General features: G+C 64.6%; 56 protein-coding genes, 1 tRNA gene and 1 other RNA gene (1 of these 58 only partly in view). 25 read left to right on the top strand and 33 right to left on the bottom strand.

Translation table 11 applies throughout. The features are described 5' to 3' along the window. The 4 genes from recR to ffs form a co-directional block, all read right to left on the bottom strand. On the bottom strand, positions 1-523 hold a 523-nt coding region (gene recR / locus RIF85_RS00005; protein WP_309069856.1), incomplete at its 3' end, for a recombination mediator RecR. A gap of 58 nt (positions 524-581) precedes the next feature. After that, positions 582-3,395, bottom strand: coding sequence for a DNA polymerase III subunit gamma and tau (locus RIF85_RS00010; RefSeq protein WP_309069857.1), 2,814 nt, complete (start codon positions 3,393-3,395; stop codon positions 582-584). Between the two features lie 9 nt (positions 3,396-3,404). After that, positions 3,405-4,325, bottom strand: coding sequence for a tRNA glutamyl-Q(34) synthetase GluQRS (gene gluQRS, locus RIF85_RS00015; protein ID WP_309069858.1), 921 nt, complete (start codon positions 4,323-4,325; stop codon positions 3,405-3,407). Between the two features lie 28 nt (positions 4,326-4,353). After that, an RNA gene (gene ffs / locus RIF85_RS00020) (signal recognition particle sRNA small type) lies at positions 4,354-4,450 on the bottom strand. A gap of 103 nt (positions 4,451-4,553) precedes the next feature. Here ffs and RIF85_RS00025 point away from each other — a divergent pair. The 3 genes from RIF85_RS00025 to RIF85_RS00035 all read left to right on the top strand — a co-directional run bounded on the left by RIF85_RS00025 (position 4,554) and on the right by RIF85_RS00035 (position 7,120). Continuing rightward, a tRNA-Ser gene (locus tag RIF85_RS00025) sits at positions 4,554-4,638 on the top strand. A 213-nt stretch (positions 4,639-4,851) separates the two neighbouring features. Continuing rightward, a complete protein-coding gene (locus RIF85_RS00030; RefSeq protein ID WP_309069859.1) occupies positions 4,852-5,913 on the top strand; it encodes a ferredoxin reductase in 1,062 nt (353 codons plus the stop codon). Between the two features lie 22 nt (positions 5,914-5,935). Next, complete coding sequence (locus RIF85_RS00035; RefSeq protein ID WP_309069860.1) at positions 5,936-7,120, top strand: acyl-CoA desaturase; 1,185 nt, start codon at positions 5,936-5,938, stop codon at positions 7,118-7,120. Positions 7,121-7,160: 40 nt separating this feature from the next. Here the strand turns inward: RIF85_RS00035 and RIF85_RS00040 are convergent, their stop codons facing one another. After that, positions 7,161-8,087: an oxygenase MpaB family protein gene (locus RIF85_RS00040; RefSeq protein ID WP_309069861.1), complete on the bottom strand. Its 927-nt coding sequence runs from the start codon at positions 8,085-8,087 to the stop codon at positions 7,161-7,163. 136 nt (positions 8,088-8,223) lie between these two features. On the opposite strand from RIF85_RS00040, the gene RIF85_RS00045 reads away from it, so the two are divergent. Beyond that, positions 8,224-8,682, top strand: coding sequence for a glutathione peroxidase (locus tag RIF85_RS00045; protein ID WP_309069952.1), 459 nt, complete (start codon positions 8,224-8,226; stop codon positions 8,680-8,682). On the opposite strand, the gene RIF85_RS00050 is transcribed toward RIF85_RS00045, so the two are convergent. Then, a complete protein-coding gene (locus RIF85_RS00050) occupies positions 8,679-9,539 on the bottom strand; it encodes a hypothetical protein (protein ID WP_309069953.1) in 861 nt (286 codons plus the stop codon). The two genes, RIF85_RS00045 and RIF85_RS00050, sit on opposite strands and share 4 nt — an antisense overlap. Before the next feature lie 170 nt (positions 9,540-9,709). Here RIF85_RS00050 and RIF85_RS00055 point away from each other — a divergent pair, with 170 nt between their 5' ends. From RIF85_RS00055 to RIF85_RS00075, 5 genes are all read left to right on the top strand, one after another. Then, positions 9,710-10,342 (top strand): hypothetical protein, encoded by a 633-nt coding sequence (locus RIF85_RS00055; protein ID WP_309069862.1) that lies wholly within the window; start codon positions 9,710-9,712, stop codon positions 10,340-10,342. Continuing rightward, positions 10,335-11,723 carry a multicopper oxidase domain-containing protein gene (locus RIF85_RS00060; protein WP_309069863.1) on the top strand — a complete coding sequence of 463 codons (1,389 nt, stop codon included), beginning with the start codon at positions 10,335-10,337 and terminating at the stop codon, positions 11,721-11,723. The genes RIF85_RS00055 and RIF85_RS00060 overlap by 8 nt, the downstream gene beginning before the upstream one ends. Then, the gene (locus tag RIF85_RS00065) at positions 11,720-13,219 is read left to right on the top strand and encodes a multicopper oxidase domain-containing protein (protein WP_309069864.1); all 1,500 of its coding nucleotides are present in this window, start codon (positions 11,720-11,722) and stop codon (positions 13,217-13,219) included. The genes RIF85_RS00060 and RIF85_RS00065 overlap by 4 nt, the downstream gene beginning before the upstream one ends. Positions 13,220-13,331: 112 nt before the next feature. Then, complete coding sequence (locus RIF85_RS00070; RefSeq protein ID WP_167990481.1) at positions 13,332-13,631, top strand: type II toxin-antitoxin system VapB family antitoxin; 300 nt, start codon at positions 13,332-13,334, stop codon at positions 13,629-13,631. After that, positions 13,624-14,298, top strand: a complete 675-nt coding sequence (locus RIF85_RS00075; protein ID WP_309069865.1) for a LytR C-terminal domain-containing protein — start codon at positions 13,624-13,626, stop codon at positions 14,296-14,298. Before RIF85_RS00070 ends, RIF85_RS00075 begins: the two co-directional genes overlap by 8 nt. Positions 14,299-14,336: 38 nt before the next feature. Here the strand turns inward: RIF85_RS00075 and RIF85_RS00080 are convergent, their stop codons facing one another. The 3 genes from RIF85_RS00080 to aceA form a co-directional block, all read right to left on the bottom strand. After that, entirely contained in the window at positions 14,337-15,032 is a 696-nt protein-coding gene (locus RIF85_RS00080; protein ID WP_309069954.1) for a DsbA family oxidoreductase, read from the bottom strand. 142 nt (positions 15,033-15,174) lie between these two features. After that, a complete protein-coding gene (aceB, locus tag RIF85_RS00085; protein ID WP_309069866.1) occupies positions 15,175-16,791 on the bottom strand; it encodes a malate synthase A in 1,617 nt (538 codons plus the stop codon). 114 nt (positions 16,792-16,905) lie between these two features. Continuing rightward, complete coding sequence (aceA, locus tag RIF85_RS00090) at positions 16,906-18,258, bottom strand: isocitrate lyase (protein ID WP_309069867.1); 1,353 nt, start codon at positions 18,256-18,258, stop codon at positions 16,906-16,908. A gap of 103 nt (positions 18,259-18,361) precedes the next feature. On the opposite strand from aceA, the gene RIF85_RS00095 reads away from it, so the two are divergent. Together RIF85_RS00095 and RIF85_RS00100 are read left to right on the top strand one after the other, a co-directional pair. After that, entirely contained in the window at positions 18,362-19,870 is a 1,509-nt protein-coding gene (locus RIF85_RS00095; RefSeq protein ID WP_309069868.1) for a helix-turn-helix domain-containing protein, read from the top strand. 37 nt (positions 19,871-19,907) lie between these two features. Next, the gene (locus RIF85_RS00100) at positions 19,908-20,453 is read left to right on the top strand and encodes a CGNR zinc finger domain-containing protein (protein WP_309069869.1); all 546 of its coding nucleotides are present in this window, start codon (positions 19,908-19,910) and stop codon (positions 20,451-20,453) included. An 87-nt stretch (positions 20,454-20,540) separates the two neighbouring features. Here the strand turns inward: RIF85_RS00100 and RIF85_RS00105 are convergent, their stop codons facing one another. The 5 genes from RIF85_RS00105 to RIF85_RS00125 all read right to left on the bottom strand — a co-directional run bounded on the left by RIF85_RS00105 (position 20,541) and on the right by RIF85_RS00125 (position 27,891). Further along, positions 20,541-24,638 carry a S8 family serine peptidase gene (locus RIF85_RS00105; RefSeq protein WP_309069870.1) on the bottom strand — a complete coding sequence of 1,366 codons (4,098 nt, stop codon included), beginning with the start codon at positions 24,636-24,638 and terminating at the stop codon, positions 20,541-20,543. 253 nt (positions 24,639-24,891) lie between these two features. After that, entirely contained in the window at positions 24,892-25,722 is an 831-nt protein-coding gene (gene thiD / locus RIF85_RS00110; protein ID WP_309069871.1) for a bifunctional hydroxymethylpyrimidine kinase/phosphomethylpyrimidine kinase, read from the bottom strand. A 40-nt stretch (positions 25,723-25,762) separates the two neighbouring features. Next, positions 25,763-26,212, bottom strand: a complete 450-nt coding sequence (locus RIF85_RS00115; protein WP_309069872.1) for a YdeI/OmpD-associated family protein — start codon at positions 26,210-26,212, stop codon at positions 25,763-25,765. A 78-nt stretch (positions 26,213-26,290) separates the two neighbouring features. Then, the gene (locus tag RIF85_RS00120; RefSeq protein WP_309069873.1) at positions 26,291-27,118 is read right to left on the bottom strand and encodes a hypothetical protein; all 828 of its coding nucleotides are present in this window, start codon (positions 27,116-27,118) and stop codon (positions 26,291-26,293) included. Further along, positions 27,115-27,891, bottom strand: a complete 777-nt coding sequence (locus RIF85_RS00125) for a winged helix-turn-helix domain-containing protein (RefSeq protein WP_309069874.1) — start codon at positions 27,889-27,891, stop codon at positions 27,115-27,117. The genes RIF85_RS00120 and RIF85_RS00125 overlap by 4 nt, the downstream gene beginning before the upstream one ends. A gap of 163 nt (positions 27,892-28,054) precedes the next feature. On the opposite strand from RIF85_RS00125, the gene RIF85_RS00130 reads away from it, so the two are divergent. From RIF85_RS00130 to RIF85_RS00145, 4 genes are all read left to right on the top strand, one after another. Beyond that, entirely contained in the window at positions 28,055-29,122 is a 1,068-nt protein-coding gene (locus RIF85_RS00130) for an ABC transporter ATP-binding protein (protein WP_375164376.1), read from the top strand. Positions 29,123-29,174: 52 nt separating this feature from the next. Further along, positions 29,175-30,374 carry an ABC transporter substrate-binding protein gene (locus RIF85_RS00135; protein WP_309069875.1) on the top strand — a complete coding sequence of 400 codons (1,200 nt, stop codon included), beginning with the start codon at positions 29,175-29,177 and terminating at the stop codon, positions 30,372-30,374. Positions 30,375-30,556: 182 nt separating this feature from the next. Beyond that, the gene (locus RIF85_RS00140) at positions 30,557-31,486 is read left to right on the top strand and encodes an ABC transporter permease (protein WP_309069876.1); all 930 of its coding nucleotides are present in this window, start codon (positions 30,557-30,559) and stop codon (positions 31,484-31,486) included. 10 nt (positions 31,487-31,496) lie between these two features. Next, positions 31,497-32,300, top strand: a complete 804-nt coding sequence (locus tag RIF85_RS00145) for an ABC transporter permease (RefSeq protein WP_309069877.1) — start codon at positions 31,497-31,499, stop codon at positions 32,298-32,300. Positions 32,301-32,381: 81 nt separating this feature from the next. Here the strand turns inward: RIF85_RS00145 and RIF85_RS00150 are convergent, their stop codons facing one another. After that, positions 32,382-33,041, bottom strand: coding sequence for a TetR family transcriptional regulator (locus RIF85_RS00150; protein WP_309069878.1), 660 nt, complete (start codon positions 33,039-33,041; stop codon positions 32,382-32,384). Between the two features lie 188 nt (positions 33,042-33,229). On the opposite strand from RIF85_RS00150, the gene RIF85_RS00155 reads away from it, so the two are divergent. Continuing rightward, positions 33,230-33,934, top strand: a complete 705-nt coding sequence (locus RIF85_RS00155; RefSeq protein WP_309069879.1) for a queuosine precursor transporter — start codon at positions 33,230-33,232, stop codon at positions 33,932-33,934. Between the two features lie 58 nt (positions 33,935-33,992). On the opposite strand, the gene RIF85_RS00160 is transcribed toward RIF85_RS00155, so the two are convergent. Then, positions 33,993-34,931: a hypothetical protein gene (locus RIF85_RS00160; protein ID WP_309069880.1), complete on the bottom strand. Its 939-nt coding sequence runs from the start codon at positions 34,929-34,931 to the stop codon at positions 33,993-33,995. A gap of 173 nt (positions 34,932-35,104) precedes the next feature. Next, complete coding sequence (tgt, locus tag RIF85_RS00165; RefSeq protein WP_309069881.1) at positions 35,105-36,355, bottom strand: tRNA guanosine(34) transglycosylase Tgt; 1,251 nt, start codon at positions 36,353-36,355, stop codon at positions 35,105-35,107. A gap of 84 nt (positions 36,356-36,439) precedes the next feature. Between tgt and RIF85_RS00170 the strand changes: the two genes are divergently transcribed. Then, positions 36,440-37,444 (top strand): FUSC family protein, encoded by a 1,005-nt coding sequence (locus tag RIF85_RS00170; RefSeq protein ID WP_309069882.1) that lies wholly within the window; start codon positions 36,440-36,442, stop codon positions 37,442-37,444. On the opposite strand, the gene RIF85_RS00175 is transcribed toward RIF85_RS00170, so the two are convergent. The 3 genes from RIF85_RS00175 to RIF85_RS00185 form a co-directional block, all read right to left on the bottom strand. Beyond that, positions 37,441-38,220 (bottom strand): SRPBCC domain-containing protein, encoded by a 780-nt coding sequence (locus tag RIF85_RS00175; RefSeq protein WP_309069883.1) that lies wholly within the window; start codon positions 38,218-38,220, stop codon positions 37,441-37,443. The two genes, RIF85_RS00170 and RIF85_RS00175, sit on opposite strands and share 4 nt — an antisense overlap. A gap of 41 nt (positions 38,221-38,261) precedes the next feature. After that, entirely contained in the window at positions 38,262-39,110 is an 849-nt protein-coding gene (locus RIF85_RS00180) for a DUF6707 family protein (protein ID WP_309069884.1), read from the bottom strand. Between the two features lie 73 nt (positions 39,111-39,183). Beyond that, positions 39,184-39,723, bottom strand: a complete 540-nt coding sequence (locus RIF85_RS00185) for an NUDIX hydrolase family protein (RefSeq protein ID WP_309069885.1) — start codon at positions 39,721-39,723, stop codon at positions 39,184-39,186. Between the two features lie 127 nt (positions 39,724-39,850). Here RIF85_RS00185 and RIF85_RS00190 point away from each other — a divergent pair, with 127 nt between their 5' ends. After that, positions 39,851-40,441: a YdeI/OmpD-associated family protein gene (locus RIF85_RS00190; protein ID WP_309069886.1), complete on the top strand. Its 591-nt coding sequence runs from the start codon at positions 39,851-39,853 to the stop codon at positions 40,439-40,441. A gap of 47 nt (positions 40,442-40,488) precedes the next feature. Here RIF85_RS00190 and RIF85_RS00195 read toward each other — a convergent pair whose 3' ends face one another. From RIF85_RS00195 to RIF85_RS00210, 4 genes are all read right to left on the bottom strand, one after another. Then, positions 40,489-40,728 (bottom strand): hypothetical protein, encoded by a 240-nt coding sequence (locus RIF85_RS00195; RefSeq protein WP_309069887.1) that lies wholly within the window; start codon positions 40,726-40,728, stop codon positions 40,489-40,491. 461 nt (positions 40,729-41,189) lie between these two features. Further along, a complete protein-coding gene (locus tag RIF85_RS00200; protein WP_309069888.1) occupies positions 41,190-41,906 on the bottom strand; it encodes a VOC family protein in 717 nt (238 codons plus the stop codon). 52 nt (positions 41,907-41,958) lie between these two features. Then, positions 41,959-42,261, bottom strand: a complete 303-nt coding sequence (locus RIF85_RS00205; RefSeq protein ID WP_309069889.1) for a DUF4193 domain-containing protein — start codon at positions 42,259-42,261, stop codon at positions 41,959-41,961. A gap of 90 nt (positions 42,262-42,351) precedes the next feature. Then, positions 42,352-43,011 carry a DUF2306 domain-containing protein gene (locus RIF85_RS00210; RefSeq protein WP_309069890.1) on the bottom strand — a complete coding sequence of 220 codons (660 nt, stop codon included), beginning with the start codon at positions 43,009-43,011 and terminating at the stop codon, positions 42,352-42,354. A 120-nt stretch (positions 43,012-43,131) separates the two neighbouring features. Between RIF85_RS00210 and RIF85_RS00215 the strand changes: the two genes are divergently transcribed. Further along, complete coding sequence (locus RIF85_RS00215) at positions 43,132-43,854, top strand: TetR/AcrR family transcriptional regulator C-terminal domain-containing protein (RefSeq protein ID WP_309069891.1); 723 nt, start codon at positions 43,132-43,134, stop codon at positions 43,852-43,854. A 19-nt stretch (positions 43,855-43,873) separates the two neighbouring features. On the opposite strand, the gene RIF85_RS00220 is transcribed toward RIF85_RS00215, so the two are convergent. Next, entirely contained in the window at positions 43,874-44,215 is a 342-nt protein-coding gene (locus RIF85_RS00220; RefSeq protein WP_309069892.1) for a YciI family protein, read from the bottom strand. A 200-nt stretch (positions 44,216-44,415) separates the two neighbouring features. On the opposite strand from RIF85_RS00220, the gene RIF85_RS00225 reads away from it, so the two are divergent. Both RIF85_RS00225 and RIF85_RS00230 read left to right on the top strand, forming a co-directional pair. After that, positions 44,416-45,432 carry a DUF808 domain-containing protein gene (locus RIF85_RS00225; protein ID WP_309069893.1) on the top strand — a complete coding sequence of 339 codons (1,017 nt, stop codon included), beginning with the start codon at positions 44,416-44,418 and terminating at the stop codon, positions 45,430-45,432. Positions 45,433-45,540: 108 nt separating this feature from the next. Next, a complete protein-coding gene (locus RIF85_RS00230) occupies positions 45,541-45,801 on the top strand; it encodes a hypothetical protein (protein WP_309069894.1) in 261 nt (86 codons plus the stop codon). Positions 45,802-45,846: 45 nt separating this feature from the next. Here the strand turns inward: RIF85_RS00230 and RIF85_RS00235 are convergent, their stop codons facing one another. The 6 genes from RIF85_RS00235 to RIF85_RS00260 are packed head-to-tail and all read right to left on the bottom strand — an operon-like array spanning position 45,847 to position 50,989. Continuing rightward, positions 45,847-46,710 (bottom strand): prenyltransferase, encoded by an 864-nt coding sequence (locus tag RIF85_RS00235; protein ID WP_309069895.1) that lies wholly within the window; start codon positions 46,708-46,710, stop codon positions 45,847-45,849. Further along, positions 46,707-47,030, bottom strand: a complete 324-nt coding sequence (locus RIF85_RS00240; RefSeq protein ID WP_309069896.1) for a lycopene cyclase domain-containing protein — start codon at positions 47,028-47,030, stop codon at positions 46,707-46,709. The genes RIF85_RS00235 and RIF85_RS00240 overlap by 4 nt, the downstream gene beginning before the upstream one ends. Beyond that, the gene (locus RIF85_RS00245) at positions 47,027-47,392 is read right to left on the bottom strand and encodes a lycopene cyclase domain-containing protein (RefSeq protein ID WP_309069897.1); all 366 of its coding nucleotides are present in this window, start codon (positions 47,390-47,392) and stop codon (positions 47,027-47,029) included. Before RIF85_RS00245 ends, RIF85_RS00240 begins: the two co-directional genes overlap by 4 nt. Then, positions 47,392-48,996, bottom strand: a complete 1,605-nt coding sequence (gene crtI / locus RIF85_RS00250; RefSeq protein ID WP_309069898.1) for a phytoene desaturase family protein — start codon at positions 48,994-48,996, stop codon at positions 47,392-47,394. The genes RIF85_RS00245 and crtI overlap by 1 nt, the downstream gene beginning before the upstream one ends. Further along, positions 48,993-49,907 (bottom strand): phytoene/squalene synthase family protein, encoded by a 915-nt coding sequence (locus RIF85_RS00255; RefSeq protein WP_309069899.1) that lies wholly within the window; start codon positions 49,905-49,907, stop codon positions 48,993-48,995. Before RIF85_RS00255 ends, crtI begins: the two co-directional genes overlap by 4 nt. Continuing rightward, positions 49,904-50,989: a polyprenyl synthetase family protein gene (locus RIF85_RS00260; RefSeq protein ID WP_309069900.1), complete on the bottom strand. Its 1,086-nt coding sequence runs from the start codon at positions 50,987-50,989 to the stop codon at positions 49,904-49,906. Before RIF85_RS00260 ends, RIF85_RS00255 begins: the two co-directional genes overlap by 4 nt. Before the next feature lie 20 nt (positions 50,990-51,009). Here RIF85_RS00260 and idi point away from each other — a divergent pair, with 20 nt between their 5' ends. Next, complete coding sequence (gene idi / locus RIF85_RS00265; protein ID WP_309069901.1) at positions 51,010-51,555, top strand: isopentenyl-diphosphate Delta-isomerase; 546 nt, start codon at positions 51,010-51,012, stop codon at positions 51,553-51,555. Here idi and RIF85_RS00270 read toward each other — a convergent pair. Then, entirely contained in the window at positions 51,541-52,302 is a 762-nt protein-coding gene (locus tag RIF85_RS00270; protein WP_309069902.1) for a glycosyltransferase family 2 protein, read from the bottom strand. The genes idi and RIF85_RS00270 overlap by 15 nt on opposite strands. A gap of 35 nt (positions 52,303-52,337) precedes the next feature. Here RIF85_RS00270 and RIF85_RS00275 point away from each other — a divergent pair, with 35 nt between their 5' ends. Further along, the gene (locus RIF85_RS00275; RefSeq protein ID WP_309069903.1) at positions 52,338-52,925 is read left to right on the top strand and encodes a hypothetical protein; all 588 of its coding nucleotides are present in this window, start codon (positions 52,338-52,340) and stop codon (positions 52,923-52,925) included. Positions 52,926-52,928: 3 nt separating this feature from the next. On the opposite strand, the gene RIF85_RS00280 is transcribed toward RIF85_RS00275, so the two are convergent. Next, complete coding sequence (locus RIF85_RS00280) at positions 52,929-54,032, bottom strand: glycoside hydrolase family 76 protein (protein ID WP_309069904.1); 1,104 nt, start codon at positions 54,030-54,032, stop codon at positions 52,929-52,931. Positions 54,033-54,177: 145 nt separating this feature from the next. Here RIF85_RS00280 and RIF85_RS00285 point away from each other — a divergent pair, with 145 nt between their 5' ends. Both RIF85_RS00285 and RIF85_RS00290 read left to right on the top strand, forming a co-directional pair. Further along, the gene (locus tag RIF85_RS00285; RefSeq protein WP_309069905.1) at positions 54,178-54,954 is read left to right on the top strand and encodes a 3-hydroxyacyl-CoA dehydrogenase; all 777 of its coding nucleotides are present in this window, start codon (positions 54,178-54,180) and stop codon (positions 54,952-54,954) included. Positions 54,955-54,993: 39 nt separating this feature from the next. Next, a protein-coding gene (locus tag RIF85_RS00290; protein WP_309069906.1) for an acyl-CoA dehydrogenase family protein crosses the window boundary here: on the top strand, positions 54,994-55,818 show its 5' portion. Its footprint extends 369 nt past the window's final position; only the first 825 of its 1,194 coding nucleotides appear in the window; its start codon is at positions 54,994-54,996; its stop codon lies off the right edge, out of view.

Raw genomic sequence — 55,818 nt, forward strand, 5'->3', positions numbered from 1 at the left:
CCGGCAGTCCGGAAGCGAGGCGCGTGACCTTGATGCCGATGGTCTTCAGCATCCGCACGAGGTAGGTGGCCGTGGCTTCGCCCTCGAGGTTCGGATCGGTGGCGATGATGATTTCCTGAACCTGGTCATCAGAGAGCCGGCTCAACAATTCCCGGATACGCAGTTGATCGGGACCGATCCCCGCGATTGGATTGATTGAGCCGCCGAGCACGTGATACTTGCCTCGGAAGGACCGCGTCCGTTCGACGGCGATGACGTCCTTGGACTCTTCGACCACACAGATCGCGGACGGATCACGACGTGGGTCGCGACAGATGCCGCAGGTCTCCTGCTCGGCGACGTTCCCGCAGATGGTGCAGAACTTCACCCGCTCCTTGACGGTAACGATGGCGTTGACGAGTCGCTTCATGTCCTCGCCGTCTGCCTCAAGAATGTGGAACGCGATGCGCTGTGCCGATTTGGGGCCCACGCCAGGTAGACGTCCCAGCTCGTCGATGAGCTCCTGAACTGCGCCTTCGTACACGGATTTGCCTTAGCTGTAGGTGGTGACTCGACGGCCCGGCCGGGACCGGATGGCCTGGTTACTGGTCGAGGCTGCGTTCCTCGATAAGCCGTCCGTTGAGGATACGTTCGATGGCCTGCCGGCCGACCAGTCCGGATTCCTCGATGGTTTCATCATCTGCGCTGGGTATGTCCTCGACGTACTTCAAGTCTACGGCGCCCGTTACAGGCTGCGGCTTGGGTTTGGCTGCCTCCGCCCGAGCGGCTTCATCGAGCAGCTGTTGGTAGCGGCTGGGGCGGGACGGCGGTTCCTCATCGAACGAAGGTTCCTGAGGACCGGGGTCATCAGGGTCGCGGGGCGGTTCTGCCGGCGTGAAGGAAGGGACGTCATTGGGGTTGCGCCGTCCGGCAGGGGGCTCGGGGGGTGCGGGCTGTGCAGCTGCTGTGTGGACGGGTGCCGGCGGAGTGGGTGGTTGCTGGGCAGGCGCCGGCTGGAGGGGCGCTTGTTGCGCGAGGGCATACGCGGTTACCTGCTGCGCGGAAACGTGCCGGAGGGTCTGCTCCGGGGGCATCTGCGATGCGTCTGCCTTCCGCACGGGTGCCTGCTCCGTGCGCGCGTTACCGGTTGGTTCGATGCCCGCGGGCGCCTGCTGCGTCTGGTTCTGCTGGATTGTGGCGGGCGCAGCCGGCCGGGCAGATTCTCCCCAGCCAGGGCGGGCTCCGGTTGTGGCCGCTGGCAGCCCCCAGGAGTCTTCGCCCGGGGAAGGTGTGCCGGCGCCGCTCGATGCAGGGCTGTTGGCGCCGGGTTGCCCCTGCGCCTCTGCCGGCTGATTCCGGCTAGTAAGTGCTTTTGGGTCGGGTTCACCCGCTGCCGCGGCGCCGTCATGGATGGCTTCGATGCTGCAGTTCAACCCAAGCACCTTGTTGATGGCCTGCTTCAGGTTGTCGCTGTGCTGACCGCGTTGGAACCCGAGCGCATTGCCCTGTGACGCAAACGCCAGGGTGAGCTGATTGTCGCTGAAGGAGCGCGGCTTTGCATCGGTGTTGACGTTCAACCACGTGCTGCGCTTGATCCGGGCGAGCTCGTCCATGATCTCCGGCCAGGCCCTGCGAATCATCTCTATCTGACCCGAACCCTGGGCCGGAGCGGATTGACCCGACGGACGCTGCGCGGCGGAGGCGGCCGAACGCTGCTCGGCGGGGGCGGCCGGACGCTGCTCAACCGGACGATGCTCAACCGGACGATGCTCCGACTGGGGCTGCTCAACCGGACGACGCTCCATCGGGGGCTGCTCCGACTGGGGCTGCTCGGACTGAGGCTGCTCAGCCTTGGGCTGCTGGGCGCCTGGCGCTGCGGCTGAACGGGGTTCGGTGCTCTGCTGGTCCCACGGATCCGAAGGTTCGGGAGGCATGCCCCATCCGCCGCCCCAGTCGGCAGCACCGGGTTCCTGCGCAGGCTCCGTGGCGCGCTCGAGTTTCTCGGCCGGAGCCGGAGCCTGCTGTGGTTTTGAGTCGGCAGGAACCTGCGGGCCCGACGGCTGCATTTCCTGGGCGGCCGCTGCAGGGGTTGCAGATGCAGGGGCAGCAGCCTGTGTTTGACGCTGTGCCGACGCAGGTACTTGTGCCTGTGCCGACGCAGGCACCTGTGCGGCAGCGGCCGGAGCGGAGGGCTGTGCGGTGCGCTCGGCAGTAGCTGGGGGAGCCCCGGTACCGGCCTCAGGTAGGCCATCGGCGTAGCTTAGGCGGCGTTCGATGCGGTCGACCCTGGCCAGGGTGCCCTGCTCCGACTGGTCCGCAGCGGGCAGCAGGATGCGAGCGCAGAGCAGCTCGAGGTGCAATCGCGGAGAGGTGGCGCCGGTCATCTCGGTGAGCGCAGTATTGGTGATGTCAGCGGCGCGCGAGAGCTCCGCGCGTCCCAGTTGTTGAGCCTGGGTCCGCATGCGGTTCAGCTGATCGTCAGGTGTACCGCGCAGGATGGACGCCGCCGCATCAGGAACTGCGTTGACAATGATCAGGTCGCGGAACCGCTCGAGAAGGTCCTCGACGAACCGCCGCGGATCATGGCCCGTCTGGATGACCCGGTCAACAGCACCGAAAACGGTAGCGGAATCATCGGCGGCAATGGCATCGACCACGTCGTCGAGCAGCGAGGCATGCGTGTAGCCCAGCAGCGACACCGCGAGTTCGTAGTCAAGGCCGGAGGTTCCGGCACCGGCCATCAGCTGGTCCAGCACCGACAGGGAGTCGCGCACCGACCCGCCGCCTGCACGCACCACCAGGGACAGAACGCCGGGCGCCACCGGGATGTTCTCCTGGTTGCACAGCAGCTCAAGGTAAGCCATCAGGGGTTCTGGGGGAACCAGCCGGAACGGGTAGTGGTGCGTGCGCGACCGGATGGTTCCGATCACCTTGTCCGGCTCCGTGGTCGCGAAGATGAACTTGATGTGTTCCGGGGGTTCTTCGACGATCTTCAGCAGCGCGTTGAAGCCGGCGCTGGTGACCATGTGGGCCTCATCGATGATGAAGATCTTGTAGCGGTCACGGACCGGAGCGAAGGTGGCGCGCTCACGGAGATCACGGGCGTCATCGACGCCACCGTGGGATGCTGCGTCGATCTCGATGACATCCAGGCTGCCGGAGCCGTTCCGGGCCAGCTCAACACAGCTGTCGCAGGTGCCGCAGGGAACCGGTGTGGGGCCCTGCGCACAGTTGAGGCAGCGGGCCAGGATGCGGGCCGAGGTGGTCTTGCCGCAGCCGCGTGGACCGGAGAAAAGATAGGCGTGATTCACCCTGTTTTTGGAGATGGCCGTCATCAAAGGCTCGGTGACGTGCTCCTGGCCGATCACGTCGGAGAACGTCTCCGGACGGTACCGGCGGTAAAGGGCTGTACTCACAGAAGAACTCTATCGGTTGGGTGGGACAGGAGCGGCATCGGTGGAGGAGAGGTGGGAGGGGTCGACAATCCACGGCTCGCGGGGCAGCAGGCGAGGATCGAATGCCCCCAGCGCAGCCTCCACTGAGCTATCCGGAAGACCGAGTGAACGCAGGATAAGCGCCCGGATTTCGGCTGCATCCCAACCCTTGGCGCCCAAGGCTTCGAGGGTGACTGCGCCGTCACGCTTGGCCAACCGTCGACCTTCCGGGTTCAGCGCCAAGGGCACGTGAGCATACTCAACAACGGGAAGCCCCAGCAGGGACCCGAGATAGGCCTGCCGCGGTGCGGAACTCAGCAGGTCATCGCCGCGTACCACCTGGTCGATGCCCTGTTCCGCATCATCGACGACGACGGCGAGGTTGTAGGCGGGCACCCCGTCATTGCGCACCACTACGAAGTCATCAACCAGCCCGGTGTAGGGACCGTGCAGGACGTCGCGAATTCCATAACGGTCGACGTCGGTGCGGAGCCGGAGCGCGGCCGGCCGGACGCGCCGCGCGGCTTCGCGCTCGAACTGGGACAGGTCCCGGCAGGTGCCGGGGTAGTGGCCGGGAAGGACATGCGGCGCCGAAGCCGCCTCCGCGATGTCTCGCCGGGTACAGAAGCACTCGAAGAGGCGCCCGTCGCGCAGCAGGCGGGCAACGGCGTCGTTGTAGAGGTTTTGGCGTTCGCTCTGGCGGGTGATGTCACCGTCCCAGGAGAGCCCGACGGCGCTCAGCTCGGCTAGCTGCACCGCTTCAGCGCCGGCACGGACCCGGTCGAGATCCTCGACGCGCACCAGGAAACGGCGGCCGGTGGACCGGGCGAAGAGCCAGGCCAGGATCGCAGTGCGGAGGTTGCCCACGTGAAGTTCACCGGTGGGGCTCGGCGCGAAGCGACCTGCGTTCACGGATCCTCCAAACGCGGCTGGCAGGGAACGTAAAGACCCCTCATGCACCTGCCAGAGCCCGCCTACCCTTGCTACCTTCCGGTCCTGGGGGAGTTCAACAGGATGACACCACATGAGGGGCCGCGAAATAGTCTACAGGAATCGGAGCAGGGGCTTCGCCGGTCGCCGGAGAGCACCCGATTCGGCACATCAGGCATGTGCGGGTATTCTGGAACCTGCTCCAAACAAGGAGGATTCGCCTAGCGGCCTATGGCGCACGCCTGGAACGCGTGTTGGGTTAACGCCCTCGGGGGTTCAAATCCCCCATCCTCCGCGCTTCACACAGAACACCCCGGCTTTACAGCTGGGGTGTTCTGCATTTCACTGGACTTTGAAGTGATCGTAAGCATGCTGAGTAAAGTGTATTGTGCAATGAGTCTTCCGAAGCATAAGTATGGAGTTCACACTGAATACAGCATCGGCTGTGTGGCCTGATACCTTCAGCCATGTGCCCATCCTGTAAGGAGTTGCGATTGGACCTGCAGGCATGACCCGGCTACCGAAGCTGAGACACGCGTTCTCGGCACTGACCACACCGCTCGCGCCGGAAGATTTTCTGTCGCTATTCAACCCGGTGTTTTCGTCACGCCAACTGCGCGGCATCGTCACGAAAGTGGTGCCGGAGACCGCAGACTCCGTGACGATCTACTTCCACCCCGGCAGGGGCTGGAAAGCACACCGCGCAGGGCAGTGGGCGCGCATCGGCGTGGAACTGGACGGAGTCCGCCACTGGCGCTCGTATTCCCTGAGCACAGCTGCCGGTCAGGATCCCGCCATCACCGTTACCGACATGGGTGCCGTGTCCGGCGTCCTTGTCCGTGAGACCAAACCCGGTGACATTCTTTTCCTTGCCCCGCCTCAGGGCACCTTCGTACTCCCTGATCGGCCGCGGCCGCTTCTGATGCTGACAGCGGGGAGCGGCATCACCCCGGTGATGTCCATGATCCGCACGCTTGTTCCCCGCCGGCCGGACGCGGATGTTGTGTTGATCCATTCCGCTCGCACGCCCAAGACAAGCCTCTTCGTCGAGGAGCTCCGCGAGCTCGCCGACCAGTTCCGACAGTTCAAGGTGAAGCTCTGGTTCACCGGTGAGCATGGCCGCATCGATTTCAACACTCCCGCCGTCCTTGACCGGTTGTGTTCCGATTGGCGTGAGCGCGCGGCCTACGCGTGCGGACCGGAGAAATTCCTGGAAAACGCAGAGTCGCTGTGGGAGCGCCAGGCGAAACTGCCGGCCGGGAGCCTCACCATCGAACGCTTCAGCACCGCTTTGGCGGAAGGCACCGGGAACGACGGCGGACTGGTCACCTTCGAAGCCTCCGACCGGGAGGTTGAGGCGGACGGCAACACCCCGCTGCTCGAGGTCGGGGAAGACGAAGGCCTCCTCATGCCCAGCGGCTGCCGCATGGGAATCTGCCACAGCTGCCTCATCCCGCTTCGGGCAGGACAAGTCCGGGACCTTCGCACCAACGAAGTACATGGAGAACCCGGGCAATTGATTCAGACGTGCGTTTCGGCAGCAGCCGGACCCGTAAACCTCGACATATAACTCGGATCGAAGGAGTGAGAATATGACGAACCTTGTAGATCAGGTGTCAGAGGACACTGCGGTTGAAAGACCCGCAACCCGACGACGGCCGGGAGCGCTCGCCGAGACCGGGCATCCGCTTGTCCGCCCGCCGGCAGCTGCGCATCTTTCCGATGAGCAGGTTGCCGAACTGGCCCGTGAACTCGACGCCATCCGCGATGAGGTGCTCGGCCGACGGGGGAAGCCTGATGCCGCCTACATCCGCCGCGTCATCAAGGCTCAGCGCATCCTCGAGTTCGGTGGACGTGCAGCATTGCTTGTCGGACGGAACAAGGCAGCGTGGGTGGCAGGCACCACCATGCTGAGCTTCGCCAAGATCCTGGAGAATATGGAGCTCGGTCACAACATCCTGCACGGCCAGTGGGACTGGATGCGGGATCCGGACATCCACTCCACAACCTGGGACTGGGACTTTGTCACGCCCACACGGTCCTGGCAGCATACCCATAACGACCTGCACCACCGCTGGACCAACGTGGTGGGCAAGGACCGCGACGTCGGCTACAACCTCCTGCGCATGGACGACGACCAGCCCTGGCGGCCCTTCAACCTGGGCAACCCGGTGTACAACGCCGTGCTCGCGCCGCTCTTCGAGTGGGGCATCGCGCTCTACGATCTTGAGTTGCCGGAATACAAGGACGGCACAAAATCAAAAGAGGCCCTTCGTCGGGACCTGCAGGCACTTGGGCGCAAGGCCGCCAAGCAGTTCGGCAAGGATTACGTCGCTACGCCCGTCGTCGCAATGCTCACCGGTTCGGGCAGGCAGGCCTTGACGGGAACCCTGACCGCGAACGCAGTCCGTAATGTCTGGGCCCACGCAGTGATCTTCTGCGGTCACTTCCCAGCCGGCACTGACACCTTCACCGAGGAAATGGTCGACGGCGAAACCCGTGGTGACTGGTATGTGCGGCAGATGATCGGCTCGGCGAACATCTCCGGCTCGAAGTTCATGCACCTGATGACCGGAAACCTCTCCCACCAGATCGAGCACCACCTGTTCCCTGACCTCCCGTCGAACAGGTACCACGAGATCGCCCCGAAGGTCCGCGACATCTGCAAGCGCTATGGACTGCCGTACACCACCGGGCCCCTGCTCAAGCAGGTCGGGTCCGCGTGGGCGAAGGTCTTCCGGCTGGCACTGCCGGACCGTAAGGCACCGGCCAGCTAGTCTGGTCGCCAGCTGGCCCGGCGATCAGCTAGCCCGGCGATCAGCTAGTCGCCGGGTCCGGCGGGTGCTGCCCCTGCACCCGCCGGATCCGCCGAAGCGCTGCTGCCTCACTCGGTCCCTGCCTGCCCAGACCGAGCTTGATGGCTCCCAGCACCAGCAGGACAGCCGGCTTGACCGGCAACGGTAAGGGCCCGATGTGCGGCAACGACAGGCCGAGCAGTTCCCGGTGCCGAGGGGTGAGCGTGGCCACCGCCCCGGCAAAAAGGATCCGGTAGCCCAGACGCTGGGACCGCGGAAGCGGGGGTCGCTTGATGTAGGCCAGCGCGTCCTGGACCTGGTGGCTGGAAGCGAGCTCGCCGTCGTATGCGGAGAGCTGATCACGCAGTTCAGCGACGCTGCGCGGCGGGTCAGTGACGCCCATCAGTTCTCCCGCGATCGCCCACTCCTTCACGTACTCGTCCGGTCCGCCGGGAAACTTCAGCCCGTACTCCCGGTGCGCGCTGAGGAACGCGTCAGTGAACGCCAGATGCACCCACCGCAGCAGATGAGGGTCGTTGGCGGCATAGGAACGCTCGACGCCGGCGGCGTCCACGTACGTGCCGGTCACCTTCTCGTGCAGGCGGCGTACCCAGTTTGAAGCGCTCTGCGCGGCGTCGGTGGACCCGTACGTGACGGTGAAGATCCAGCGGATGGTGTTCGCGAGCCTGCCCAGCGGGTCCTCGCGGAAGTCGGAATGGGCATACACCCCCGCCATGGCACCCGGATGCAGCGCCTGAAGCAGGAGTGCACGGATGCCGCCCACCGTCGGAGTCATGGAGCTGTGAACCGACCAGACGGCGGAACCGGGATCGAAGTAGCCGGCGTCGTTCCCTTCCGCGAGTTCCTCTGTCCAGGCGGGCGGTTCGGCACCGGTGCCGGTGAAGGTGTTCTTGAGTTCAACCCGCAGGCGGGAGAGGGGTGACGCCATCGCTCCAGTATGCAGGTTCCTCCTGAACGTCCCATCCGGATGAGGGGCGGTCGACGAACTGCAATCGAGTACCAAAGACAACGACAGCCAAGGAGCACGAGTGTCCGCGCAGAAACTTCATGACATCCCACTGACCATGATCGACGGCACCGAGCGGACCTTCGGCGACTTTCAGGGCAAGACCGTCCTGGTGGTGAACGTCGCCTCGCAATGTGGTTTCACACCCCAGTACGCGGCGCTTGAGGAGCTCTACCGGAGGTATGCGGACCGCGGCTTCGTGGTGTTGGGCGTGCCCAGCAATCAGTTCATGGGGCAGGAACCCGGAACCGACGAGGACATCCAGGCATTCTGCTCCAGCACCTTCGACGTCACGTTCCCACTGACCCGGAAGACCGATGTCCGCGGCCGGGACCAGCACCCGCTCTATGCCGAGCTCACCAAGTTCAGGAACGGAGTGCTTCCGGGCCTGGTGAAGTGGAACTTCGAGAAGTTCCTGGTGAACGACGCCGGTACCGTGGTTGCGCGGTTTGCCCCCACTGTCGAGCCTGACTCCGACGAAGTTGTGTCTGCGATCGAGAAGACTCTGAACGGCTAGACGGCGGAAACGGCAGCCTCGGCGCAGCGCAGCAGGAAAGCGGCGCCCGCGTCGTCGTGGATGAGGTCACCCTCGGTGAGGACGGGGTAGGGCTTCTCCGGAATGCCGTCGGCGGGCCGGACGTCCACATGGGCGACGCTGTAGCCGTGCTCGTGCAGGTAGTCCGCCATGGCGTAGTCGGTGCGTGAATCGCCCACGGTGCGCCAGACATGCGGAACAGCGCCGTCGATCAGGGTGAGGGCGCGCTCCGCGCCGAGGTCCTTGCCGACGCGCACCGATTCAATGTCCGTGGAAATGATGGTGGGGTCCACCCGGTAGTCGACGCTGTCGTCGCTGTCCGGAAGGTGGTGCGCCAGGCGGCACACGCCCATGTCGAAGTGCTGCATGATCTCAAGGACCGCGGCGTCGAACGGTCCCTGACGGTCGAGGTAGTCCTCGTTCTCCACATCGAGGCGCTGCTCGATTGACACCATGGCGCGCTTGGTCTCGTCAAAGAACATGTGGTCAGCGAACTTCTGCTCCACCAGCGTCCGCACCTCGTTCCCGAACTCCTGGGGCAGGGCCAGAGTCTGGTCGACCTGGACGGGCGTGGGGCCGTCGGAGTCGAAACTGAACCAGGTGGCGCCCTTCTCACAGATGGCGTGGAACCTGACGCCCTCCGGGATGCCCGCAGCCAGCATCGGCTTCATGACCTCTTCGCGGATGAAGTCATCAGACCGGCCCGTGTTGAAGATGACCGGCCAGCCGGCTGCCGCGAGGCGGATGAGGGCGTCGATGATCTCGAACCGGACGCTGCGCGAGACGGGGCTCGCAACCGGCCCGTCGACGTCGAGCAGCAGGCCCATAGGCGTGGGCATGGACGCGGAAGGAGGCACCGAAGAAGTCACTGCCCCAGTATCCGCGGAACCGGGGAAGGCAGCGAAATCCATGACGGCGAAATCGCCGGAACTGCTCGAGCAGGGTTTCTCCAAGGTCCTGGTCGGAAGATTGAAGCCTGCAGCATCCATGCACGTATTAAGGGCGAGTAATGGCGATTGAAAAAATCGCGCTGGCCGAGCAGGGTGCGGCTGACCTGATGCCTGGGGAGGCAGCCGACTATCCCACCGGACTTACGCGGAGAGTTTTTGGCATTCTGATAGGCACCGGTGCTCTGGGCACCGCTGCGGGCTGGGGGATAGTCTCCGCCGCCGGTGGCACCGAGGAGGTTCCGACGTCGTTCGGGTCCGTCCGGATTGCAGCGGCTGAGCGGCAGGCACGGCTGGTAGGCGGGGTCGGAGGGCACGCAGCCGGTGGCCACTCCTCGAGCGGAGCCGCTCCGCCCGGCGCGGGGTCCCAACCGTTCAATCACACCTGGGGCGAACATCTCGCCGTCGAGCTGGACGTGCGCAACACCTCCGAGCGGAACGTCTTGTTCGCTCCCGGGCAGCTGCGCCTCGTGGTGACAAAGACGACGACGGTCACTAACCGGGCCGCCGACGTATCCAAGATCCTGCTGACTCCCGGTTCCCAACGCAGCCTGTGGATCAGCTTCCTGGTTCCAACCGGCGCCGCGGGTCTCGCAGCCCAGTTCACGGATCCCTGGGGCGGTCCGGCGCCGCTGGTGCTGGCCCTTCCCCGTATTTCCCTTCGACCAGGCTCCCTGGAGGATCATCATGGCTGAGCAGTTGCCTCCTGACATACTTGCCCGGGCGGACCTCCTCAAGCTCGGAGCAGCGGCCGGACTGGGCTTTGCAGCGCTGCCGCTGGTTCAGCCTGCCGCGCCCAGGCACCGAGTTGCCCGCACACCCGTCCCGCTGGCCCTAGCGCCGATCCCCGGCGTCCTGGACGTCTACATCAACGATGGCTATCTCAAGATGGTCGACGACACCCTCGTCTACCATCGCGGATTCGGCAGCCGGCCCACGGACATTGACGACGCGAGTCCCAGCCTCACCATGGACCCGACGATCATCACGGTGGGGGGCGATGTGATCCCCAGCCGTACCTACCCGTTGGAGAGGCCGCTCCCGCCGCGTGGCACCCCGACTCCGGTGGGTCCGGACCCGGCCAACCCCGGGCAGTACTTCATCCGGCGGAACTACTGGGCGAGTTACTTCCCCCAACGCACCATCATCGCGGAGTTGGGAAGCACGGTTCGGATGCGGGTGCAGAACCGGCTGAACAAGCCGCACACCCTGACGGTCTTTGGAGCGGCACCCGGTGGTGCGGACTACACCACCGGCGCTATCGGCCCCGATGCAGTGGCCATGATCGAATTCCCCTGTCCGCCCCCGGGTACGTACATCTTCGCTGATCCTACGAATGCGCCGGTCGAACGCGTGCTCGGACTCTTTGGGGTGCTTGTAGTGATGGACCCGGAGCACCAGTGGGACATCGCGGCGGACCGCGCAACCTTTGAGCGTCAGTGGCTGTGGATTTCCCACGCGGTGGAACCCCGCTGGGCGTCCATGGAGGCCGCGGGCCAGACCGTGAATGCCGCACAGACCAGGGCCGTACCGCGGTATTTCACCCTCAACGGGCGCAGCGGATTCGAGTCCCTCGGGATCACGTTCGACGAGGCCGTCAACCTTGCCACCGAGGAGGAAACCCTGATCTCCGGATATCCCCGACAGCTGGACGTCCGTCAGTTCGGAGAGGGCACGGAAGCGGGCACGCTCAGAGGCGGACAACTGGTGCGGCTGGTCAATCCCGGAATCGTCTTCCACCAGATGCACTTCCACGGCAACCACGTCTGGGTGGTCCGCCGAAACGGCGTGGACTGGCCGCGGCACGAGGGCTTCGTTGATGCAGACGGTCACGTGGTCCTGCAGCAGTGGGAGGACGTCGTCGAACTCGAACCCATGGACCGCAAAGACATCATTATCCCCATCAAGCGGCCGCCGGACGCCATTGATCCCGTGTGGTTCGCGCGTACCGGTGACTGGGTCTACCCCATGCACTGTCACGCCGAACCGTCCCAGACTGCTGCGGGCGGAATGTATCCGGGCGGTCTAGTTGCCCACTGGACCCTGAAGGGTCCCAACCCAGGAGGCAATCAGTGAGTATCTTCAGCCGTAAGCGCTCGGTTCGCACGACCGAGAAACTGCAGAAGCTGGCCGAGCGCCGTCGTCGGGAGGAAGAACGACGGCGTCAGGAGGAGGCGCGCAAAGCCAAGCGGACGCGTAAACCGACAGCATCGCCCAAGCCGACAGCGACGGTGAAGCCCTCCGTGAAGCCGAGCGCGAGCGCCAAGCCTTCGGCATCTGCTTCAGCGAAGCCGACCGCGTCCGCAACAGCGACCGCAACCTCTACGGCGACCGCTACGGCGACCGAGACCGCGAGCGCTACTGCGACCGCTACAGCGACCGAAACCGCGACTGCCAGCGCTTCCGCGACTCCCTCGGCGACCGCTGTACCGACGGAGGCGCCTGACCCCGTCGTCGTACCGGAACCCCAACTGCACCACCGGTTCCAGAGCCAGGTGGACTTCAGCTCCGACCAGCTGGAGGTCTCCAACCCGGTGACGGAGTTCCTCCAGACGGCTGCCGTCTCTGTTGACTTCGATTTTCACAGCCGCGACCTCGTCCTGGACGACGGCGCCGAATTCGAGATGTGGAGTTTCGAGGATGACCGGTTCGAGCGCGGGTTCCCCGGGCCTACGCTCAGGGTTCAGGAGGGGAAGATCTTCCACGCCACCGTCCATCCGAGCAAGGGCCCCCACACCATCCACTGGCATGGCATGGAACCCGACCCCCGGAACGACGGCGTGGGCCACACCTCCTTCGAGGTCGACGGGCAATACACCTACCAGATGCAGCCGGAAGCAGGCCGTCCCGGTGACCCCAACTATGGCGCCGCGGGGACGTACTTCTACCACTGCCACGTCAACACGCCGCTGCACGTCCAGATGGGCATGTTCGGCCCGCTGGTCATCGACCCCGTGGTCCACCCGGATTACCCCGTCAGTCCCGGCGCCCGCCGGGCGTTTGTGGACGGACCGGAGTACGACATTGATACAGAAGCGCTGTTCGCTCCCTACTGCCTGGACCCGCGCTGGCATGAAATGAACCATGCTGACGGGCTCTCAGGCGAGGACGCAGGCCTCAACCGGTTCGAGCCGCGCCACTTCTACCTCCTGGGTGGTGAACTGGCCCGGCGCCCCGCAGGCAAGGAGATCGTCTGGAGTCTGTCCAGGCTTCGCGCCAACGTGGTGGGCGGTCCCAAGAAGCCGACTTTGTTGCGGACGGTGAACGCGAACTATCTGCCCAATCTGGTGACGTTTACCGACGCCGGAGGAGCGGAGGTGCCGATTGCCGAAATCATCTCGCATGACGGACGCCCCTTCCGGGACACCTCGGTGCCCAACGCGCCGGCTCCACCCTGCAGGGACGCAGAGTACCCGCTGACTACAAGCAGGCTCGCCTACGGGGCAGCTGAACGCTATGACATGCTCCTTCTACCGCCCGCACCCGGCAGGTACTACCTGAACGTCCAGTGGGAAGACTGGATCACCGGCGCCGTGATCGCAAAACGAAGTGTGCCGATCGATGCGGCCTGATCGGGAACGGTTCCTCCAGCCGAGCGCTTGAAGCTATAACCATTTGGCGACGACGGCCGCGCCGCCGTGCCGTCACATTCCCTTGCGGCGATATCTTGCCTAGGCTGTATTGGTGATCTTCAAAGCAGTGAGCGATGGACGCCCCTACCCCGACCATGGACACGTGACGCCCAAGGACTGGGCAAACGTGGCCCCACGCCAGGTTCGGCTGGACGAGCTCGTCACAACCAAGACCACCCTCGACCTTGAGGCGCTGCTGGCGGAAGACTCCACATTCTTCGGCGATCTGTTCCCGCACGTGGTGCAGTGGAACGACACGCTCTACCTTGAGGATGGCCTGCACCGCGCGGTTCGCACCGCGCTGCACCAGCGAACCATCCTGCACGCCCGCGTTCTGGTTATCGATGGCTAGAACGCCCAAGCGGAAGCCCGTCCGGTCCAAGAGGAACCCGATCGAGTGGCACGGACACCGCATTGTTACTGAAAACGACCTCGAAACGGTTTTCGCAGACGACGGCAACGTAGAGCGCCCGCACATCTACATGCGCAGGCTGCGCCACGGCATCGTTCTGGTGTTGCTCGTAGCGCTACTGGCCGCAGCAGTGTTCTTCGCGCTCGCCCTGGCGCGGGGAGACATCAAGCTCCCGGTGCCGGAGGCAACGCCCACCCCCGTCAGCGCCTGCCCCCTCGGGCCGTTCGACCTCGTCGATCCGGCGACGGTGACTGTGAACATCCTCAACAGCACCAGCATCGCCGGGCTCGCCGGTAATGCATCGGCGGCACTGGAGGAACGCGGATTTGTCCTGGGCACCATCGGAAACCGCTCGGTCGCCCAGACCAACATGACCGCCATCATCGTGTCCGGGCCGGACGGGCACGCACAGGCATTTACCCTGCAGCGCATCATCCCCGAGACGGTCTACGTCGAGGACGAACGCCCCGACGCTACGGTCGACGTCGTCCTTGGCTCTGAGTTCGAATCGCTGGTGCCGGCGGAGGAAGTAAACGCGGAACCGGGTGGGCTCACGTGTGAGCTCGCCTCAACGGCCAGCGCCACGCCGTCGCCGTCCGCTCCCTGACGAACGCAGGCAAAAGAACGACGACGGCGACGGGCCGGCTAACAGCCGTCCGGTCCGCAGGCCTCGCCGTCGGGGGTTGCCGACATGGGGATCAGCGGGTGGCTTTCCTGCCAGGCCTGATCCAGCGCCTGTCGGAATAGTTCGGCGGGTTGCGCTCCGGAGATGCCGTACTTCCGGTCGATCACGAAGAATGGGACGCCGCTGATGCCCAGTGTCCGAGCCTCGTTGATCTCGTGCCGCACGTCCTCCGCGAATCCGTCGCCGGCGATGGTTTCGCGCACCGACTGCTCATCGATCCCCAATTCCTTGCCGAGCATCACGAGGACTTCCACGTCCGAGGTGTCGAGCCCCTGCTCGAAGTGCGCCGAAAGAATCACTTCCTTGGCGTCGTTGCCCTTCCCGAGCGACTTGGCGAGGTGCAGGAACCGGTGCGCAGTGAAGCTGTTGCCGACCACGACGGCGTCGAAATCAAAGTTCACGCCGACGTCGGCCGCTGATGAGGTGAGCTGGTTCCACATCTGACGGACCTGCTCGGGTGCGATGCCCTTGCGCTCGGACAGGTACTGCTGCTCGGTGCCCTCATAGTGCTCGGGGAGACTGGGGTCCAACTGAAAGCTCTTCCACGTCACGTCGACGCTGTCCCGGTGCGGGAAATCGGCCAGGGCCTTCTCGAAGCGGCGCTTGCCCACAAAGCACCAGGGGCATTTCACATCGGACCAGATTTCAATATGCATACCGTGGGCAACGGAACGACGGCGGTGCGCATTCCCGCTCACCGCCGTCATTTGCCTCACGTGTCCCAGCCCGCTCCGAGTCGGCAGAACACTCCCCGTTTGCACCCTCTTGGGGGCCCGTCCTGCCAAGGGAACGTGAAGATTACCGCTGCAGGGCCGGTGCCGGAGCCTGCCTCGCGCAGAGGTGCCGGGTGTAGGCGGGCAGGGTGAGGAACTCAGGGAAGTCGTCACCGAGAGCCACCTTCTCGAACAGCCGGCGGGCGTCGTCGAACCGGTCATCATCGAAGCGTGGGAGCCGCTCGAACTCCTCCTCCAGCAGCTGCGAAACCCACTCCAGGGTGACGATTTCACCGGTGTCGGTCACGGCCTGGGCATGTACCCACTGCCAGATCTGCGATCGGGAGATTTCCGCGGTGGCGGCATCCTCCATCAGGTTCTTCAGCGTCACAGCACCGTTCCCGCGCAGCCAGGCCTCGAGGTAGCGGACTCCGACCTCCAGATTGGTGCGGATACCCGCTTCCGTAATGAGCCCCTGGGTGCCGGTGAGGTCGATCAGTGCGCGGTCATCGGGCACGACGTCGGTGCGTTGCCGGTCGAGCTGGTGGGGCAACTCGCCGAGCACGACGTCAAAGACAGCGCGGGCAACCGGAACCAGGTCCGGATGGGCTACCCATGAGCCGTCGAAACCGTCGCCGGCCTCACGCACCTTGTCCGTGTGGACCTTCTCGAGCGCGACGGCGTTGACCGCCTCATCGCGACGGCTCGGTATAAATGCCGACATGCCTCCGATCGCATGCGCACCCCGTCGGTGACAGGTGCGTACCAACTGCTCGGTGTAGGCGCGCATGAACGGCGCGGTCATGGTGACCATGGTGCGGTCCGGCAGGACAAACCGGGGGCCGCGCAGCCTGAAGTTCTTGATGATCGAGAAGATGTAGTCCCATCGGCCCGCGTTCAACCCCGAGGAGTGTTCGCGCAGTTCGTAGAGGATTTCGTCCATCTCGAATGCCGCCGTGATCGTCTCAATCAGGACGGTGGCGCGGATGGTCCCGCGGGGAATGCCGAGCAGTTGCTGGGCGCGGACGAACACGTCGTTCCACAACCGCGCTTCGAGGTGGTTTTCGAGCTTGGGGAGGTAGAAGTACGGCCCCCGGCCCTGATCAATGAGCGTCCGCGCGTTGTGGAAGAAATGCAGGCCGAAGTCCGCGATGCCGCCGGAGAGTGGTTCGCCCTCAATCAGGATGTGCTGCTCGGGCAGGTGCCACCCGCGAGGACGCACGACGACGGTGGGGAGCGTCTCTCCGAGCCGGTACTCCTTGCCCTCCTCGGTGGTGAAGTCGATTCTGCGCCGCAGGGCGTCGTGGAGGTTCAACTGGCCGTTGATGACATTGGGCCAGGTGGGAGTCAACGAATCCTCGAGATCCGCCAGCCAGACGTTCGCCCCGGAGTTCAGGGCGTTGACAGTCATCTTGCGGTCCACAGGGCCGGTGATTTCCACCCGCCGGTCCTCCAGACCGGGAGCCGGCGGCGCGACCTTCCAGCCGTCGTCGTTCCTGATGTGTGCGGTGTGGGGAAGGAAGCGGGGATCCTCGCCCTGGGCAATGCGGCTGCGTGCTTCGCGGCGGCGCTGCAGCAGCTCCTGACGGCGCGGTTCTGCGAAGTCATGCAGTTCACGGAGGAAGTCCAGCGCTTCGGCGGTAAGGATTTCATCCTGGCGGGGGATCGGTGGGGCGGTCAGTGTGATGCCGGTGGTGTTCATGGTGATGCTCCTGGCTGAATGTCCAGATCGAGTGGGCAGAAATGACCGCAGCGGGGCGCCTGGCTGGTCCTCAGCGCCCACTCGATGCAAAGGGAAAGGGAGGGGGAGGAGGGTTCAGGAGAACTGCTGGGTCTCGGTGGAGCCGGCCAGGGCAAGGGTGCTGCCGGTCGGGTTGAGGGCGCCGGCTACCTGATCGAAGTAGCCGGTGCCGACCTCCCGCTGATGCTTGGTGGCCGTGTAGCCGCGTTCTTCGGCGTCGAACTCGCGTTGCTGGAGGTCCACATAGGCGCTCATGCCGTCGGTGGCATAACCGTGCGCCAGATCGAACATCGAGTAGTTCAGGGCGTGGAACCCGGCGAGGGTGATGAACTGGAAGGTGAAGCCCATGGCGCCGAGCTCGCGCTGGAACGTCGCGATGGTGGCGTCGTCGAGGTGCTTGCGCCAGTTGAACGACGGGGAGCAGTTGTACGCAAGCATCTGATCAGGGAACTCGGCCTTGACCGCTTCGGCGAAGCGCCGCGCCAGCTCCAGATCAGGCGTGCCGGTCTCCATCCAGATCAGGTCCGCGTACGGAGCATACGCATGAGCGCGGGCGATACACGGCTCAATGCCGTTGCGGACCTCGTAGAAACCCTCGGGAGTCCGTACTGGTTCCGATCCGGCCCGGATCAGGAACGGGCGGTCGCGCTCATCGACGTCCGAGGTGATCAGTGTGGCCGCTTCGGCATCCGTACGGGCCACAATCACCGAAGGGACGCCGGCGACGTCGGCCGCCAGCCTGGCCGCGTTCAGCGTGCGGACATGCTGCTGGGTGGGAATGAGGACCTTACCGCCGAGGTGGCCGCACTTCTTCTCCGAAGCCAGCTGGTCTTCCCAATGCACCCCGGATGCTCCTGCGGCGATCATGGACTTCATCAGCTCGAAGGCGTTCAGCGGCCCGCCGAAGCCGGCTTCGGCGTCGGCCACAATCGGCACCAGCCAGTCTGTGAATTCCTCGCGACCGCTCAAAACGCCTTCAGCCCACTCGATCTGGTCCGCCCGCTGCAGCGCGTTGTTAATGCGCCGAACCACCTGCGGGACCGAGTTCGCCGGGTAAAGGGACTGGTCCGGGTAGGTCTGGCCGGACAGGTTGGCGTCCGCTGCCACCTGCCAGCCGGACAGATAGATAGCCCTCAGCCCGGCCTTCACCTGCTGTACGGCCTGGTTGCCGGTCAGTGCGCCCAGAGCATGGGTGTACTCGCCGGTCCGGGCCTGGTCAGTGAGCTGCTGCCAGAGTTTTTCTGCTCCCCGGCGGGCGAGCGTGTGCTCCTCCTGCACGCTGCCGCGAAGGCGTACGACGTCGGCAGCAGAGTAGTCGCGCTGGATTCCTTGCCAGCGCGGATCGGCTGCCCACTCGAGTTCGAGGTCGCGGACTGCTTCCGTGTAGGCGTTGGTGTTGTCACCTGGGTGTGCGGCTTCCTGCGTCATTGCAACTGTCCTTCCGGGAGGCGTAATGCCTGTGCGGTTGTGCTGGTGAAGTCAACGATTCTGCATCCTGTAACGGGCATCTAGATGAAAGCTCTGGAAAGAAATGCGATTCTTCGCGTATGGTCAAGAAATGACGACTTCCAGTTGGAATCGCACCCGTCTGCCCGACGCCGAGCCTGCCCCTGACGGGGGGGATGCCATCAGCCTGGGCCGCCGTCTCCGCCACCTCCGCAAGAGCCGTCGCATGACGCTCGAGGAGTTGGGCGCCGTCGTCGGAACTGCCCCCTCCCAGCTGTCCCTCCTGGAGAACGGAAAGCGTGAGCCCCGGCTGGGCATGCTGCAGTCCCTCGCGAAGGCGCTGGAGGTGAGCGTCGACCAACTGCTGGGCGCGGAACCACCGAGCAGGCGCGCCGCACTGGAAATCGCGCTGGAGCGGGCGCAGCGGGGACCGCTGTACGAGTCCCTGGGGCTGCCGAAGGTCCGCACCTCTGCACGCCTGCCCATGGAGGCGCTGGAGGCGCTCGTCGGGTTGCAGGCTGAACTGGAGCGGCGGATGAACGAGCAGGTGGCCACCCCTGAAGAGGCCCGGCGCGCCAACGCTGAACTTCGGGGAGTCATGCGCCGGCAGAACAACTACTTCCCGGATATCGAGGGGGAGGCGCAGAAGGTTCTGGAGTCCGTGGGGCATACGCGGGGGCCTCTTTCGCAGCATCTCATCGCGGACATTGCGGCGCACCTCGGGTTCACGCTGCACCATGTCAGTGACCTGCCGCATTCCACCCGGTCCGTAACGGACCTGAAGAACCGGCGAATCTACCTGACCCAGTCACAGCGGACCGACCATGACCCGCGGTCCGTGCTCCTCCAGGCCCTGGGCCACTACGTGCTGCAGCACAAGACGCCGGAGAACTACCACGAGTTCCTGCGGCAACGGGTTGCCACCAACTACTTCGCGGCTGCCCTCCTCCTGCCCGAGGAGGCCACGGTCGAGTTTCTCCAGGCTGCCAAAGCCGCGAAGGAGATCGCCGTCGAGGACATCCGGGACGCTTTTGCCGTCTCCTACGAAACCGCTGCCCACCGGTTCACCAACCTCGCCACCGAGCATCTCGGTATCCCGACGCACTTCCAGAAGACACACCAGAGCGGCATCATTTACAAGGCCTACGAGAACGACGGCGTGACCTTCCCCCAGGACCATACCGGCGCCATTGAGGGGCAGCCCTCGTGCAGGAAGTGGACGTCCCGGATGGTGTTCGACGTGCCTGACCGGTTCTCCGCCTACAGCCAGTACACCGACACCCCGAGCGGTACTTTCTGGTGCACGGCCCGAACGGAGCACGCCCCCAGCGGAGAGTTCTCGGTGAGCGTCGGCGTGCCCTACGCGCACGTGAAGTGGTTCCGGGGACGGGAGACCACCGTGCGGGGTGAGTCCCGCTGTCCGGAGGAATCGTGCTGCAAGCTGCCGCCGTCGTCGTTGGCGCAGGAGTGGTCCGGCTACGCGTGGCCCAGCGCGCGGGCGCACTCCCATCTGTTGGCGGCCATGCCGCCGGGGGCCTTCCCCGGCGTGGATGAGACGGAGGTTTACTCCTTCCTCCAGGCGCATTCGGACTAGCGTCGTACAGTGAATGCCCACTCGAACGGGGAGCTCCATGCTTTTTGCCAATGACACTGAAGAGGGTCTGCGGAGTGCCGCCGCCCTGGTCAATACCGAGGACGGTGAACAACTTTCCGACGTCGGTGCTCTCGCGCAGTTTGCCCGCGACTGGAACTGGACCGGCAACCTCGCCCTCGATGATGACGAGCTCGAGGCAGTCCGAACGCTGCGCCCCAGGCTTCGGTCGCTGTGGAGTGGCGACGAAGACCAGGTTGTGGAGCTGGTGAACGGCCTGCTGCGCGAGTTCAATGCCCTTCCGCAGCTTGTCCGCCACGATTCCTGGGACTATCACATTCATGCCACGCCGCGCGAGGCCCCGCTGTCGGCTCGGATGGCGGTCGAGGCGGCGATGGCGTTCGTTGACCTCGTGCGCAGCAAGGAGCTGAGCCGGTTGAGGGTATGCGCATCGCCGGACTGCGACAATGTGCTCGTGGACCTGTCAAAGAACCGTTCCCGGCGGTTCTGCGAGTCGGGCTGCGGGAACCGGGCAGCTGTCGCGGCCTACCGGGCGCGGCTGGCCGAACGGGCGCAGACGGCCTGAACGTCCACCTGTCCGCAGGGACGGAAACAGGAGGAAGCCCCCGGCTTACGCCGAGGGCTTCCGATAGTGCTCACCTACCAGTGAAGGTTACGGAACCATCCAGGTGAAGCCGCCCCAGCCCTGTCCGTTCTGGACCTTGCCGGCGAAGCCGCCAGTGCCGTTTCCGGAGTAGAGGAAGAGCCGTCCGGCGGAGTCACGCGCCAGCAGGTCGGCGTTGCCGTCTCCGCTGAAGTCGCCCGGAGCCACCAGGGTGAAGCCGTTCCATCCTGAGCCGGGCTGCGTGCGGGCGCCGAAGCCGCCTGATCCATTGCCCGGGTAGAGGAAGAGCCTACCGGCGGAGTCGCGCGCCAGCAGGTCGGCGTTGCCGTCGCCGCTGAAGTCACCCGGCCCGACAATGGTGTAGCCGTTCCAGCCTGAGCCGATCTGCGCCGGCGTGAGGAACCCGCCTGTCCCGTTGCCCGGGTAAAGACGCAGCGCGCCGTTCCCGGCACGGGCAATCAGGTCCACGGTGCCATCACCGTCGAAATCACCTGGAGTGACGATGGCCAGGCCGCTCCAGCCGCTTCCGATCTGCTTGCCCCGGGTGAGCGTACCGGTGCCGGTTCCTGCGTAGAGCCAGAGCCGCCCGGCGCTATCCCGCGCCACGACGTCGGCATTGCCGTCGCCGCTGAAGTCGCCGGGAACCAGGATGGCATTCATTGAATTCCAGCCTGTGCCGATCACCCGGCTCTTCAGGAAGCCGCCCTTGCCGTTGCCGGGGTAGAGCAGCAACTGCCCTGCGGAGTTGCGGACAAGAACGTCCGGGATGTTGTCGCCGTCGAGATCCTTGGTAGCCTCCTGCTCACCTGCCACCGCAATCGGCACGATCTCGTCCTTCTTCCCCGTCGCGTTGTGGTGGTGAAGGAAGAGTGCCTTGGCGTCGGTGACGTTTTCCTGGCGGTTGACGTTGAGGGTGACGCCGTCAGCGGAGACGAACGATGCCGCATCGGGCACGCCGCCCTCGAACCACAGGGCGGGCTCGGTGACGTTGAAGCTGATCCAGTCCGTGGTATCCACTGGAGCTCCGCTGACACCGTTCTCATCGACATTCAGCACGTTGGACGTTGCAACGCGGTACTGGATGGGCGCTGAAGCACTCAAGGCAGCAGCGTCCATTCCCAGTTCCGCGACGGGAACCGGGAACGTCACCACATTGGTGTCGAAGGTGTTTGTGTCCACGCTTCCGTCGACCCCGTTGGCGAAGTACAGGTCAGTGTCGAAGATCGGCGCTCCCGCGTCGTCGATCGTTATGACCTCGAAGAGGATCATGTCGAGCGTCGGCGCCGCGGGCCCAAGGTCCCCGGCACGCAGGGTGCTGACCACGTAATCGACCGTGCTGTCGCCGTCCGTATCGATTTCGATGGAGACACCGTTATTGCCGCCGAGCTGTGCCCAGTTCTGCCAGGTGCTGACGCCGAAGTTCAGGACCCCTGCCGTCCGGTCCCCGGCCGCGTCGATCAGCGCCGGAACCGTTGAGGCTGCGCCGACTGCTTTCAGGTCGAACGAGTACAGGGACTCCAGCGGGCGATTCTCGGCCCGAGGGCTTTCGACACCCAGTACAAGCGGCGACACGATCGACTGGTAGGCCGATTGACCCGGTACACCCTGGGCAAGGCCACGACCGGACAGGGTCACGGTGCTTTCCAGGTCCGCGGGCCCGTCGAAGGCGGCCTCCGCGCCGGCCGAGATGGCCGACGTCGGCTTCGGAGCCGAGTAGACCGGAACGCGGAGTTTCTGCCCGTCCGTGCTGGTCAGTTCGACCCGGCCGGACACATCGGCGAGGTACTGGCGAGGAAGGCCCGCCTGCACTGCTTCCGCTGCTGGGTCGATCGTCTTGGCGAGCGCGGCCGGATCAGGAATCGCCAGCGTGACGGTCAGCGCGGCCGTGTTATTGGCCGGCACCGTGATCGCCGCCGGGGAAACCGTCACCGTGACGCCGGGCATGGTCGATGCCTCGAGGTATTCTGCGTTATACGTGATGGGAGCATTGGACCGGTTCTCGACGGTGACCTGCCTGGTCACTGACAGGGCCTCGGTGCCGAGTTCCAGCACGCCGAAGTTCACCGAGGTGAGGGCGGGCTGGTCGGTCGCGTAGGCGAATACCGGTGTGTCCAGGGCTTGGATGGCGTCAACACGTCCTGATCCGACGCGGTTCGGTGCGTAGGCAACACCGTCGGCCGTGAGCAGGTCATGTGTAGCCGTATTCATGATGACGCTCTTGGCCTGGTACGGGTTGTACTCATGTGCCGAGAGCACCAGGGCCGCGATACCTGCCGTATGGGGTGCCGCCATGGAGGTGCCGCTCTTCACCGAAGCGCCGTTGCCGGTTCCCACCTGTACCGAACCGATGAGGACTCCCGGTGCCGCGACGTCGGGCTTAACGACGCCGTTGGAACCGTGGACGCCCCGCGAGGAGAAGTCCGCGAGGTTGTCCTGCGCGTTGGAGGGACCGGTAGCAGTGGCCTGGAAGGTGGGGTCGAGCTGAAGGACCAGGGTTCCTGCTTCCGCAGCCGGCATCAGCCTGGTGGTGTCACCGGCCGAGAGCTGGATACCCGGTATCGTGGCGTTTCCGCCGATCCCCGCTGGGAAGATGTCAAGTGTCGTGCCGATGACGACGCCGGCGTAGCCTGCAGCAGCTGCGTTGTTCCAGCGAACGGTGGATCCGCATTCGCGGGTCGCGTCGTTGTCGTCCCAGAAGAGCCAGACCCACTTTCCTTCATTCACGCCTGCGGCAGGCAAGGCGGCGCAGCCGTCATTGTTCGCGCCGGCTGGAGCCATCACCACCTCACCGCGAAGGGTGTCGGGAGTAACACCCGCTGCAGCGTAGTCGAAGTTCACGGTGTACTGCCCGGCGGCCTGACCGGCGACATCCGCCGGAGCCAGCACATCAGCGCGGTCCATGGTGATCTGCGATCCGACGCTCGCTGCGACAGTCAAAGCTGACTCAGCACTTCCCGGGGAGCCGCCGATGTCGTACACGTCGCCGTCGTTCCCTGAGGACACCACGGACAGAATGCCCTGTGCGGTCAGCGAGTTCACGATGTCATTTTCGGGATCGTCGTACGCGGGGAAGGCCGAGCCCAACGACATGTTGACGACCTGAGCGCGGTCGTCGAAGTTGCCGTCACCATTTGGGTCGAGGACGAAGTCCAGCGCCTGCCCCACAACGAGGCTTGATCCGGTGCAGCCAAAAACGCGCAAGGCCACCAGGCCGGCGTCGGGAGCCGAACCCGGACCGATGCGCATCTGGTTGACAGCCTCCGGGGTGAGATCACTGTAGTCGCCGTCGAATGTGGTGCCGTCCGCATTGACGCCATAACCGGCGGCGGTGCCGGCGACGTGCGATCCATGGCTTTCGCAATCCAGCGGGTTCAGGTCGGGTACCGGCTCATCGTTCTCGGGGTCGTCAGCGTTGTACGCATCGCCCACGAGGTCGTAGCCGCCCTTGAACTTGTCCGGATCAAAAAGTGCCGGATCGGGCTCTGCATCCGCCTGGGCCTGCTCGTACGCCTCAATGGTTCCAGGGCCGCCGAAGCCGGCGTGGGTGTAGTCCAGACCGGTGTCCAGCACTGCGATGGTGATTCCCTCGCCGGTGATGTCGCGCGCCGTCCATGCCTCGAGAGCACGGGTGTCGATGTCTGCGCCCTTGTTCTCGACGGTCTTGGGGACGATCGCGGTGATCTTGACGACGTCAGGTCGCGCAGCGAGCGCTTTGATCGCGTCGGCGTCACCCTTGATCGCCACACCGGGCAGGGTGTTGGTGGTGGTGTAGAGCTGGGAAGCGCTCGCTTCCGCTGCGACCTCGTTTGCCTTCGCTTGGATGCCCGTGCGGATCTCCTTGACGCGGTCCGCCCGGGGGACCGGTGCGGTGAATCCGTTGCTTCGTACCTCTGCGGGCTGAGTCTGTTCGAAGGCACCCTTGCCCGAGAACTGGACGTACGCCGCCGTCGGGCCTGTCCTGGCCGCGAGTTCGCGGCTGACCTTGGCCTCGAACGCCGGCTGAAGCGCGATCCCCTCGGCCGTGGGCCCGCCGGAATCCGGTGCCTCGAGTGCCGATGCCGGTGCCCACATGCTGGAGGCCAGGGCGAGGCCGGTCAGCGACGCCAGCACAGCCCTTCCTGATCTCCGGCGGTATGACTTGCTCATGCTGCTCCTTAGGAAGGAAGAGTCAAGGCCATACCGCTTGAGTCCGTTCCGAGCCCCCGCAGCACTGCTGGCTCAGCCTAAGACTGGTGTGAGTGAGAATCCCTGTGGTGCGATGGGTGCCAGCAGAACGGTGAGCCCCCGCGGACTCCCCGACTACAGCTTCATGTGTGAAGGGTCACAAGTCAACGAATGTTGGTGTCCCGACCGGATAAATCGTCCTGAGGAATGACGCGGTCAGTCCGGGCGACGGGAATCACCCTGCGGGCTGCTCCTGAAGGTCTCCCGCGCCGCCCTGCCAGACGGCGTCGAACGGTGCGTTCGAGGACACCCGGTTCTTGATCCCTTCGGTGACAAATGCCTTGGCGGTGCGCGCCGCTTCCAGCGGTGTGGCACCCTTGGCGAGTTCCGCGGCGACTGCTGCGGCAAGGGTGCACCCTGCACCACTGACTGCGACATCACCCACCTTGGGGGCACTGAGGACTTCCAGGGTTTCGCCGTCGTAATAGACGTCGACGGCGTCGCTGCCTTCCAACCGCACGCCGCCCTTCGCGAGCACGACGGCGCCACTCGCCGCATGGATGAGCCGCGCCGCTTCCTTGAGATCCTCCACGGATCGGATCTCGATCCCCGAGAGTGACTCCGCCTCGAAGTGGTTCGGGGTGACAAAGGTTGCAAGCGGCAGGATGTTGGCCTTGAGCGCCTGGTCCGTGTCCAGTGCGGCGCCGGGCTCCTGGCCCTTGCAGATCAGAACCGGGTCCAGCACAACGTTCTGCCAGTCCTGTGTAGCCAGAGCGGTTGCGACCGTGTCGATGGTTGTCGGCGTACCGAGCATTCCGATCTTGACGGTATCGATCGTGTAGCAGGACTGAATCGCCTCAAGCTGATCGGCGATGACCTGCGCTTCAACCGGGACAAACCGGTGATTCCAGCTGTCCTTCGGGTCGAAGGAGACGATGCAGGTGAGCGCGGCAATCCCGTAGGTACCGAGTTCCTGGAACGTCTTCAAATCGACCTGCGCGCCGGCGCCTCCGGTGGCCTCAGAGCCGGCGATGGTCAGGGTGATTGCGGGTGCGTCAGTAGCCATTGCATCAGTGTGCCCGACGGTTCGGGGCTAGCGCCAACGGCTAGCGTGCCCTGCCCTCGGCCAGCAGGCTGATGGACTTGTTGATCCGGGCGGAGCGGGTCTCCGGTTTCTTTGCGCCTGCGATCTGCAGCGCGTGCCAGCTCTTGTTGCTGTAGGAGAGCGTGTCCCAGAACGCTTTCGCCGCCGGATTCTGGTGGAGTGCGGTCACAAAATCCGCGGGTACATCGACTTCCCTCGGGGCGGTATCCAGCTCAACGTCGACATCGTGAACTTCGCCGGCCTGAATGCCGGCTTCCATGCGCCGGTCAGCGCTCACTCCAAACACGTAACGCCCACCCATGGATGCGATGGATGTGCGGAAGGCGAAGCCGTTGACGGTCGCCACGATCTTCGGATGCTTGCCGCCGCCCAGGGCCTCCACGACCGATTCCGGGACTTCGAAGCCCGCCGTGGTCTTGCCGGTCGATTCGAGTTCAGCGCGAAACTTCATGGGTGCCTCCAGAGTCGTGAACGGAATGATCGGCAGTGCTGCGAGTGAATTATTCCTTGAACGGTCTGACGGTCTCGATCAACTCACTGCACTGCGATCCGCCGCGATTGGGTGAACGACAGCCAACGGCAACCGGTCGCAGCGGAGCACGGACAGTTCCGAACCTGCGTACCAGTCTCCACGGGGCTGCACTGTGCGAGGAGTATCAGTATCCACCGAGAGCTCAGCCTGGTTCCCTCCTCCATCAGAAGGCGGGAACGTCGAGAAGGCATCGGGGGCGAGTAATGTTCCAGCAGCGACCTGTGGGTCAGCTGAGATCACAACCCTCCCGACATGATTGATGAGGGCCGCTGCAGGATCCAACTCCCGGAGGACAGGGAGCAGCAGTGGTTCGAGAGACTCGACGAATACATCCGCGCCGGCCACGCCCACACTGCGGCCTCTGACCGTAACTGGGACCGTCATGGTCATGGTGTACTCATCCGTGCAGAGGAAATCGACGTAGGGCCCGGTGACGTGTGGTTCCCCTTTCTCCATCGGAGTAGTGAACCATTCCCGGCGCACGTACGCGTCGGTGGCAGCGGCCACCGACGGCAACACCAGTGGTTCCAATGCCTCGCCCTGCCACCAGGCCATGTGCCAGACGGTGTCCGCAATCGCGGAGTTCGCGGCAACGAATCCGGCGCCAACTACCGGCCACCGGTGGCCGTTGACCAGTTCCGCCACCAGGGGCAGGGTCGCTGCATTGACAGCCTTCGCCCGCGGGGGTCTTCCCTGGTCCTCGAACAGGCTGGCCAGTTCCGGAACCCACCCGGAAACTTCAGCGAGAATGCCCCTGAAAAATCCGGACACCTGCTGGAGCGCTTCCGCCTGCGCCGCAACGGTCCCCGTGGATTCGAAGCTCATCCCGTCCTCCTCTGAGGTCTCTCTCGTTCCGACCCGGCCGGCGGCTCTGCCAACCGGGAATGTTCATCGATAAGTGCAACCAGCCCGGTGCGTATCTGGGCGATGACAGCCTCGCGAGCGGCCGCAGCATCCGCGGCTGCTATGGCATCGGCAATGCGCTCACATAACTTCACCATTGCCGTGTCGAAGTCCTTGTCCTCGTGCAATAAAGACATCAACGGGCCGAAGTCCTTGTGGAGGCGTCCGAACTCCCTGGTGAGGCGAGCCGACTGGCTCAGGGCAGCCAGTTCGAGAAGGAATTCACCGACGAGCGCGCCACCGCGGCCGGAACCGATCAGTGTGCGCCGCAGGACCTCGACGTCGTCCGGCCCTGCGGAATCGGCTGCAAGTTCAGCGGCCGTTGCCGCGATAGCACGGTAGTGGATGGCCAGGTCCCGGAGTTCGACCCGGCTCATCCGCCGCAACCGGTTGCGCACCAGTTCAGCGCGTCGTCCGGCTGGAGCGGTGATGAAGGTGCCGCCCTCCCGGCCGCGGCGGGTGGCAACCAGCCCGCGGGAGCGAAGAGCAACGAGGGCCTCGCGTGCTGTCACAGTGGCTACGCCCATCGCTGAAGCCAGTTCGGCCTCGCTGGGTAGGCGGTCGCCGTCGATGAGTACACCGGCCGCAATTCCTTCGACTATCCGGTCCTCCACCCGCTGAGCCTTGCCGACCTCACCTAACGGGGCGAAGACAGTCGCCAGCATGCGCTGACGCGGCGAGGAGTTCGGAGGCATGCATCCAATCCTTCCAGACTCGCTTGCCCGGGTTGCCCGTTCGGGTGAGGAATTCGTAACCGCGAATTTACCGCGTGTGATCCACTTTACATCTAACGTCTGGTTTCATATGTTTAACGCCGACGTAGCGCACATCACATCCTGCTTCCGAAAGGACCCCGCCGTGCAAGCCACAGCACCCTCCGCCGACATTGTCCAGGACCGCACGGGCACAGCGGATACCCCCGCGATCGCAATGCGGGACGTCGTCAAGACGTTCGGCGACTTCACAGCGGTGAAGGGGCTGGACCTGGACATCAGGCAAGGCGAGTTTTTCTCATTGCTCGGCCCGTCCGGCTCCGGCAAGACCACGGTCCTGCGTATGATCGCCGGTTTCGAGCTACCCACGTCGGGTGCCGTCAGGCTCGCAGGACATGACGTCACGCGCAAAGCGCCATTCGAGCGCAATGTGAACACCGTCTTTCAGGACTACGCGCTCTTTCCGCACCTGACCGTTGCCCAGAACGTGGAGTACGGTCTGAAGCTTCGCAAGACCCCACGGGCCGAGCGGCGGAGGCTGGTCACCGAGGCGCTTGAAATGATCCGGCTGCCCCAGGTGGCGGACAGGCTGCCCTCTCAGCTGTCGGGAGGGCAGCGTCAGCGGGTGGCTCTGGCTCGGGCGCTTGTCCTTCGTCCACAGGTGTTGTTGCTGGATGAACCGCTCGGTGCGCTCGACAAACAACTCCGTGAACAGATGCAGGTTGAGTTGAAGCAGATCCAGCGAAGCGTTGGCATCACCTTCGTCTTTGTCACCCACGACCAAGAAGAAGCGCTTACGCTGTCCGATCGGGTCGCCGTCTTCAATGACGGCATCGTCGAGCAGGTTGGATCCCCTGAAGACCTCTACGAACGGCCACGCAGCCGCTTTGTTGCATCCTTCCTGGGAAGCACCAACCTCGTCGAGGGTGAACTTGCCCGTCAGCTCACAGGGTCTCCAGCACTACTGAGCATCAGGCCCGAGCACATCCATATCCGACCTCTCGATGGCGCGCCAGTCGGGGACGACGTCTCCACTGTCGAAGCGGTGATCGAGGAGATCGTCTACACCGGACCCACCACACGATTTGTTGCACGGACCGACGCAGGGCAGACCCTCATTGTTCAGGAGCAGAACGATTCCCGCGCTTCGGGCGTCCACCGTGGAGACCGGGTCCGTCTTCAGTGGTCGTCCCGCTTCAACTACGCCGTCTAGACCTACACACAATCCGCAGTAACCCCGGTATCACCAAGGAAGGTACACCCCCATGAGAATTACCAAAGCCTTGCCCCTTGCGGCACTTGCCTCTCTCTCGCTGGTCCTCGCCGGTTGCGGCGGTTCAGCCCCTGCAACCTCGAGCGGGGGCGGCATCCAGGTCCCCGATATTCCAGCGGCGACTGAGGTGGGGGAGTCCGAGGGGGAGGTCAACATCGTCGCCTGGGCGGGTTTCGTTGAAGACGGCTCCACCAACCCCGACGCTGACTGGGTCACCGAGTTCGAGGAGCAGACGGGCTGCACGGTCAACCGCAAGGTCGGCGCCACCAGTGATGAGATGGTGCAACTGATGCGTACAGGCGAATACGACCTCGTCTCCGCTTCGGGCGATGCCTCCCTGCGGTTGATTGCAGGTGGCGATGTTGCCCCCATCAACACCGATCTGATCCCCAACTTCGGGAATATCGTTGATGGACTGAAGGGCCAGATTTACGACACGCTCAACGGCAAGAGCTATGGGGTCCCGATCGGGCGCGGCGCAAACGTCTTGATGTACAACACGGAAGCTGTGCCGGAGGCACCGGATTCGTGGGAAGCGACCTGGGACCCGAACAGCGAATACGCAGGTGAGGTGATGGCGTACGACTCCCCGATTTTCATCGCCGACGCGGCCGTCTACCTGATGGCTACACAGCCCGAGCTGGGAATCGAGAACCCCTACGCATTGGACCAGGACCAGTTGGCCGCAGCGGTCGAACTGCTGAAGGAGCAGAACGGAATCGCCGGCGAGTACTGGAATGACGCATTGAAGGCGGCCTCGTCCATTTCCTCCGGCACAGCTTCGCTGGGCACCGGATGGCAGGTGGTTGTGAACATCGCGCAGGCCGACGGCGGGAACGTCGAATCAGTGCTGCCGAAGGAAGGTGCCACAGGCTGGTCGGACACCTGGATGCTGTCCGCGAAGTCGAAGAACCCGAATTGCGCCTATCAGTGGATGGACTGGGCTTCCAGCGCCGAGGTGAACGCCAAGATCGCCCAGAACTTCGGCATGGCTCCAGCCAACGCTCTGGCGTGCGAGGGTTCCAAGGAAAACGAGGAGCACTGCGCTACGTTCCACGCCACTGACGAGGATTACTACAAGCAGGTCTGGATGTGGACCACTCCCGTAGAGCAGTGCGTCGACGGCCGCACCGACGTCACCTGCACCAATTACCAGGAATGGACCAAGGCGTGGACTGAGGTCAAGGGCTAAGGCCTCAAGCCCACTGCCTGTGTTCCACCAGGGAGGGGTACGGCGCGCGGCGGCTGCCGCCGTCGTACCCCTGCCGTGGAGGCACTGCAGCTCGACGCGGCAATCGCCAGCGTCATTCACCGCTTCGAACAAGCTCAGCACCCCTGAAGGAGGAACGACGGGCACGCCCGCCGGACATCGCCATGGCAGTACCAACCCTTGAGCCGGAAACCATACCCGGCAGCGGCCCTGAACCCGGCGGAAAACCCAGCGGGCGAGGTGATGGGATCTCCCGGCTCCTTCACGCCCGGCCCAAACTCAGGCTTACTGCGTTCCTTGCCCTGCCTCTCGCGTGGCTCGGCGTGCTCTATATCGGATCGTTGATCCTCCTGTTCATCACCGCCTTTTGGACCACCGACACATTCACATCGAAAGTGATTCCGGCTTTCACGCTCGAGAACTTCGTTGAGATTGTCACGGTGCCGGCGTACCAGTTGACTGCGCTGAGGACCGTCGGGATTGCACTCGCCGTAACCGTGCTTTGCGCCCTGCTGGCGCTGCCGCTTGGTCTCTACATGGCGAAAGTGGCATCACCGAGGATGCGCGCTGTCCTGGCAATCGGCATCACCTTGCCGCTCTGGGCGGGCTACCTGGTGAAAGTGTTCTCGTGGCGCATCACCTTCATGAACGGCGGTCCGCTCGACTGGGTATTGGCCCCCGTTGGCATCACGGGACCGGGATACGGTACTGCTGCTCTGGTGGTGACTCTGGCCTACCTCTGGTTCCCCTACATGGCCGTACCGGTTTATTCAGCATTCCGTCAGATCCCGGACAACCTGTTCGACGCTTCGTCCGACCTGGGCGCAAAAGGATGGGCGACTGTGCGAACGGTAGCCATCCCGCTTCTGAAGCCCGCGTTCATCGCAGGCTCTATCTTCACGTTCTCGCTGAGCCTGGGTGACTATATCGCCGCCCAGTTCGTCGGTGGAAAGACCCAGGTGATCGGCACTGTCATTGCGTCCAACATCAACCTGAACCCGCCGCTCGCTGCCGCGTTCGGCACAGTACCCATTGTGGTGGTTGTCCTGTACCTCTTCCTGGCCCGCAAGTCCGGCGCCCTCAAGCAGCTCTAGGAGCCGATTCATGAGACTCTCATCCTCCGCCAAGGTCACCTTGCGGATCTTCGCCGGTCTGGTCATGGCTGCCATTTACCTGCCCCTGATGCTGGTGGTCCTCAACTCTTTCAACGCAACCACCTCCGGAGCTTTCCCCATCACGGAGTTCACCACCGACTGGTGGAGTGCCGCCTTCCAGAATGAGGGCGTGCGTGAAGCTCTCTGGACCTCCCTGCGGGTAGCAGCAGCGGCAACGGTGATCGCGCTGGTATTGGGAACGATGATTGCCTTTGCGCTTTCCCGCTACGAGTTCTTCGGCAAGAACACCGTCAACCTGCTGGTGGTCCTGCCGATTGCACTGCCCGGCATCGTCACGGGCGTGGCGTTGAACAACACCTTCAAGACAGTGCTGGAACCGCTCGGGATAGGTCTTGGCCTGTTTTCCGTCATTGTGGGTCACGCGACGTTCTGCATCGTGATGGTGTTCAATAACGTGCAGGCACGGCTCGGCCGGATCAACAGGGGCCTCGAAGAAGCCGCCATGGATATGGGTGCCAACACCGTCAAGACCTTCTTCAGCGTGACCTTCCCCAGCTTCCGTTCGGCCTTTGTGGCGGGAGGCCTGCTCGCCTTCGCGCTCAGCTTCGATGAGATCGTCGTGACGACTTTCACTGCACCGCCGGGTACAGAGACGCTACCTATCTGGATCTTCAACAACATGGCCCGCCCGAATCAGGCTCCCGTAGTCAACGTGATCGCGGCCGTGTTGATCCTTGTCTCAATGATTCCGGTGTACCTCAGCCAGCGCCTGACCGGCGACGACAAGAAATAGGCGTCGGGCTGAACGTACCCCAGTGAGTGTCGCCGGTGCCGCTGGGGCGCGCAGCCGGCCGCGCGCCGTCGTCGTGCTGGTTTACTGTTTTGTGTTCTTGATGAGCTGCACTACGTCGTCGACAATCTTCCGCACAACCGGCAAGCGGGACAGGATGACGAGCTTGGCGATCAACGGGGCGGCGTTGTCGATCAGACGGCGTGTGCGACGTTGGCCGGGGGAGCGGTCGTAGACCCAGAAAAGGGTGACGCCCATATAGACGAGCCAGAGGAGTTCGGGCAGGTCCGCGCGGATGGCAAGCGGAGGCTGCGGCCGGGCGGTATTGACCGCCTGGTTGAAGAGGGCAATGGACTTGGCCCGGGCTACGGAGGAATCGTCGCTGAAGGGACCCAGGTTCGACGACGGCTGGATGGCCACGCCGATGAAGTTGAACCCGAAGTCGTGGTACGGACCCATGACGTCGATTCCGCTCTGCAGGATGGCGCGCAGGTGCTCGCCCAGGTTTTGCCCATCCCGCAGGAGCGGCAGGGACCTGGCACGATGCTCGTCCTGCAGGGAATGGTACAGAGCCTGCACCAGGTCGTTCTTGGATGAGAAGTAGTAGTAGGCGTTACCCGTCGAGACGCCCGCTTCCGCGGCGATCGCACGCATGGTGGTTCTGTCATAGCCCTGCTCCCTGAAGAGCCGCAACGCGGTGGCGACGAGCCGCTCCCTCGTGGCTTCGCTTTTCTTCTGCTGCACGGGTCTCCTTCTTGAACACGTTCAAAAGAGTCTAATCGAATTGAACGCGTTCAATTTCCGGCCCTTGTATCTGTAGTTCAGGGAGCCGGGGAGCATGGGACAATTGATGGCGCCCCGGGGCAGCCGGGTGACAGTGCTAATACAGCGGGCCGTTCAGGCTGCGCGAACCACTTCCAGAATGCGAACCCATGACTCAACTGCAGCAACATGCCCGCGCTCGTTACGCGACCCCAGGCAGCCCCATTTTCTCGATCATGCTGGCGGTGCTATCCGTCATCGTCATCCTTTCCAACATCGGCGCCTCGAAGGGCGTGGTGATCGGGCCGGTCGCCGGCGACTTCAGCATCATCACGGACGGCGGATTCTTCCTCTTCCCGCTCGCTTACATCCTCGGCGACGTCATCAGCGAGGTGTACGGCTTCAAGGCTGCGCGCCTCGGGATCATTGTCACGTTCGTACTGTCGGCGTTCGCTTCCCTTGCCTATGCGGTCATCATCGCGCTCCCGGGATTCGACGACGACTTCGGTCTGGCGAAACAGGAGGCGCTGGAGCTTGCACTCGGCCCGGTTCCGTTGATTGTGCTCGCGTCGCTGCTGGGCTTCCTGGTGGGGCAGACCCTGAACTCGTGGGTGCTGGTGCGCATGAAAGCCCGCTTCGGGGAACGCAGCGTGGTGGCGCGACTGCTGGCGTCGACGGGCGTCGGTGAGTTTGCCGACACACTTATCTTCTGCGCCATCGCCGCCTCGGTCATCGGCATCACGGACCTCCCGACGTTCCTGAATTACCTCTTTTTCGGCTTCCTCTACAAAACGCTGGTGGAGGTACTCCTGCTACCCGTGACCACTGCGGCGATTCGCTGGGTGAAGCGCCGGGAGCCGAGTTACGCCGCCTAACATTCGCAGAAGTGCCGATCCCGCGCAGGATCGTGGGACCTTTCCTACGATCCTGTGCTTAAGCGGCACTTCTGGTGCGCTTCCACCACACCTTCCGGATGTGCGCGCGGGTTGCCTCGGTGAAGAGATCGGACCATTCCAACCGGATGAAGATCCAGCCTTCCTCCATCAGGGCCTTCTCCCGACGGCGTTCCTGAAACAGCACGTCGGGAGTAGGAGCGTAATCGAAGTACTTGGTTTTGCCGTCAAACTCAAGGGCGATCTTTTGTTCGAGCCACGCAAAATCGAGCCTGTGCTCACCTACCCGGGTGCGCACTACCACTTGCTGCTCCGGCATGGGTAAGGGCATCCCGGCAAGCAGATGGCAGGTGAGAGTCTCACCCGGGGACTCTGATAGCGGGCTACCGTTCTCTATAACCTTTCGGGCAACCTGCACGCCTTTGAAGCCCTTCTGGCGCTGCGCAACGTCATGCAGATCGGCTCGCTTCACACCGAGGCGAAGTGCATGGTCTGTGATGATGAGCCCCTGCCGGTAGGAGAGAGTCCGGGCACAATCCACAACCGTACGCGCGAGTGAAGTGACACGCAGTCCGTCCACCATGTCGAGGTCCCGGGGTAACAGGGGCGCTCGGTGTCGGACCACATCGCCAATGTGCTCACGGGATGAGCCGGCAAAAGGTCGGGTGATATGGACTTGCACGTCCGCACGCCACAGGCTGAGACCGTGAATCCGCGCTGCAGAGGTGTGGCTGTAGGTGGCTGGTCGTAAAGTGCGACTTGCATGATCATGCGCCGTGATCCTGAAGCGCGCTTTCTGTGTTTCGCTCAGCGAGTTCCAGTACCTGGCCGCAACGAAAGCGTTGACCTGGATGCGGGTGAGAACGCCGTCTTCTATGAGTTTCGGGATGCGCCGACGGGAAACGCCCATCTCCTCCAGTTCACCGGTACGCCAGCAATTCGTGGACGCTTGCAGCCATGAGTAGGCGTCTACTGTCATGGCAACAGCCTGACGGCTGACGGCGAGAGGCGGGGGCGGCGTCGTCGTTATGTGGAAAAACTGGCGCTCCCTGGAGACAAAGGCGCCGGTTACGTGCAGGATCGCACGAACTTCACCGCCTCCGTGCACAAAACCGGCACTTCTGCGAGGGGGCGAGGGGGAGGGGGGCCGGCCTACCGGGACGCGGCGTAGTACCGCCCCAGCACCTCCGCCTTCAGGTCGAAGTAGGTCCCGTCCTCGATAGCGGCTCGGGCGTCGTCGACCATGCGGATGACGAACCGCTCGTTGTGGATTGAGATGAGCGTTGCCGAGACCATTTCCTTCGCCTTGAAGAGGTGGTGAATGTACGCGCGGGTGTAGTGCGTGCAGGTGTAGCAATCACAACCCTCCATCAAAGGAGTGAAGTCACGCTTGAACCGGGCATTGGACAGGTTCCACCGGCCGTCGGGCGTATAGAACGCGGAGTTGCGGGCAACGCGGGTGGGGGAGACGCAGTCAAAAGTATCGGCCCCATTCTCGATACCGGTGAACAGGTCATCCGGTTCCGAGATGCCCAGGAGGTGTCGCGGCTTGTCTTCGGGCAGCTCGTCGGCGCACCACCCAAGAATCGTCCCTAGATTCTCCTTCTCCAGGGCACCGCCGACGCCGAACCCGTCGAAGTTCATCGCCCCTAGATCACGGGAGGCCTTGCGCCGCAGGTCCTCATACTGGGCGCCCTGAATGACACCGAACAACGCCTGGTACGGCTTGTCGGCGCGTTCGACGGTCAGCCGCTCATGCTCACGGATGCACCGCTCCGCCCACAACCGCGTGCGCTCCAGCGATTCCTCCTGGTAACCCCGGGAGTTCATCAGGGTGGTCAGCTCATCGAACGCGAACATGACGTCTGCTCCGAGCTGGTGCTGGACCTGCATCGAAATCTCGGGGGTGAACCGGTGGCGGTCGCCGTTGAGGTGGGAGACGAACCACACGCCGTCGTCGTCTATGTGAGCCAGGCGCTCCTTGCCCACTGCAACGCGGTCATCGTCACCGGCGTGTTCGGATGCGGCAGCCGAGTTCATCGTGATGACCTTCTTGAACCCGGACCCGAGGCTCATCACCTGGAAGCCGCCCGAATCGGTGAAGGTCGGCCCGTCCCAGTTCATGAACCTCCCCAGACCGCCTGCCTCGTCGAGGATGTCAGCTCCGGGTTGCAGGTAGAGGTGGTAGGCGTTGGCCAGCAGCGCCTGCGCGCCGGCTTCCTTCATGGACTCGGGCAGCACCGCCTTGACCGTGGCCTTGGTTCCGACGGCGATGAACGCGGGCGTCTGGATCTCGCCGTGCGGAGTGGAGATGGTCCCGGTCCGCCCGTGCAGGCCCTCACCGGCCTGGGTGGTTTCACTGAGGCGTTTACCGATGGAGAACGAAAAGTCTGTTTGTGGCACCCGCCCATCTTCTCAGCAATCGGTGGGGAGCTCCCGACGGATAGTCTGGAGTGCGGAGCAGGCGACCGAAAGGAACAAAAGTTCGTGCATGCGGTGACCGCATACTTCCGGGTGGGACCGGCCCAGAACGACCACCTCCCGGCCCTCCGGGTAGCCCTCGGTGTTGCTGTTCCGCTCGTCGTTCTCCTCCTGATCGACCGCATCGACCTTGCCGCTTTTGCCGTCTTTGGCGCATTCACCGGGATCTTCGGCCGCGGAGATCCTCACGGCATCAGGCTTCAGCACCAGAGCGGCGCCGGCGTGCTCCTCCTCACCGCGATCACTGCAGGCGTCCTGGTCGCAAAGTACGACGCCGGTCCCTGGGCTGTGGTTATTGGTTCAGTCCTGGTGGGAGGACTGGGTTCTTTGGCGGCGGACCGGTGGGTGCTGCGGCCTCCCGGTCCCTTCTTCCCGGTCTTTGCCTTCGCCGGCTCAGCGTCCATCCCGAGCACCGCAACGATCCCCGAAGCGGTTGTCACTGCCGTCCTGAGCATCCTGTTGTCGTTGGCGATCGGCACCGCCGGTTGGCTCCTGCCCGGCGGCAGATCCGGATGGCCGGGACGCCGTTTCCGCCCGCGGTCGCCGTCCGGGCACCTGAGCGCCAACGCCGTCCGGTACGCTCTCGCCGCCGGTGTCGCCGGAGGCATAGCCACCCTGCTCGGCATCGGCCACAACTACTGGGCGATCCTGTCCGCCATTGTGCCGCTTGCCGCAGCGACCCGATCCACCCGTCTTCGGCGCGCGTTTGACCGGGTCTCGGGGACGGTGGGCGGCCTCGGTGTGACGGCTGTTCTACTCGCCGTGCCGCTCGTGCCGTGGCAACTGGTGCTTGTGCTGATCGTGCTGCAGTTCCTGACCGAGATGTTCGTGATCCGCCACTACAGCCTTGCGCTGGTCTTCATCACACCCTTGGCGCTGCTCATGAGTGAACTCGCTGCGCCGGTGGGTGACACGGGAAGTCTCCTCGCCGACCGGCTTGTGGAAACCGTGATCGGCGCGGCGGTGGGCGTGGTCGTCGTTCTGGTGATTCGCGATCCGCAGAAGGTCTAGTCCACCTTCGAGGTCTCCAGCGGGCCGGAGGACGGGTAGTGCTGCTGACGGAAGGAATCCCAGCTCTCCCAGGCCGAGTGCAGCGCGTGGGCTCCGAGGCCGTAAGTGGAAATCACGGCGAGACTGGATCGGCGTTCCAGCGACGGAGCGTCGGCCACGATCACCAGACCCTCGCCGTGATCCGCGTAGCCGGACACGGTCAGCCCGAGCTGATGATCGGTACGGAACCAGACCGAACCGGTCAGCTCGTGGCTGTTGGGGAGGTTGAGGGAATAGGAGTCGCCGGGTTGCTGCAGCTGCTCTGCGTTCAACTTCTCGATGATCGACTCACCGTCAGCAGGTTCGCCCGAGAAGAAGGCGGTGCGTCGGGTGCCCGAGGGGTGGCGTTCCAGGGCGAACCGCAGTTGCTGCAGGAACGTGATCCAGCCCTCGGTGATCTCGTCGGGTTCGGCCTCGACCCGTTCAATCGTGACCTCGACGCCGTCGCGCGCGGGTTTGATCCGGAAGGTGTCACCGCCGTCGACCGTCAGGGAAGTATGGTCCGGCCCCTCGACCACCGACGGCGCAAAGTAGATGGATCGGATTTCCTCATCCAGGGTATCGGCGTCCCACCCGTGCCATTGGCGCAGGAGCCGCGGCTCGCGGAGCATGAGCCAGACCTGACGGCCGTCCGCATTGATGTGCACGCTGAGCGGGTTAGCCCCCGCCGCCGGGGCGCCGCTGCCCGGATGCTGTTCGGTGCTGGACTGGGTGAGGGAGCCTGCCGAGTCGCTCATGCGCGACACTCTACTCCCGCAGCATCACCCTCACCAGCGGTTCACAGCTTGGCGGCGAGGGCCCTGATCGAGAGCAGTTCGTGGGCGATGCGCCGGTCCAGCGCCTCAGCGCTCAACGTCTCAGATCCGCCGTGCGCCCGGAGGTACAGCAGCACCGATAGCCGCAGGCCTCGCCAGTCTTTCTCGGCCGCCGGATCATTCGCCGACCGCGCGATCTCCCGGTCGTACAGGTTCGGCTCGTTGAGCTGCCGCTGCCGCACCGCCGCCGCGAGCTTTGCCTTCAGCGGGTCGGTCTCTGCGTCGTCGGCGGTACGCAGTGCGGTGGAGTAGCCGGCGGCGCGGGAGGCATCGCCGTCGTTCTGGGTGAGGTGCGCTGCGAGCGCGAGGCAGCCTTCGATCAGGTTCCAGCGGCCGAAGTTGCCGTCGAACGGCTGGTCCGTCAGCACGTCGCAAACCTTCAGCGCGCTCACAGGATCCGACAGGTCTACGTAGAGGGTCATCGCGAGGTCGCGGATGTCCTGCAGGTTGCTGCCGGATTTGAAGTTGACTCCGCGTGTCAGCCGTTCAGCGAGTTCCTGGACACGCGGGCTCTCGGCATGGATCGCAGCAACATGGGCGACCAGTGCCTCCGGCGACCCCTCGTCCGTGACGATCTGCGCGAGTTCCTCGGGCGCCTCAACCTGCACTGTGGAGCCCGTGGCTATCCGCACCTTCTCCCCGGATTCGAGGATGGCCACCACCACTGCCGGGACACCGAAATCATCAAGCTCGACGGCGGTGTCCACCACTTCGCTGGTGCGCTCGCCTCCCGGCAGCAGGAGCTTGCGGCCGGCGGTCACTGCCTCGGCGGCAAGCGGCTGAATCCGCGCGTCCACGTCGCTGTCGATCATCGGAAGGTCCCACCTCGCTGCACCTGTTGCTCCCGACCCCGAAAGGAGCCGGTCTCTAAAGAACGGTAACGCCTTAGCGGCCCCAACCGGCGTAGGCGAGCGCCTGACGCAGCAGGCTGTCGCGGCCACCGGAGAATTCCGCGCTCACCGTAGGGCTCAGAGCTTCTTCGGGTGTAAGCCAGGTGAGTTCGAGGGCGTCCTGCCGCGGGTTGCACTCCCCGGTGACGGGGATCAGATAGGCCAGCGCGACGGCGTGCTGGCGGTCATCGGTCAGGCCGGTTTCGGAGGGCGAGGGGAAGTACTCGGCAATGGTGAAGGGCACGGGACACGGGGGCAGCTGGGGCAGGGCGAAGGGCCCCAAGTCCTTCTCGAGGTGCCGGAGGAGGGCTGCCCGGATGGTCTCGCGGTACATCACGCGGCCGGAGACGAACGTGCGCACCATCTCGCCCTGCGCGCTGCCCTGGAGCAGCAGCCCCACCTCTGTGACGTATCCGAGCGCATCGCACCGCACCGGGATGGCCTCGACATAGACCATCGGCAGTCGGCGGCGTGCCTCGTAGAGGTCGTCCTCGTTGAGCCAGCCGGGGTTAGGGTCTGGTGTGCGCAGGTTCATACCTTCTGTTTTATAGCAGACCTGGCGCTTCTCGACCCTGACTCGCTGCACTTCGGCCATTGGCTGAATCAGGATTTCACTGTTCAGGGGGACTTTTCCGACCTGCACGCTCCAGTACCCTGAACGCATGGCCGCCGAACTGCCCGAACTCCTGCTGTCCGACCCGCAACAGTGGCGGGACTGGCTGGAAGAAAACCACGCGTCGTCGCCTGGGGTTTGGCTTGTCCTCCACAAGAAGGGCGGAAGTGTGACCACCCTGACCTGGGCCACCGCACTGGATGAGGCGCTGTGCTTCGGGTGGATTGACGGACAGGCCAAAAAGCGGGACGACGAGAGCAGCCTCCAGCGCTTCACCCCCCGCGGCCCGCGCAGCATGTGGTCACTTCGCAATGTGGGACACATCGAGCGGCTGGAAACAGAGGGCAAGATGCGCGACGCCGGTCGTGCCGCCGTCGAGAGCGCCAAGGCGGACGGGCGGTGGGAGCGGGCCTATGCCGGCCCGGCGACCGCCGTCGTGCCGGATGACCTTGCAGCGGCGATAGCTGCGGACCCGGATGCGCAGGCAATGTTCGACGTGCTCACGTCACAGAACCGGTTCGCGCTCATTTTCCGGCTTGGACAGCTCAAGACCGTCGCCGGGCGGGAGCGAAGGATCGCTGCGTTCGTCGAGATGCTGGCGAGGCATGAGGCACCCTATCCGCAGAAGCGGAAGCCCTGACTCAGGGGGCGGTCCTCCCGGCAGGGACGGGGTCCAGATCCTACTTCTCAGACCGCGCGCAGCAGCCGTGGACGCTTGCCCGCGATCGCGCTGCTGGCGCGCCGGTTCAATTCCTGAGCGAGTTCTTCCTTCCGGAATTCGGTCTCCATCTCGGGAAACCCCTGTGCGTACTCGGCGTCCAACTCGCGATGGACCTTGCTGTTGAGTACGTGGAGTGCGCAGTCGTCCAGCAGTCGCAGGTCTTCCGGGAACGGTTCAGTGGGATCGATTTTGCTGTTGTAGCTCATGGCTCTTGTCCTAAACGATTGTCCGGACGTCCATAGCCTGTTTTCTTGACGGGACGTCTCTTGTGTCCGTGTGGGGTCACCAATAAGCCGCTGACAGGCGGGAGGTGACGCTGGAGCTTGATAGGGCGCACCTGGAAGTGCGCAGTAACTGGTCCCTGCGGGGGATAACGCGATCGCGTGGCAGTGGACCCTGCTGGCTGAAGATCCGCTGGAGGTATCTAATCTGGACCGGCACGAGGCCTAAGAGCTGGCTCGTTGAACGGTCAAACAGTAGTGCTGATAACGCCGTACTGAGGAGTAACTGGTACCCCTCTCTGCTCACCGTACCGTAAAGGTGCCGAATTGGAACATCCCAGGGTGACGGTGCACGGGCTTCGGGGACTCTCGCGGGGCTGGATGCCGCGGGCCTGGGGCGCGTCGATGGGCTGGTCGGTCAGGACCCACCCGACTGAAGCCGGGCCTTAGTCCCGTGCGGGCAGCACGCACAGCTCGTTGCCCGACGGGTCGGCGTAGATGCGCCACGGCAGATCTCCCCAGTCCGGGTGAAGCTCACGGCCGCCGCGCTCCGCGATGCCTGCTGCTACTTCGTCGGGGTCTTCTCCGGCCTCGAGGCGAATGTCGAGATGCAACCGGTTCTTCAGTTCGCCTTTCGGCGCCGGCTCGGGGCACAGCTCGAGCACAGGGCCTCGCAGCGAAGGGTGGCGGAGGGAGGGGTAAGCCCCGGCCACAGGGATCCATCCGGTCAACCAGGACCAGAATCCGGCGTCGCGCTCCGGGTCGGCTGAGTCCAGGGGCAGCGCAGCGATCGGCCCGCTGTTGGCGTACGCCGCCCGCTGCTCCATCACGCAGCAGGGGTTGCCCTCTGGATCGGATAGGACCACCCAGGGCACGTCACCTTGCCCGACATCGAGTGGATCGGCGCCCAATCGGAGCAACCGGTCCACCACCTCGGCCTGATGGGCGCCGCCCTCAAGGTCGAGATGGAGCCGGGGTTGGCGCGCTGGGGGTTCGGGAACTCGTGGGAAACAAAGGTCGAGTACGGGCCCGCCTGCGAGGGCAAGGCGGGTTTCAAAGATGTCGTCCTCGTCCGTTAGGCGCTCTCCACCGACCGCCGCCTCCCAGAATCGACCCAGCCGCTGCGGTTCAACTGCGTCGATGACGAGGTTTTCCAGATACATGGCTCACACCCTAGGCCAGTCCGGCCGAGTGTGCCCACGGATCCGGGTGTATTCAGCTCTCGCAGTCGGCGCAGAACTTGGCGCCGTTATCTTCTCTTGCAAGCTGGCTGCGGTGCCGTACCAGGAAACAAGACATGCAGGTGAATTCGTCCGCCTGTGCGGGAACAACGTGGATCTGTAGTTCCTCGTCGAGCATTGCGCCGGGCAGGTCGAAACCTTCTGCGGTATCGGCTTCATCGACGTCGATGACGGCTGTCTTTGCAGCTGAGCTACGCTCGGCTTTCAGCGCCTCGAGCGACTCGTTCGCCGGTTGATCTTCCTCGCGGACGCGGGGGGCGTCGTAGTCAGTAGCCATGTGGGGTGCTGCTCCTCCTTGTTGATGTGCTGAAACATCGTACAGGTCAGGGGCCCGCAGCGCATTGTCGCCTCTGATGAAGTTGCTCACTCACCTTTTGCGGATGAAGTACTCGGCCACCGCCAGGTTGATGGCCCAGGCGCCTCCCATCAGGACTGCCCGGGTAGTCACATCGGGCGGGCTCGAGAGGACTTCCGGCACGATGAGGATGAGTGCCTGGGTTCCCGCGCCGAGCGCGATCGCGTAGGCGCGGGTCATCCACGCCCCGTGCCCCGCGAAGTCGCGCCGTATGACCGCGCGGATGCCAAGGACAATGCTCGCCGTCATGGCAATTCCGAAGATGAGGCGTAAAACCAGCAGGAGCAGTCCGTCGCTGGGCGGCAGAGCGTAGAAGAGCGCCATCCACAGGCCGGAAAGCGCACTGAGCAGACCTGCAGGGATGAGGATCCGCCCGGCGATCCTGTGCCACTGTCGCCTGCCCCTCCGAAGGGAGGGGGCGAACTGGAATGCGCCGAGGAGCGAATAGACCACGACGGCGACGATGTGGATGACCACGGGAACGGGGGAATCGAAAAAGCGGGCGTTGCGGTCCGTGATCGGTGCGCCTCCCGTCAGTTCGCCAAGACGGACTGCTCCGGCGAGTACGGGAATCAGGCTCAAAAGGATCAATCCGGCGGGCACGAGCCACTCCCGTCTCCGCCTTGCCGCAGGGCGGATTGCCGGGTGTACACCTTCGCTGACCGTTGCCATAGTTTGTCCTTCGGAGATGATGTAATCCGATAAAGGTGTATTGCGTACACCCGAGATCCCCTTGACTGTAGGTGTACGCCGTACACTAGTCAATAGGCGTCCTGAGAGAGCGGAGAAACGATGAGCGGGGAGAAATCGCAGCCCTCGCGGCTGCGGCTCAATCGTGAACGCGTTCTCCGGTCCGCAGTCGGGCTCGCTGACTCGTCCGGTGTGGAGTCACTGAGCATGCGGAAGCTGGCTGCTGAACTTTGCGTCGTGCCCATGGCCCTCTACAAGCACGTTGCCAACAAAGAAGAACTCCTCGATGGCATGGTGGACATCCTCATCGGCGAGATAGACCCGCCGCTCATCGGAGCGGAATGGAAAGACGCCGTTCGCCACCGCATTCTCTCGGCCAGGCGGATGCTTCAACGGCATCAATGGGCGCGTCGGGTGTTCGAAACCCGTACCACCAAGACACCGGGCGTCCTCGCCTACATGGATTCCTTCATCGGCATCTTCATCAGCGCCGGTTTCACGGTGGACCTCACCCACCACGTAATGCACGCGATCGGAAGCCGTATGTGGGGGTTCACCCAGGAACTATTCGAAGAACCCCCCGGCCATCCGGAGGAAGCCCCCGGAGAGATGGGCGAGGCGGAGTTGGCGATGCTCCAGGAGATGGCAAGGCGCTATCCCAACATCATGCGTGTCGCTACAGCTTCAGCTCACGAGCAGGACTCAGTGGTCGGAACCGGTTGTGATGACCAGTTTGAATTCGAGTTCGCTCTTGATCTGCTGTTGGACGGTATCGAAAGGCTGCATGCCCGGGGCTGGTCATCGCGTCCGGCGGCCCCGCGCTGAGCCGGGCGGAGGAGGACGGTCAGCTGGCGGGGTCGTACTGGAACGCTCGAACCTCCTGCGCGCAACGGCAGGCAACCGCAATCTTCGCGGCCCATTCCAGCGCTTCCTCCCGGGTCGGCACTTCCAGCACGGTGTACCCGCCTTCGAGATGCTTCGTCTCTGGGTAGGTAGCCTCAATCACGGTCCCCGTGCCGTCCACCATCACAGGCGGCACGCTCTCATCGATGCCGCCGCCAAAAACCCAGACGCCGGCATCTTTGGCCTCCTGCACGACGGCGTGCGCCGCGTCCGAAACGGACTGCAGGTCCTCTTGAGGAAATCTCATGGCGCTGCTCGGGAACGAGATCAGATACTTTGTCACGTCTACTCCTTTGTCGTCATACCGGGACCGACTGTAGCCCTGCAGACCCAGGCCCGCCAGAGATTCGAAACGCTGATTCCGGCACAGCCGTCCATGACGACGGGTTGTCAGTCGCCATATACTCCGAACATGCCAATCAAGTACCTTGACCGAAGCGTTCACGCCGAGCAACCCGTTCCCGAGCACGCCGGGAGCGACCAGTGAGCGGCGGTCTCGTCGCCCTGCTGGACGACGTTGCAGCCCTGGCACGCATAGCGGCCGCATCGGTCGACGACGTCGCTGCCGGAGCAGCGAGGGCCGGGGTCAAGGCCGCCGGCGTCGTGATCGACGATGCCGCCGTGACTCCGCAGTACGTATCCGGCGCGGACCCGTCCCGTGAACTACCGATGATCAAGAGGATCTTCTGGGGCTCGCTGCGAAACAAACTGTTGGTCATCCTGCCGGCACTGCTGCTCATCAGCGCCTTTATCCCATGGATAATCCCCTTCATCCTCATGCTGGGCGGCACCTATCTCTGTTACGAAGGCGCCGAGAAGGTCTGGCACAAGCTGCGCGGCCACCACGACGACGAAAAGGCGCCGGCCGTCGAACGGGGGCCGGACGCCGAGGCCAAGGTCATCAAGGGTGCCATCACCACCGACTTCATCCTGTCCTGCGAAATCATGGTCATTTCGATGAACGAGGTGGCCGCTGAGTCGATCTGGTCCCGGGCGCTCATCCTTGTCGTCGTCGCCGTTGCCATCACCGTCCTCGTGTACGGAGCTGTTGGCCTCATTGTGAAGATGGACGACATCGGCCTGCACCTGACCACCAAGGACTCCGCGGGCTCCAAGCGCTTCGGCGAGTTGCTGGTGAAGGGGATGCCGGGTGTGCTGGCCGCGATCACCTTCGTGGGAACGATCGCCATGCTCTGGGTTGGCGGACACATCATGGTGCAGGGTGCTCATGACCTGGGCTGGCACCTGCCGTATGACCTGATCCATGGCCTCGAGGAGCCGTTCGCCGGGATCGCCGTGGTGGGCGGCTTGCTGGCCTGGCTCGTCAACACGCTGTGCTCAGCCATCGTCGGACTCGCCTGGGGTCTCCTGGTCATGGCGATCGTGCATCCGCTGCTCAAAGCGTTGCCGTTCGGGAAGAAGAAGGGCGGGCACACGGAGGGCGACGTCCGCGCCGCAATCGCCGGCCACCGGTCAAAACATCACGAAGAGAAAAGTTAACACCCCCCAAGTCCGGGCCCGCAACTGCTCGCGGTGATGCCCCTCTTCGCTGCACAATTAAACATGGCAGTCAGGGGGACCCGGACGACGGGCAAATGGATTGGCCGCATGGCCCTGATTCTGCTTGTGATCAACGCTCTCGCTACGTCGGCCGTCTTCTTTCTGGTCGAAGACGGCGTCGATACCGGGTTTGGGGTCCTCTTCTTCGTCCTCTACGTCACACTTCCCCTGGCTGCAGTGTCACTCATCCTCAGCGTGCTGGGAGTCTTCCGCCAGAGCGGCTTGGTGCCCTCGGTGATCACCATGGGTCTGATCGCCGCGGGGCTGGCCTTCGGCGTGTACGGATTCGTCGGCACCCAGCTCTTCTGAGCTGCGGGAAAAAGAACCTTAGCTGCGGGAAAGGAACGCGGAACCTCAGCGAATCGCGGCGTACCAGATCAGCAGCATCGTCACCAAGAACCCTGTCACGTAGTTGAGCCAGAGAAACCGTTCCCACCCGCGGTGGGCGAGTTCGGCGTCGTCGTCATCCAGGGACGCAAACGGAACAATGTTGATCACGTACGGCAGCACCAGGAACGAGGCGAGCGGTCCCGGCCACGGGGTGAAGAGCATGAGCGCCCCTCCCACCAGATAGGCGGCAATCGCGAACCTGACGGTCGCGCGCCCTCCGGTGACGGTGGCAATCGAAGCGATGCCGCCGGCGCGATCCGCGACGACATCCTGCACGGCACCAAACGCCTGACTGGCGACGCCCCAGAGGAAGAACGAGCCGATCAGCGCCCACAAGGCAGGCGTGAATTCTGCCTGCGCCAGGACCAGTCCGTATACCGCCGGGCTGACGAAGTGCGTGCTCGACGTGATGGAGTCAAGGAACGGGCGTTCCTTGAAGCGGAGCCCGGGCGCGCTGTAGGCGATGACCGCGAAGACGCTGACGGCAAGCACCAGCCAGGACAAGGGTCCGCCGAGCAGCACGAGGATCGCGAGGAACGGGACGTTGGTGGCGATCGCTGCGCGGAGCGTGATGGTGTGCATGGTCCTGTCAAGGACAGCACCCTCGACGCCCCCCTTGCGCGGGTTCCGCAGGTCCGACTCGTAGTCGAACACATCGTTGATTCCATACATCGCCAGGTTGTACGGGATCAGGAAGTACACGGTGCCGATGATCCAGGCGAGGTCGATCTGCCCGGCGGTGAGCAGGTATGCCGCCGCGAACGGGAATGCGGTGTTCACCCAGGACAGCGGGCGCGAGGACACCAGGAGGGTTTTGATGGTCTTCACAGCTGCCGTTTCCGTTTGCGCTCGCCAAGAATTGTCCACAGCGCGGGGAGGAGAAGGACCGCCGCCACGGGGTAGGCGAAGTCCTCCAGCGGGGCCAACCCGATGAAGACCCCCGAGATCAGCTCCGGCGCGTAGCTGAAGAGCCCCACCGCTATCATCAGGCTGTCGAAAACAGCGGTCAGGACAAGAACGACGACGGCGGCGCCGCCCGCCGCTGCCAGCGCTACCGTACGACGGCGTCCCTTGAGCAGGAGAGCGCCGGCGGCTCCGACCATGAAGGCGGGGAGGAGGAAGACTGCGTTGAGTGTCCAGTACGTCATGGACGTCCCCCCGCATCGCCGGTGCGCTCGCTGAGGCCACGACGCCGGATGACCTCATCGAGGGCGCGGCGGAACATGAGGAAGAGGTTCATCACGAGGTAACTGAGGAAGGTGAGGAACACGACCTCCTCGAGCGGCAGCTCCGGGGCCAGGTTGACGCCCAGCATCACCTCGGTCTGGCCCCGGTAGAAGATGCCCAGTCCGATTCCTGCGAGGTCCCAGGCCAGGAAGAAGAGCACACCGGCGGCAAGCACGGCGGCGGCGCGGCCGGCGTCGTGCCAGAAAAACAGACGCAGGCGCTGGTCGAGAAGCATCATGCAGCCCAGTGAGGCCAGGAGGAAGAGCAGGTAGACCGCCCCCATCACGCGACCGTGTTCTCGCGGACCAGGCGGGGACGGAGGGGCACGGGCAGGGGGCCGGTGCTCACGTCCCTGCGCAGGCGCTTGATCACGAGTTCGGCACTGATCAAGCACATCGGGATCCCGATGCCCGGAATGGTTGAACCGCCCGCATAGTACAGGCCCTGAACCTTGCGGCTGATGTTGCCGGCGCGGAAGAACGCGCTCTGCTGCAACGTATGCGCCGGTCCCAGCGAGGTGCCCTTCCACGAGTGGTAATCACGTTGGAAGTCCGCGGGCCCGTAGCTGCGCCGCAGGACAATGCGTTCGGCAAGGTCGGGAATTCCGGCCCATTGGCTGAGCTGGGTGATGACGGCGTCCGCGACGCGTTCCATACGCTCGCTGCCGCTGCCTCCAAGGCCCGGATCAGCAGGGATCGGCACGAGCACGAATACGTTCTCATGGCCCTCGGGCGCCACGTCAGGATCCGTGGCGCTGGGCTTGCACACGTACATCGACGCCGGCGAGGGCACAAATGGGGTCCGGCCGAAAATAGCCCGGAAGTTCTCCTCCCAGTCCGCGGTGAAAAGCAGCGTGTGGTGCTCCAGTTGCGGCAGTTCGCCGCGAACACCCAAGTACAGCAGGAGCGCGCTCGGCCCGGCAGTGCTGCGGGACCAGTAGCGTTCGGGGTAGGTCTGCAGGTGCCTGGGCAACAGTGCGGTTTCGGTGTGGTGCAGGTCCGCAGCGGAGACGACGACGTCGGCCGCCGCAGTGGACTCGCTCCCATTGGACCGGTAGCGGACACCGCGTACCGCAGCCGGGCGTTTCCGTGATCCTGTCGGTGCGGTTTCGATGCCCAGGACCTCGGCCCCCGTGCGGATGATGACGCCTGCATCCTGCGCAAGGCGCTCGATAGCGTCTACCAGCCGGGCGAATCCACCCATCGGGTAGAGCACACCGTCGTCGAGGTCCAGGTGGCTCATCAGGTGGTACATACTCGGCGCCGTGAAGGGCGAGGTCCCGAGGAACACCGCCGGGTACTCCAGAATCTGCTGCAGCCGCGGGTCCGAGACGTAGCGGCTGGCGTAGCGGTGCAGGGGCTCGAGGAGCAGTCGACCGAGGCGCGGCAGGCGGCCGAGGACATCGGGGGTCAGCAGAGATGTGAACGACTCGAACGTGGCGTAGAGGAACCGTCGGGTGGCCATCGTGTAAGTGTCAGCCGCGGAGTCGAGGTACTGCTCCAGCTTTGCACCGGCTCCGGGCTCAAGCTTCTCGAACAGCTCCACCACACGGCACCGCTCGGCGGGAACATCGACCGGATCACTGAAGCCTTCGGACAGAAGGCGGTACCCCGGGTCGAGTTTCACCAGGTCCAACTGCTCATCCGCCGACGTACCCAGCAACCGGAAGTAGTGGTCGATGACTTCAGGCATCAGGTACCAGGAGGGACCGGCGTCGAACCGGAATCCGTCCTCGCTGAAGGAGTGGGCACGCCCGCCTACGGCGTCCTGCTTCTCGAGCACCGTCACGGAGTGGCCCTCGGTGGCCAGGAGCGCCGCGGTTGCCAGGCCGCTGATGCCGCCCCCGATGATGACGACGGTCCGTCCTGAGGGAATGCGTGCTTTCACTGCGCCTCGACTCGGTTCTGGTGAGTGCCCGTCGGTTCCAGGCCGCGCCGGCCGGCAAGCACGCCGGCCGCGATCCGCAGCTTCACCGTGTTGGGAACGCTGATGCGCGTACGGATCAGTTCCGAAGCGGGCGTCGCACGGATCCTGTCTGCCAGTTCGGCGAACAGTTCCTGGGCCAGCGCAACGGCCCTGCGGCTCGAAGGTGGGAGCCCCCGCAGCACTACCCGGGATTCGTGCAGGTCGTTCTCGATGTCCTTGAGCAGCCGCAGCTTGGTGGCCTCGTCGAAGCTGGCGGGAGAGACCTCCGGAAAGTAGCTGCGGCCCAGGGATGAGAAGTCCTCGGCAAGGTCTCGAAGGAAGTTGACCTTCTGGAATGCTGCCCCCAGGTGACGGGCGCCGCGTTCCAGCCGCGCTGTTTCAGCGGCACTCACGGGGTGACCGTGGAGGAAGCACTTCAGGCACATGAGTCCCACGACTTCGGCCGAACCGTAGACATACTCCGTGAAGGACTGCGGCGTGTGTTCCGTCCGGTCGAGGTCGGCACGCATGGAGGAAAAGAACGGCCGGGTCAGGTCGGTGCCGATCCCGGTGCGCCGGGCCGTGTCCGCGAAGGCATGGATCACGAGGTTGGTGCTGTACCCGCTGACTAGGGCACGCTCGGTTTCCCGCTCGAACTCGTCGAGCTGCCGCCGGGACTCGACAGGTTCAAGTCCTGCGGCGGAGGTGACGCCGTCGACGATTTCATCGGCCACCCGCACCAGCGCATAGACGGACTCGACCTGCCGGCGGACCCCCGGCTCGAACAACCGTGAGGCGAGCCCGAAGGACGTGGAGTAGGAGCGCAGCACCACCGCAGACGCTTTCAGAGCCGCATCGGTGTAGTCAGCCAGCGCGTCGCGATCCCGGCTCATACGCGCACCCGATCGATGACGACGTCGGACAGGGGCGCCAGACCGTTCCGGAGCCCTTCCGGCACCGAGGGGTCCAGGAGTGCCTGCAGCGCGCGGTCGGTGAGGTCGGCAGCCAGCTGCATGGACCGGTCCCGGGCGCCGGACTCGATCAGCAGTTCCCGGGCTTCCGCTGCCCCTGCGGCAGAGAGATCCGGGGTGGACAGGAGGACGGCAATCCGCGGCCACTGCGGCTGCTCGGCGGCGTAGGAGGTCAGCGCTGTGCGCTTGCCTTCCCTCAGGTCGCCCCAGCCCACCTTCCCGGTGCGGGTCTCATCACCGAAGACCCCGATCAGGTCATCTGCCACCTGGTAGGCCGTGCCGAGGCAGCGCCCGAACTCCCCGAGCGTGTTCACCAGCCGGTCCTCTGCGCCCGCGAGCACGGCGCCCGCCTGCAGCGGCGCTTCGAAGGAGTAGACCGCCGTTTTCAGCCGTGCCATGTCGAGCACTTCATCGACGGGTTGCGGCGTGGGGTCGAGGGGAGCGAGCACATCGAGTAGTTCGCCGGCAGCGGACGCAAAGATTGCTTCGTCGAGAAGATCGCCCAACTTCCGCCGGGTGACAGGGTCGGTGTCGACCTCGCCCAGGAGACGGTAGGCGTTGCACAGGGCCAGGTCGCCGGCGATGACGCCGACCGAGAGCCCCGCGTGTTCAGCTCTCGCCGGCGGGTTTCCCTGCGCGGCGGCACGGTTGCGGTACGCACCCGATACGTTCGGAACGCCGCGGCGGGCGAAATCCCGGTCCACGACGTCGTCGTGCACGATCAGCGCGGTGTGAAGGAGTTCGAACGAGGCGGCGACCGTTGCCGCCGTCGTCAGGTCGGTGCCGCCGAGCAGGCTGTAAACGGCCAGAACCAGGCGGGGGCGGAACCGCTTCCCGCCCGTGGTGCCGGCTTCGAGGTGCTCCCACATCGTGCGGTAATCGGGGTGCATGCCTTCCGCCCGGTTCTTCGCCCGGTCGAAGAAGGCCGCCAGGACATCGTTCACCAGCTGGCTGTCGACAGAACCAGCCAGTGTGGTCTCCTTGTCCATAGGTAAAGTAAACACGCGCGAACACTTGGAGGGAAATGAACCGCACGGAAGAGCTTGTGGTCCTGGCGGACGACGACGGAACCCCCGTCGGCACCGAGGACAAGGCAACGGTTCATACCACCGCAACCCCGCTTCATCTCGCGTTTTCAACGCACGTCTACGACGACGACGGCCGCATCCTCATCACCCGTAGGGCCCTCAGCAAGCGGACCTGGCCGGGTGTCTGGACCAACTCGTTCTGCGGACATCCAGGGCCGGATGAAGCCACCGAGGACGCCGTGGTGCGGCGCGCCGAGCACGAGCTGGGCCTTCGACTGGACTCCGTGGAACTCCGTTTGCCTGACTTCCGCTACCGGGCGGTCGACGCATCCGGCGTGGTCGAGAACGAGATCTGCCCGGTCTACACCGCCCGCGCGGTGTCCCCGGTGAATCCCCGCGAAGACGAGGTCATGGAGTGGCAGTGGGCCGACCCCCTGCAGCTCACCACCGCCGTCGCCGCCGCACCCTGGGCGTTCAGTCCGTGGCTGACCCTGCAGCTGCCGCTGCTCTACCCCGAACGGTTCTCCTCACCCGCCGAGTGACGCCCGACGACGGCGCTCCCAGGCCTCGCCCAGAGTCCAGCGCCAGCGGTCCCACGGCGGGGCCGTGCGCCAATGCAGGGCCAGAGTGTGCACGGCGCGCGTGAAACGCAGCCAGCCCTTCCGGCCGCCGGCGAGCGCACGCGCGGAAATTCCCACCTGCAGCGACCTGTCGTACACCGTGCGCCGGCCGGGTTCGAGTGCGAAGCCGAAGTCGACGTCGTCGTGCACGTTCGGATCGTGCCGGTGGACGCGCTCGCGGACCGATAGCCAGTCGGAGCGGCGGAAAGCGCAATTGGAACCGAAGGGCGGCCAATGGCCGATGGCCAGCCCCATCGACACGAAGTAGCCCTGCATGTAGGCGACGGCGGCAACGCGTGCGCGGAGCGGGCTGGTGTCGTAGAAGACCCCCGGGCCGGTGAGGACCGCGAGATCCGGTTCGGCGTCGAAGCGAGCGGAGATACGTTGCAGCCAGTCCGCCGGCGGGATGGTATCCGCGTCGCAGCGCACGATGACGTCACCGGAGGCGGCGTCGTACCCGGTGGAGGCAGCTGCGGCGATCCCAGGAATGGACTCATGCACAACGGCGGCACCATGGCCAGCGGCCACAACTGCGCTGGTGTCTGTGGAGTTGTTGTCCACCACGATCACCTCGAGCGGCGCCAGTGTCTGCCCGGCGAGGGCTTCGAGGCAACGGGCCAGCGGTCCGGCGTCGTCTTTGCACGGGATGACCACTGACAGGGACGGCATGACCCCGATCCTAGCCGTGCACGTAGGCTGGAATCATGATCGCCGACCTGATCCGCCGGCCGGCCACGCACGCCGAAGTGGCAGCGGACGGCGTACGGGCCGTAGCCGTGCTCAGCACTATTGCCATGGTCTTCTGGTGGGGTCCGGTGGACTTCTGGGTCTTCTTCCTCGCGCTTGGCGGTCTCACGCTGTCGCGTTATGCCCGTCCGCACCCGGTGTTTGACGCCGTCTACGGGTGCGCACTGATTTTCGCCTGCTGGAGCAGCGTCCTGAACCTCTACGAGGTGATCTCCTGGTGGGACCTGTTGGTGCACTGCGTCTGCACCGGTCCCGTCGCCGGAATGGCCTATGTACTCGCCACGCACATCGGGCTGCTGCCGGCCGCCGGTAACTCTCGACGCGACCGCGCCGGCGTCGTTCTTCAGGTGGTGTTGCTCGGTATGGCGCTCAGCGTGCTGTGGGAGTTCGCGGAATGGACCGGCGACGCGTGGGTGACTGATGGTATTCACGTCACCTATCCGGACACCATGGGCGACCTCGCCGTTGCCACCCTCGGCTCGTTGGCCGCCGGGCTCCTCCTCGCTCGGCTGAAGAAGAAGGCGCCGAAGGACTCTTACGTCTGAGGTTCAGAGCGAAGGCCCATCCGCATCGGGGTTCCCGATGTCCGCCACCCGGCAGGCAGCCTCGAAGATCATCCACGCCTGCAGCTGCGTCGACAGTTCCACCGTTCCTGCGCCGGCGGATTCGCCCGGTCCAGCAGGAAAAACCCAAACAGTACGACGGCGCTGCCCGCCGGCTTCCCGCTCGCCGCGTCCCTCCCACAGGGCGCGCGCCGTCGTCGTGATGACGGTTCTCGCGAGCGTGCGCGTGAACTCCGGCAGCGCGGGTGATTCCGCCGCGAGGCCGAGGTAGCGGATGAGGATTCCGGTGAAGAGGCCGCCGTCGCCGCCGCCGTGGGTGCGCAGGGCGCCCGTCGGCAGCACGAGGTGCTTCGCTACAGCCAGAACGAGGTCGGATGCCCGCTGCAGGCTTGTGGGGTCTCCGAGCGCCAGAAGTGCGCCGAGGACCGGCCCCTGATTGTAGGTGTAGACGTCGGCCACCATGCGTTCGCCGGGCATGCGGATCCCGTCGAGGAGCAGACCGGTCGAGGGGTCCTGGAGCCGCGCGAAAAGCCAGTCGACCAGGCGCTCCGCCTCCTTCGTCCGCCCGACCCTGGCGAAATGCAGGGCCGCGGGGGCAGTGGCCGGCGTGTTCTTGAAGTCGCGGGACGTGTTCCAGAAGAGGCCGCCGCCAAGGTCCGGAGTATGGGCGGACGCCAAAACGGGGGTCAGGACGCGGAGCGGGCGCGTGCCTGCGATGTCAGCCGAGCGCCAGGCTGCGAGGGCCAGCCAAGCCATGTCGTCGTAGTAGCGATTGGTCCAGCGACCGCCGTTGCGCAGTCGGATGGTGCGCAGAAGGCGCCGCGCGCGCAAGCGGTGGGCGGCGCCGTCGTCGGTGTTCCCGGTTGCGCCTCCGGACCGCGCCTCGCGTTCCGCGGCATCGAGCAGGCAGTCGAGGTAGTGCGCCTGCCACCAGTAGTGCCACGGCGCCCTCGGCCGGGCGGGAAGGGCGACCCGCGCGAGGTGCGTGCCGGGCAGGCCGTACAGCCTGTGGCCGAAGGCTGCGGGTATCGAGGAGGAGGCGGCGGCTGCGGCCTCGCCGAAGGTGCTGGAGGGCTTACGGGTGGGCATAGAGACACCCTAGACCGCGCCGTCGTGCCCGTCTTTGAGCACTATGCACAGTGGCGGACACGGCGGATGAATCAGTGCGCTGCATCACAGTAGGCTCGGGAGAAAGCGGTTTGGCCTCGCTCACTCACGACGCAAAGGAGATGTCATGGACTGTGCAGGAACGGTGGCGCTGGTGACCGGGGGTGCGTCCGGGCTCGGCCGTGCAACCGCGCAGCGACTGCACGACGACGGCGCGGCGGTCGTGATTCTCGATCTGCCGCATTCGGACGGAGCCGGCTTCGCGGAGTCGCTGGGGGAGCGTGCCCGCTTCGTGCCGGCGGACGTGACGAGCGAGGAGGAGGTCCAGGCCGCTGTCGACGCGGCGTCAGAGCTCGGGCCGCTGCGCATCGTCGTGAACTGCGCGGGGGTGGCTACTCCCGGAAAGGTGCTGGGCAGGGAGGGTGTGTTGCCGCTCGAGCAGTTCAGCAAGGTCATCAACATCAACCTCATCGGTACCTTCAACGTGCTGCGGCTGGCAGCGGCGGCCATGGCGGCCACCGATCCGGTTCAGACTGAGACGGGGACCAGCGAGCGCGGGGTCATCATCAACACGGCCTCTGTCGCTGCCTTCGACGGGCAGATCGGGCAACCCGCGTACTCCGCATCGAAGGGGGCAGTGGCGGCCATGACCCTGCCGATCGCGCGGGAACTGGCGCGTTCCTTCATCCGCGTCATGACCATCGCTCCGGGCATCTTCGAGACGCCCATGATGGCCGGGCTGCCGCAGGAAGCCCAGGAATCCCTCGGGAAGCAGGTTCCGCACCCGTCCAGGCTCGGCAAGGCCACCGAATACGCTGCGCTGGTTGCACACATCGTGGAGAACCAGATGCTCAACGGTGAAACCATCCGGCTCGACGGTGCCATCCGCATGGCACCCAAATAGACCATCCCTTCGACTGCTATGCCCCGAAAGGACAGCTCAATGGAGAGCGGCCTCCCCAGCGCAGACTTCTACGGCTTCGAGTCCCTGCTCAGCGATGTCGAACGGGCGAAGCTCCGGGACGTCCGCGACTTCCTGGCCAAAGAGGTTGCCCCGTACGCAACCGACTGGTGGAACAGGGCCGAGTTCCCGCTGGAGGTGCTCCCGAAACTCGCCTCCCTCAACCTGAGCACCCCGGTGCAGCAGGGGTACAGCTACCTCTTCAGCGGTATGGTCATTGCCGAGCTGACCCGCGCCGATACCTCGCTGGCAACGTTCTTCATGGTGCACCACGACCTCTTTGTGGAGGCGCTGCACGAATTCGGCACGGAGGAGCAGAAATCCCGGCTGCTGGATGACGCCATGGATCTCACGATCACGGGCGCGTTCGCGCTCACGGAGCCCCTTCACGGTTCCGATGTGGCCGGCGGCATGGCCACCACGGCCACCCGTGACGGTGACACCTGGATCCTGAACGGTGCAAAGCGCTGGATCGGCAACGGCACTTTCTGCGACTACATGCTGCTGTGGGCCCGCGATACTGCGGACGGAGCCGTGCGGGGCTTCATTCTGGATGCGACCCTTCCCGGGGTGACACGGACGGCGATCGAGAACAAGATCGCGCTGCGCACCGTACAGAACGCCGACATCCTCCTGGACAACGTGCGGGTGTCCGAAACTGACCGTTTCGCGGGGATCAACAGTTTCACCGATACCAAACACCTGCTGCGCGGTTCGAGGATACTGGTGGGCTGGCAAGCGGTGGGGCAGCAGTTGGCGGCGTTCGACGCAGCCCGGGCGTACGCCGTCGAGCGCCAGCAGTTCGGG

Origin of the sequence: Arthrobacter sp. (genome assembly GCF_031179385.1) — a bacterium.
Classification (GTDB): Bacteria; Actinomycetota; Actinomycetes; order Actinomycetales; family Micrococcaceae; genus Arthrobacter_D.

Coding starts and splice junctions, on each gene's coding strand:
- RIF85_RS00030 (WP_309069859.1), top strand. CDS start 4,852: ATGACCCGGCTACCGAAGCTGAGACACGCGTTCTCGGCACTGACCACA.
- RIF85_RS00035 (WP_309069860.1), top strand. CDS start 5,936: ATGACGAACCTTGTAGATCAGGTGTCAGAGGACACTGCGGTTGAAAGA.
- RIF85_RS00040 (WP_309069861.1), bottom strand. CDS start 8,087: ATGGCGTCACCCCTCTCCCGCCTGCGGGTTGAACTCAAGAACACCTTC.
- RIF85_RS00045 (WP_309069952.1), top strand. CDS start 8,224: ATGATCGACGGCACCGAGCGGACCTTCGGCGACTTTCAGGGCAAGACC.
- RIF85_RS00050 (WP_309069953.1), bottom strand. CDS start 9,539: ATGCCCACGCCTATGGGCCTGCTGCTCGACGTCGACGGGCCGGTTGCG.
- RIF85_RS00055 (WP_309069862.1), top strand. CDS start 9,710: ATGGCGATTGAAAAAATCGCGCTGGCCGAGCAGGGTGCGGCTGACCTG.
- RIF85_RS00060 (WP_309069863.1), top strand. CDS start 10,335: ATGGCTGAGCAGTTGCCTCCTGACATACTTGCCCGGGCGGACCTCCTC.
- RIF85_RS00075 (WP_309069865.1), top strand. CDS start 13,624: ATGGCTAGAACGCCCAAGCGGAAGCCCGTCCGGTCCAAGAGGAACCCG.
- RIF85_RS00080 (WP_309069954.1), bottom strand. CDS start 15,032: ATGCATATTGAAATCTGGTCCGATGTGAAATGCCCCTGGTGCTTTGTG.
- aceB (WP_309069866.1), bottom strand. CDS start 16,791: ATGAACACCACCGGCATCACACTGACCGCCCCACCGATCCCCCGCCAG.
- aceA (WP_309069867.1), bottom strand. CDS start 18,258: ATGACGCAGGAAGCCGCACACCCAGGTGACAACACCAACGCCTACACG.
- RIF85_RS00095 (WP_309069868.1), top strand. CDS start 18,362: ATGCGATTCTTCGCGTATGGTCAAGAAATGACGACTTCCAGTTGGAAT.
- RIF85_RS00100 (WP_309069869.1), top strand. CDS start 19,908: ATGCTTTTTGCCAATGACACTGAAGAGGGTCTGCGGAGTGCCGCCGCC.
- RIF85_RS00105 (WP_309069870.1), bottom strand. CDS start 24,638: ATGAGCAAGTCATACCGCCGGAGATCAGGAAGGGCTGTGCTGGCGTCG.
- thiD (WP_309069871.1), bottom strand. CDS start 25,722: ATGGCTACTGACGCACCCGCAATCACCCTGACCATCGCCGGCTCTGAG.
- RIF85_RS00115 (WP_309069872.1), bottom strand. CDS start 26,212: ATGAAGTTTCGCGCTGAACTCGAATCGACCGGCAAGACCACGGCGGGC.
- RIF85_RS00120 (WP_309069873.1), bottom strand. CDS start 27,118: ATGAGCTTCGAATCCACGGGGACCGTTGCGGCGCAGGCGGAAGCGCTC.
- RIF85_RS00125 (WP_309069874.1), bottom strand. CDS start 27,891: ATGCCTCCGAACTCCTCGCCGCGTCAGCGCATGCTGGCGACTGTCTTC.
- RIF85_RS00135 (WP_309069875.1), top strand. CDS start 29,175: ATGAGAATTACCAAAGCCTTGCCCCTTGCGGCACTTGCCTCTCTCTCG.
- RIF85_RS00140 (WP_309069876.1), top strand. CDS start 30,557: ATGGCAGTACCAACCCTTGAGCCGGAAACCATACCCGGCAGCGGCCCT.
- RIF85_RS00145 (WP_309069877.1), top strand. CDS start 31,497: ATGAGACTCTCATCCTCCGCCAAGGTCACCTTGCGGATCTTCGCCGGT.
- RIF85_RS00155 (WP_309069879.1), top strand. CDS start 33,230: ATGACTCAACTGCAGCAACATGCCCGCGCTCGTTACGCGACCCCAGGC.
- RIF85_RS00160 (WP_309069880.1), bottom strand. CDS start 34,931: ATGACAGTAGACGCCTACTCATGGCTGCAAGCGTCCACGAATTGCTGG.
- RIF85_RS00175 (WP_309069883.1), bottom strand. CDS start 38,220: ATGAGCGACTCGGCAGGCTCCCTCACCCAGTCCAGCACCGAACAGCAT.
- RIF85_RS00180 (WP_309069884.1), bottom strand. CDS start 39,110: ATGATCGACAGCGACGTGGACGCGCGGATTCAGCCGCTTGCCGCCGAG.
- RIF85_RS00185 (WP_309069885.1), bottom strand. CDS start 39,723: ATGAACCTGCGCACACCAGACCCTAACCCCGGCTGGCTCAACGAGGAC.
- RIF85_RS00190 (WP_309069886.1), top strand. CDS start 39,851: ATGGCCGCCGAACTGCCCGAACTCCTGCTGTCCGACCCGCAACAGTGG.
- RIF85_RS00195 (WP_309069887.1), bottom strand. CDS start 40,728: ATGAGCTACAACAGCAAAATCGATCCCACTGAACCGTTCCCGGAAGAC.
- RIF85_RS00200 (WP_309069888.1), bottom strand. CDS start 41,906: ATGTATCTGGAAAACCTCGTCATCGACGCAGTTGAACCGCAGCGGCTG.
- RIF85_RS00205 (WP_309069889.1), bottom strand. CDS start 42,261: ATGGCTACTGACTACGACGCCCCCCGCGTCCGCGAGGAAGATCAACCG.
- RIF85_RS00210 (WP_309069890.1), bottom strand. CDS start 43,011: ATGGCAACGGTCAGCGAAGGTGTACACCCGGCAATCCGCCCTGCGGCA.
- RIF85_RS00215 (WP_309069891.1), top strand. CDS start 43,132: ATGAGCGGGGAGAAATCGCAGCCCTCGCGGCTGCGGCTCAATCGTGAA.
- RIF85_RS00230 (WP_309069894.1), top strand. CDS start 45,541: ATGGCCCTGATTCTGCTTGTGATCAACGCTCTCGCTACGTCGGCCGTC.
- RIF85_RS00240 (WP_309069896.1), bottom strand. CDS start 47,030: ATGACGTACTGGACACTCAACGCAGTCTTCCTCCTCCCCGCCTTCATG.
- RIF85_RS00245 (WP_309069897.1), bottom strand. CDS start 47,392: ATGGGGGCGGTCTACCTGCTCTTCCTCCTGGCCTCACTGGGCTGCATG.
- RIF85_RS00255 (WP_309069899.1), bottom strand. CDS start 49,907: ATGAGCCGGGATCGCGACGCGCTGGCTGACTACACCGATGCGGCTCTG.
- idi (WP_309069901.1), top strand. CDS start 51,010: ATGAACCGCACGGAAGAGCTTGTGGTCCTGGCGGACGACGACGGAACC.
- RIF85_RS00270 (WP_309069902.1), bottom strand. CDS start 52,302: ATGCCGTCCCTGTCAGTGGTCATCCCGTGCAAAGACGACGCCGGACCG.
- RIF85_RS00275 (WP_309069903.1), top strand. CDS start 52,338: ATGATCGCCGACCTGATCCGCCGGCCGGCCACGCACGCCGAAGTGGCA.
- RIF85_RS00280 (WP_309069904.1), bottom strand. CDS start 54,032: ATGCCCACCCGTAAGCCCTCCAGCACCTTCGGCGAGGCCGCAGCCGCC.
- RIF85_RS00285 (WP_309069905.1), top strand. CDS start 54,178: ATGGACTGTGCAGGAACGGTGGCGCTGGTGACCGGGGGTGCGTCCGGG.